This window comes from Burkholderia sp. Z1, assembly GCF_014893795.1.
Classification (GTDB): Bacteria; Pseudomonadota; Gammaproteobacteria; order Burkholderiales; family Burkholderiaceae; genus Burkholderia; species Burkholderia theae.
Window position 1 is genome coordinate 1,656,825 of the sequence record NZ_JACFYL010000002.1, and the last position, 56,282, is coordinate 1,713,106.

Here is a 56,282-nt window from a genome sequence, read left to right on the forward strand (position 1 = left end):
GCGCAGGCGCTGCTCGCCGCGTTCGCCCAAGCACCCGCGATCGATTTCGCCCAGCTCACCGTTCCCGCCTACCGTGCGAGCCTCGCCGCGGGCGGCGCCTTCGCGCCCGGCGATGCCGTCGCCGCCGAGGAGGACTGGCGGATTCCCGCCTCGGGCCGGCAGTTGTCCGCGCGGTTGTATCGGCCCGCTGCCGACGGCCCGTTGCCGCTGACCGTGTTCTTCCACGGCGGCGGCTTCGTGTCGTGCGGCATCGATTCGCACGCGAACCTGTGCCGCAGCCTCGCGACACGCGCGCGCACGCTGGTGCTGTCGGTCGACTACCGGCTCGCGCCCGAGGCGCGCTTCCCGGCGGCCGCGCACGACGCGTGCGATGCCGTGCGCTGGGCCGCCGCCAGTGCACGCGATCTCGGCGCGCGCCCCGGCGCGGTGGCCGTGGCCGGCGACAGCGCCGGCGGCAATCTCGCGGCGGTCGCCGCGCTGCAGTTGCGCGGCTCGGGCATCGACATCGCGCATCAGTTGCTGCTGTATCCGGTCGTCGATTGCGCGACCGAGCATCCGTCGTATGAATCGCTCGGCGACGGTTATTTCCTGACGGCGGAGATGATGCGCTGGTTCAAGCACCATTATTTCGACGCCGGCGCCGATCGCGCGTCGCCGCTCGCGAGCCCGCTCGCCGCGCCGGACGTCGCGGGCGCGGCGCCGGCGACGATCGTCAGTGCCGAATTCGATCCGCTGCGCGACGAGGCCGAAGCGTATGCGCTGCGTCTCGCGCAGGCCGGCACGCCGGTGACGCTCGTGCGCTGGCCCGGCCAGTTGCATGGTTTCGCGAGCATGCTCGGCGCCGTCGATGCGGCCGACCGCGTGCTGACGTTCGGCGCCGACGCGCTGCGCCGCGCATTCGACGCGACGGAGGCGCAATGACGCTCGCCGGCACGCTGGAGATCGTCGACGAGCTTCGTGCGGGGCGGATGGTCCTGCTCGTCGACGAAGAGGATCGCGAGAACGAAGGCGATCTCGTGATTGCGGCCGATCACGTGACGCCCGACGCGATCAATTTCATGGCGCGCTTCGGGCGCGGGCTGATCTGCCTGACGCTGACCGCCGAGCGCTGCGAGCAACTGCGGCTGCCGCCGATGGCCGATCACAACGGCACGCCGTTCGGCACCGCGTTCACCGTCAGCATCGAGGCGGCTGAAGGCGTGACGACCGGCATTTCGGCGGCCGACCGTGCGCATACGATCCGCGCGGCGGTCCGTGCGGGCGCCCGCCCCGACGATCTCGTGCAGCCCGGCCACGTGTTCCCGATCGCCGCGCGCCCGGGTGGCGTGCTGGTGCGTGCGGGGCACACCGAGGCCGGCTGCGATCTCGCGGCGCTCGCCGGGCTCACGCCCGCGTCGGTGATCTGCGAGGTGATGAACGACGACGGCACGATGGCGCGGCTCCCCGAGCTGAAGGCGTTCGCCGCGCTTCACGGGCTGAAGATCGGCACGATCGCCGACCTGATCCACTACCGCCGCGAGCACGAATCGCTCGTCGAACGCGTCGGCGAGCGACCGCTGCATACGCCGTGGGGACAGTTCCGCGCGATCGAGTATCGCGATACCGTGCACGGCGCGCCGCATCTCGCGCTCGTGCGCGGCGAACCCGATCCGGCGACGCCCGTGCTGACGCGCGTGCACGAATGCCATTCGCTGCTCGACCTGCTCGACGCGGAGCCGTCCGCGCATTCGTGGCCGCTGCACGCCGCGCTGCAGCGGATCGATGCGGCCGGCTGCGGGGTCGCGGTGCTGCTCGACTGCGACATGCGCGGCGACGCGATGCGGATGCCGGCCGGCAATGCGCGGCGCGACGGACGCGTGACGGGGATCGGGTCGCAGATCCTGCGCGACGTCGGCGTGCGGCGGCTGAACGTGCTGTCGAGCCCGTTCCGGCTGCCGGCGTTGTCGGGGCACGACCTGGAGATCATGGCGTTCATTCCGCTCGGGGACGACGATCCGGAAAGCGTGCGGGGTGCGCACGCGAACCCGCTGCGGGCGGCTTGATGCTCGGGTGACGGGCGGGCGTCGTGTGCGGCGCTCGCAGACAGTATGGCCGGCCGGTTTTTCGCGTAACAGGCTATCGTTTGTTTTTGTTGAATACAGTCTTGGGTTTGTATTTTGACGATACATACCATAGACTGTATTTTTCGATTACAAACGATCGCCTGTCATCTCGCGGAGCGCCCGATGGCCTTTCCTGTCCAGACCCTGACCCAGTTGCGCCCGATACTCGTCGGCTTCCGGAAATCCGCGAGGCTCACGCAGGCGCAATTGGCCGCCCGCCTGGGCGTCACGCAGCAATCCTATGCGCAGCTCGAAGCCAACCCGGCGGCGGTCAGCATCGAACGGCTTTTCAAGGTGCTGAACACGCTCGGCGTTCGCATGACGCTCGATCTGGGCGCGCAGGATGAATCGGTGGAATCGGTCGAACCCCAGGCCGAGGCCGATGCCGGGCCGGCGGCTCGCAAGCCGGCCGCGAAAAAGCGCATGCCGGACCCGGCGCGCGGCGCCACTGCAGCAACAGCCGCGAAAGCACGAACCAAAACCACGACCGGCGCCGCACGGAAGCGGCCGGCGACGGCAACGCCGGGCAAGCCGCGGGTCTCGAAACGGGAGGACTGGTGACGATGGCTACGCGCGTCCGTCACGACCGTCTCGACCTGTGGATGAACGGCATTCCGGTCGGCTACTGGGAAGTCCGGCGCGGCGTCGAGCGTCTCGTCTACCTGCCGGGCTGGCTCGACGATCGCCAGGGGCGGCCGCTTTCGCTGTCGCTGCCCTTCACGCCCGGCAACCAGCCGCACCAGGGCGCGATCGTCGCCGACTACTTCGACAACCTGCTGCCGGACAGCGAGCCGATCCGCCGCCGTATCGCTCAGCGCTACCGGCTCGGATCAACGGCGCCGTTCGAACTGCTCGCGTCGATCGGGCGCGATTGCGTGGGCGCGATCCAGATGCTGCCGCCCGGCGAGACGCCCATCGATCTCGAGGCGATCGACGGCGTGATGCTCGACGACGCGGCCGTCGCCGACGTGTTGCGCCACGCGACCGCCGCGCCGCTGCCCGGCCACGCGGAGCCGGAAGGCGACCTGCGCCTGTCGATCGCCGGCGCGCAGGAAAAGACCGCGTTGCTGCGCCAGCAGAACCGCTGGTTGCGGCCGTCGGGCAGCACGCCGACCACGCACATCTTCAAGTTGCCGCTCGGGCGCGTCGGGAACATGCAGGCCGACATGCGGACGTCCGTCGAGAACGAATGGCTGTGCTCGAAGCTCGTCGCGGCGTACGGCCTGCCGGTCGCGGCGTGCGAGATCGGCCGGTTCGACGACCAGAAGGCGCTGATCGTCGAGCGCTTCGACCGACGTCCTTCACGTGACGGCACCTGGATCCTGCGTCTGCCGCAGGAGGACATGTGCCAGGCGACCGGCACGCCGTCGGGCGCGAAATACGAATCCGACGGCGGGCCCGGCATCGAGACGATCATGGGCGTCCTCGCGAATTCGGCCGATGCCGCGCACGACCGGATGAACTTCTTCGTCGCGCAGCTCGTGTTCTGGGTGCTCGCGGCGATCGATGGCCATGCGAAGAACTTCAGCATCGCGCACCTGCCCGGCAACACGTACCGCAGCACGCCGCTGTACGACGTGCTGTCCGCGCATCCGATCATCGGCACGCGCCGCAACCAGCTGCCGCCGCGCCGCGCGCGGCTCGCGATGGCCGTGTGCGGGAAGAACCGGCACTACGTGATCGGCGAGATCCAGCCGCGTCACTGGATCGCGCAGGGCCGGCGCGTCGGCCTGACCGAAGACGACGTGCGCGTCGCGATGGCGGCCGTCGCCGCGCGCACGGAACCCGCGATCGCCGAAGTCGCGGCGCAGATCCCGGCGGATTTTCCGGCGGACGTGGCGGACGCGATCTTCGACGGCATGCGTCGGCAGAGCCGCAAGCTCGGGGCCGGCGATTCCGCGTGACGTTTCGGCGGGTTCGGTTTCAGTTTCAGTACGTCGTCTCGGGGCTTTGGCCCGGTTGCGGTGCTCTGATGCGTTGAATCGACGGTTCTTCCGGGTCGGACCGGGGCATGCGCCGCGATGCCGAGATCGGACGCTGCCGACGATTCATCCTTGCGAACAGCGAAGCTACGCTTGCGCGGGCATTTCAGACGGTTCCGCATGAAAGTCTCGTCCACCCGGACGATGCGCGCCCGCACCACCGCCGCACAATGATCGCCGTGCCCATTCCCGACGCCCGCGCCCTCATGGATTCAGCCGACCTCACGACCGCGTTCAGCCCGCTGCAGATCGGCCCGCTGACGCTGCGCAACCGCCTGATCAAGTCCGCCACCAACGAAGGCATGACGCCGAACGGCGTGCCGTCGCGCGCGCTCGTCCGTTTTCACGAGCGCATCGCCGAAGGCGGCGCCGCGCTGACGACCGTCGCGTACTGCGCGATCAGCGATGACGGCCGCACGTTCGTCGACCAGGCGCAACTCGATGTGCCAACGGTCCGGCAATTCCGCGCGCTGACCGACGCCGTCCATCGCCACGGTGCGGCCGCCTCCGCGCAGATCACGCATGGCGGCTGCTTCACGTTCCTGCCGTCGCTGTCGACGAAACGCCCGTTGAGTGCGTCGGGCGGCTTCAACAAGGTCGGCGTGATGAGCGGCCGCTTCCTGAAGCAGGCGATGACGCGCGACCAGATGTCGGCGATCGCCGACGAATTCGCGCAGGCCGCGCGGCATGCGCGCGACGCCGGCTTCGATGCAGTCGAGATCCACATGGGGCACGGTTATTTGCTGAGCCAGTTCCTGTCCCCGCTGTACAACCGCCGCCGCGATGCGTACGGCGGCGACGCGGCGCGGCGCGCGGCGTTCCCGGTCGAGGTGCTGCGTCGCGTGCTCGATGCGGTGGGCCGAGATCTCGCCGTGGTCTGCAAGATCGGTGTGACCGAGGGCGTACGCGGCGGCGGAACGGCCGACGACGCGTGCGAGATCGCGCGGCGGCTCGAAGCCGAAGGCGCGCACCTGCTCGTGCTGAGCGGCGGGATGAACGTCGAATCGGTGTGGCAACTGTTCGGCAGCCCGCTGCCCGGCGACGCACGCGCGAACGCCGACAACGCGATCGTACGCGCCGCGATGGCGCTGCAGAAGCTCACCGAGCCGAAGATGGGCGCGTTTCGCGAGATGTATTTCCTCGAACATTCGCGCAAGGTGCGCGCGGCGGTCAGGATGCCGCTTGCCTATCTCGGCGGCGTGCGTTCGCGCGAAAACGTCGAACTGGCGATGCGCGAAGGATTCGACGCGGTCGCGCTCGCACGGGCGCTGGTGTTCGAGCCGGGTTTCGTCAACGGCCTGCGTGACGGCCGGCTCGCGCAGTCGGGCTGCACATCGTGCAACCGCTGTGTCGTGTCGATGTACACGCCGGGCGGCACGGCGTGCGTGTTGCGCGAACCGAACGACCCCGCGCCGAACCGGGTACCGGCAGCCGGCGCGTGACGTTTGATGTATGACGCGTGATGCGGGCGCCGTGGCCGATCAGTCCGCGTCGCGCGCGCGGGCAAGCGCCGCGAGGTTCCCTTCCCCGAACCCGTGGTGCCCCTTGCGCTGCACGATCTCGAAGAAGATTTCGCCGGGCCGGCGCTTGACGAAGGTCTGGAAGAACAGGCGCGGCACGCCGTCGCTGCCGATCTCGCCGTCGACCAGCACCGCGCGGCGTCGCAGCGCGTCGAGATCGACGCCGTGCCCCGGCAGCCGCGCATCGACGTCGTCGTAATAGCGTGCGGGCGGCTCGATGAACTCGACGCCGTTCGCGCGCAGCGCATCGACGCAGGACCGGATGTCGTCGGTGGCCAGCGCGACGTGCTGCACACCCTCGCCCGGATGGTCGGGCAGATACGCGTGCATCAGCTCGGTGCGCCGCGTGCCTTCCTCGTAGACCGGAATCCGCACCGCGCCGCACGGCGACACCATCACGCGCGAGTCCTCCGACACATGCCAGTGCGCGTCGATTTCGTGGATCTCGCGAAAGTGCAGCAGATCGTGGTAGAAATCCAGCCACTCCCGCATGCGCCCCGCGCCGACCGTTTGCGTGAAATGGTCGACCTGCTGCAGGCCGACGCCCACGCAGTCGAGATCGGTATGCGCGGTCGCGATGTCGATCGGCCGGAAATCGATGTCGAAGATCGAGATGTCGCCGACGCCGCCGCGCTGGCCGTCCTTCCCGCGCCAGCGATCGACGAAATAGAGATGCGAATCGCCGATGCCCTGGATCGCCGGGATCTTCAGCTCGCCGACGCCGACCCGCTCGCCCTCGAATGCCCACGCGCCGAGCTCGATCGCACGCTCGAACGCGCGCCGTGCGCTGGCCACGCGCAGCCCGATCGCGCAGACGCCCATCCCGTACTCCTCCGCGTAGCGCGCGGCGAACGATTCGGGCTCGGCGTTGATTAGGAAATGCATCTGCCCTTGCCGGTACAGCGTGACGTTCTTGCTGACATGCCGCGCGATCGCCTTGAACCCGAGTTGCTCGAAGCGTTGCGCGAGCGCTTCCGGCACAGGCGCCGCGAATTCGACGAATTCGAGGCCGGCCATCCCGAGCGGATTGGCGGCCGGATCGGCGACGGGCGGCGTATCGCTGGACAGGGGGTGGGAATTGCCGGGCATTCCAGTCTCCGGGGGCATGCGGTCCGTGGGGATGACGCCCGTTGCGTGCGGCATGCGCGGCCGATGTGGCGGCCGGGCCTCCGCCCCGAACGGGCGAGTTTTCGATGCTGCAGATTTTAACCAAATCGTTCACGGCGGCACACCCTGGCCGAACGGGATATCGTCGCGCCGCCTAGTGCAAACCCGGAAAGCGTTCGATAGTCGCACGGACTTGAACGATAATCGCGCACTTTGTCCGATTGGCCAATTGCCGCCGTTCGGCGCGCGCCCTATTCTCCGTTCACCCATCGACTTCAATGCAGCATCGGACGCGGCGCCGCCACGATCAACGATGCGCCGTACCAGGAGACACCGCAATGACCCCAACCTTCGACACCCTCGACGCCGCTGCCGGCGCCCGCGCGCGCAGCCAGGCCCGCAAGGCCGCGATCGGCAGCTTCGTCGGCGCTGTCGTCGACTGGTACGACTTCCTGCTGTACGGGATCGTCGCCGCGCTGGTATTCAATTCCGAGTTCTTCCCGAAAGTCAGCCCGACGATGGGCACGCTCGCGGCGTTCGCGACGTTCGGCGTCGGCTTCCTGTTCCGGCCGCTCGGCGGCGTCGTGTTCGGTCACTACGGCGACCGGCTCGGCCGCAAGCGGATGCTCGTGCTGACCGTGATGCTGATGGGGCTGTCGACCGTCGCGATCGGCCTGCTGCCGGCGTTCTCGACGATCGGCTGGTGGGCGCCGGTGCTGCTGGTGCTGATGCGCGCGGTCCAGGGTTTCGCGGTCGGCGGCGAATGGGGCGGCGCGGCGCTGATGGCCGTCGAAAGCGCACCGAAGCAAAAGAAGGCGTTCTACAGCAGCGGCGTGCAGGTCGGCTACGGTGTCGGGCTCGTGCTGGCCACGGGCATCGTGTCGATCCTGAGCCACACGCTCGGCGAGGCCGCATTCAAGTCGTGGGGCTGGCGACTGCCGTTCGTGTTCAGCATCGTGCTCGTGCTGATCGGGCTGTGGGTGCGCAAGAACATGGACGAGTCGCAGGAATTCGTCGAGAAGGTCGAGCACGGCAACCGCAAGCTGCGCCTGCCGGTGCTGGAAGCGCTGACGCGCCATCCGAAGGCGTTCCTGCTGATCATCGCGCTGCGGCTCGCCGAACTGTTCACGATGTATATCGTCACCGCGTTCGCGCTCAGCTATTCGACGACGAACCTCGGCATGTCGCGCGACCTGTTCCTGAACATCGGGCTGCTGGTCGGCGCGGTGAGCTGCGTGACGATCCCGTGCTTCGCGTGGCTGGCCGACCGTTACGGCCTGCGCCGCATCTACCTGATCGGCGCGCTGATCGGGCTCGCGTCCGCGGTGCCGTTTTTCGTCGCGCTCGAGGCGCGGTCGATCGCGTGGATCGTGATCTTCTCGATCCTGCTCGCGAATGCCGCGCACGACATGGTCGTGAGCGTCCAGCAGCCGCTGTTCACCGAGCTGTTCGGCGCTGAATATCGCTACAGCGGCGCGGGCGTCGGCTACCAGTTCGCGAGCGTCGTCGGCGGCGGCTTCACGCCGTTCATCGCGGTCGGCCTCGTCAGCGTGGCCGGCGGTTCGTGGCACCTCGTCGCCGGTTATCTCGCGGTGGGTTGCCTGATCTCGCTGGTGGTCGCCGCGCGGATGCGGGCGGCGCAGTGACGACCTGACCGGATGGCCGACCCGACTCGCGGCCGGCCATCTCTCCGCACGTCGGCCGGCGGCCGCACATCTGCATCGCGGGCGCGACGTCAAACACTGTCAATCACGCGCACCAATCCCCCATTTCCCCTCTGAACATTCCACGCCGCCCGCCGACCAATGGCATCATATGGGCCTACGTCAGTCACCGATACGCCCCCATATCATGTCGAATCTCATCGTCCACGGCGGCACTCCGCTGCGCGGGGACATCAAGCCGTCCGCGAACAAGAACGCCGTCCTGCCGATTCTGTGCGCCACCCTGTTGACCGATCAGCCGCTGCGCCTCATCGGCGTGCCGGACATCACCGATGTGCGCAAGATCCTCGACATCTTCCGCACGCTCGGCAGCGATGTGTCGGTCGACTTCACGACGGGTCTGCTCGAACTCCACCATCGCAACACGAAGTTCGATCCGGCCGTCCACCGCCTGCCCGAGGCGATGCGCTCGTCGATCATGCTGATTCCGCCGCTGCTCGCGCGCTTCGGTGTCGCGCGTCTCGAGAACGACGTGAAAGGCTGCACGCTCGGCGTGCGCGAGATCGATCCGCACGTCGAGGTGTTCGAGCGTTTCGGCGCGCACATCGAGCGCACGTCCGATTCGCTGATCGTCCGCACCGACGGCCCGCTGACGGCCAACGATCACTGGTTCGACTACGCGTCGGTGACGACCACCGAAAACTTCGCGCTGTGCGCGACGACGGCGAGCGGCACGTCGACGCTGATGAACGCGGCATCCGAGCCGCACGTGCAGGAGTTCTGCCAGTTCCTCGCGATGATCGGCGTCACGATCGAGGGCATCGGCACGTCGCGGCTCTGCGTGACGGGCGGTGGCAAGCTCGGAGGCGGCGAGTTCCGTTTCGCCGAGGATTTCCACGAGATCGCGACGTTCCTCGCGCTCGGCGCGATCACGGGCGGCGACATCACGGTGCGCAACTCGTCGCCCGAGCATTTCCCGCTGATCGACCGCACGTTCGCGAAGTTCGGCGTGAACGTCACGCACCGCGACGGCTGGTCGCGCGCGGAACGCGATGGCCCGCTGCGCGTGCGCCGGCCGTTCACGCAGAACATCCTGACCAAGGTCGAAGCCGCGCCGTGGCCGTACCTGCCGGTCGACCTGCTGCCGATCTTCATCGCACTCGGCGTGCGCGCGGAAGGCAGCGCGATGTTCTGGAACAAGGTCTACGACGGCGCGCTCGGCTGGTCCGGCGAACTGTCGAAGTTCGGCGCGCACGTGCTGCTGTCCGATCCGCACCGGCTGATCACGTTCGGCGGGCTGCAACTGACGCCGGCGCGCGTCGAGAGCCCATACATCATCCGCGTCGCGATCGCGCTGCTGATGGTGGCCGCGAGCATCGAAGGCCGCTCGGAAATCATGAATGCGCTGCCGATCCGCCGCGCGCATCCGCACTTCGTCGAGAACCTGCGCTCGGTCGGCGCGAACGTCGAGTGGACGAGCAGCGAGTAAGACCCTGACGGGTGCGGCGCGCGTAACGCGGGCGCTGCACTCACCCGGCGGCTTCGACAAGCCGCCGGCCGACTCCTCTGGCGTGACTCGCCTGCCCCGCAGTCGGCTACGGGCACCAGGAAATCGACGCGCGTCGCCCAGACTGATCGCGGTGCGCCTGCCGGTAGCGCGCCCGGAACTCTCGACGTTCAGGCGAACGGATTTCGCAGCACCGGACCGCCTTCCACGCGCAGGCCGTCGTGCATGTCCTCGGTGTACAGGGTCTCGCAGCCCTCGAGCGACGCGGCGGCGACGATGCACGCGTCATGGAAGGACAAGCCATGACGCTCGGCCAGCCTTCGCGCCAGGTCATGCGTATCGATCGTGACCGGTACGACATGGCACAAGCTCCTGATCGGCTCCAGAAACTGCCCAACGTCGCTCCACGGCATCCGCAGTTTTCGGCTGCAAACGCTGGCGACTTCGTTCAGTACCTGGACGCTGATGGTGGGCCGCCGCAGGAACAGCGACTCCGCCCGATTCGCCTTGGTTTCGTCCTCGGACAGCAAATAAAGCACGACATTGCTGTCGACGAACGATTTCGCCGACTCAACCCCGCTCATTCGCATCGTCCCGGCTGAACTTGAAATCGGCGGGCAGCTTGCCCCTGAATTTCCGCAACCGTTGCAGAAGCTCGTCGGCCCTCGGCTTGCGACTGACGGCAAAAACGCGCGGACCATCGACCACGATTTCGATATCGTCCCCTTCGCGGAGCTCCAGTGCGTCAACGACGCTGGCGGGAAGGCGGACGGCCAGGCTGTTACCCCACTTTGCCACTTGCATACGCACCTCCTTGGATATACATAACTGATTGTATATCCTTCGTGTCTCGCTCGCAAAATCGGGGCATCACGCACGCATCGGAAGCCGCCGCCGGTCGGATCGCGCGATAATCGCCCAATTCCGCGCGATCACCGCCCGCAATCGCTCTGCTTCCCGACGCTCCCCGACGATGAAAAAGCCCGAACTCGACCGACGCGACTGGATTGCCGGCCTCGAAAAAGGCCTGATGATCCTGGAAGCCTTCGACAGCCAGCACGCGCGCATGACGCCCACGCAGGCCGCCGCGCGCACCGGTCTCACGCGCACGGCCGCGCGGCGCTACCTGCTGACGCTCGAATCGCTCGGCTACGTGTACACCGACGGCAAGCTGTACGGCCTCACGCCACGCGTGCTGCGGGTCGGCTGGTCGTACTTCGATTCGGCGCGCCTGCCGCGCACGGTCCAGCCCTATCTGCAGCAACTGAGCGCGTCGCTGAACGAATCGGCATACGTGAGCGTGCTCGACGGATGGGAGCTGGTGTTCATCGCGCGCAACGGCGTGTCGCGCGTGATGACGACCGGCTTCGTGCTCGGCGCGCGCGTGCCGGCGCCGCTCACGTCGCCGGGCGTCGTGCTGCTCGCCCATCATCCCGATCGCGAAGCCGTGCGCGCATGGCTCGACGACACCGAACTGCCGCCGTTCACACCGCACACGATCACCAACAAGGCGCGGCTGCTCGAACAGGTCGACCACGCGCGCGACGCGGGTTTCGCGGCGATCGAACAGCAATTGCAGGTCGGCGTGCGCGGGATCGCGGTGCCGCTGAAGAACCGTCACGGCGAAGTGGTCGCCGCGCTGAGCACGAACATGCCGATCGGCACGGAGACGACCGATGCCGCCGTGCGGCGCGTGCTGCCGCACCTGCAGGAAGCCGCGCTCGCGATGCTCAACGTGTTGTAGGAACCCGCGAAGACGGTGCATCCGCGCTGCGGAAGCAATTGCACCGCTTCAACTTCACCCTTACCCGATCCGCCACCAGCGCGGCAGCAGATCGCGCACTTCGCGCCGCCGGTAACGGTCGTCGATCAGATGCACGACACCCTCGTCGTGTTCGGTGCGGATCACGCGCCCGGCCGCCTGCACGACCTTCTGCAGCCCCGGATACAGGTACATGTAGTCGTAGCCGTTGCCGAAGCGCGCGTCCATCGCTCGGCGCATCTGCTCGTTGACGTCGTTGACCTGCGGCAGCCCGAGCGTCGCGATGAAGGCGCCGATCAGCCGCTCGCCGACCAGGTCCACGCCTTCCGAGAACGCGCCGCCCAGCACCGCGAAACCGACGCCGCGCCCGCCCGCGTCGAAGCGTGCGAGAAACGCGTCGCGCTCGCTTTCTGCCATGCCGGGCGCCTGCGCCCACACGGGCACCTCCGGATGGCGCGTCTGCATCAGCGCGACCACGCGCCCCAGGTAGTCGAAGCTGCTCAGGAACCCAAGGTAGTTGCCGGGCCGCGTCGCGTACTGCGCGGCGATCAGGTCTGCGATCGGTTCGAGCGAGCGGTCGCGGTCGCGCCAGCGCGTCGACACGTGGCTCGCGACGCGCACCGTCAGTTGCTCGGCGCGGAACGGCCCGTCGACGTCGAGCCAGCCCGTATCGCCGGGCAGCCCGAGCGTGTCGCGGTAGAAGTGGAACGGGCTCAGCGTGCCCGAGAACAGCACGGTCGCGCGCGCGGCTTCGTAGCGCGGCGCAAGAAAGGCGGCCGGGATCACGTTGCGCACGCACAGCGTCGACTGGACGCGATGCCGGCGGCGAGCCGACGCGACGCCGTCGAGCGCCGGCTGGCGCGGCATCGGTTCGCCGTGCAGCGTTGCGTCGAAGATCGACGCGCTGTCGAACGCGTCGGCGAGCACGCCGAACTGGATCGCCTCGAAATGAAACCGCAGCAGCGCGTCGCCGTTCGCGCGCGGCGCGTCGGTCAGGTGTTCGCCGATCGCCGCGACGAGGTTCTGCACGGCCGACACGATCGGGCCCGGAACGTCCGGATACGCGGCATAGCGCTCGGCCTGCGCGCGATTGACCGTACCCCACGCGCGGGCGAGCCGGTCGAAGGCCTTGCGCAGCGCGGCGGGCGCGGCTTCGCGCGCGGCCGCGAACGCGAACGGATCGAGCGATGCGCTGTACATCTTGCGCGCGCGGTCGAGCAGGTTGTGCGCCTCGTCGACGAGCACGCCGACGCGCCACTGGTTCTGCTGCGCGAGCGTGTGCAGCATCGCACTGCCGTCGTAGTAGTAGTTGTAGTCGCCGATCACCATGTCCGACCAGCGCGCGAGCTCCTGCGCGAGGTAGTACGGGCAGACGTCGTGCGCGAGCGCGGCCGCGCGCACCGTGTCGCGATCGAGCAGCCCGGCGCCGATCGCCGCGTCGCGCGCGGCCGGCAGCCGGTCGTAGAAGCCTTGCGCGAGCGGGCATGATTCGCCGTGGCACGCTTTGTCCGGATGCTCGCACGCCTTGTCGCGCGCGACGAGCTCCAGCACGCGCAGCGGCAGCGCGGGCGTGCCGGCGCCGAGCGTCGTCGCCGCTTCGAGCGCGAGCGCGCGGCCGGGCGTTTTCGCGGTCAGGAAGAACACATGGTCGAGCTCGCCCTCGCCGCACGCCTTCAGCAGCGGGAACACGGTGCCGAGCGTCTTGCCGATGCCGGTCGGCGCCTGCGCCATCAGGCAACGCTCGTCGCGCGCGGCACGATAGACGGACACCGCCAGCTCGCGCTGGCCGCTGCGGAACTGCCCGTGCGGAAACGCGAGCGCGCGCAGCGCGGTATCGCGCGCGGCGCGATGGGCCGTCTCGCGCTCGGCCCAGCCGACGAAACACGCGCACTGCTCGGCGAAAAACGCGGCGAGCGTGCTCGCGTCCAGCGTTTCCGTCAGCACGGTCTCGCGCTCGGACACGATGTCGAAATACACGAGCGCGACGTCGATTTCGGCGAGACCGCGTGCGTCGCACATCAGGTGCGCGTAGACCTTCGCCTGCGCCCAGTGCAGCGCGCGGTGGTTAGCCGGCATCGCGTCGAGGCTGCCGCGATAGGTCTTGATTTCCTCGAGCCGGTTCGCCACGGGATCGTAGCCGTCCGCGCGACCGCGCACGGTGAGCGTGCCCCACGTGCCCGTCAGCGCGATCTCGGTTTCGTAGCGCGCGCCGCGATTCGACGTGACCGCGCCGTGGCCGGCGATGCCTTCGAGCGCGGTCGGCGCGGGCGTGAAGCGCAGGTCGAGATCGCCGCGCCGCGCGGTGAACTCGCACATCGCCCGCACCGCGACGACGTAACTCATGCGGACAGCCCCGCCGCCTCGGCTTGCGCGACGCCCGCGCCGGCCCACTCGACATCGACGACGCGCACCGGAATGCCATGCGCGACGCAATACGCGAGCCAGCGCGTCTGGTTGTCCTGCAGCCGGTCGCCGGGGCCCTTCACCTCGATCAGCTCGTAGCGGCGCTCGCCGGGCCAGAAACGCACGAGATCGGGCAGCCCCGAGCGGTTGCTGCGGATATCCGCGAGCAGGCGCGTGAACCATAGCCGCAAGTGCTCGGGCGGCAGGCAGGCGAGCGCCTCGTCGAGCAGTTCGTCGGTCAGCACGCCCCAGAACACGAACGGCGACTGCAGTCCCGTCTTCGTCGCGAAATGCCGGCGGATCGTGTCGCGGTACGCGCCCGAATCGAGTTGCGCGAAGCACGCGGCGAACGCATCCGCACGGCGCGCGGCGAAATCGGGCGCATGCAGGTCGGCCGGGCCGCGCTGGAACGGGTGGAAGAACGCGCCGGGCACGGCCGCGAACACGGGCTCCCAGCACAGCAGCCCGAACAGCGAATTGATCAGCGTGTTCTCGACGTAATGGACCGGCGAAGCCGCCTGCGCGAGATGGTCGCGTACCGCGAATTCGACGCTGACGAACGCATCGGGACGCGCAAGCACGAGCGTCTCGCGCGGCACGTCCGCCGCGGCTGCCACGCGTTCGACGCGCTGGCCGAGGCGGCGCTGCAGGCGCGGCAGCATGCGCTCGACGCGCTGGCGTTCCTCGTCGCTCTCGAAGCCGCCGCGTGCATCGAGCGCCAGCGCGAGCGCGTCGTCGTCGCGCCCGCAGCGCTCAAGCACGCGGATGCGCCGATGGCGGCTGCCGGGCCACGCGCTGCGCGTGTAAGCGTCGAGCGCGGCGGTCCAGTCCGCCCGGCGCTCGCACGTCTGCCCGAGCGCGAACAACAGCTTCGCGCGACGCGTCGCGAGCCACGGCTGCGCGCAGTCCACTGCATCGATCGCGCGCATCAGGTCGTCGAACGGCAGATCTTCCGGCCAAACGTCGAGCGCGTCGCGGCACATCTGCAGCGCGAGATACGCATCGACGTCGCCACGCTGCTGGAACGCACGCGACGACGGCGCGATCGGCACGCTTTCGTACTGGAACACACCGAGATCGGCGAGCACGAACTCGCTCCAGTCCTGATGGAGATTGCCGAAGAACATCAGGCGCAGCCGATCGCACAGCGCGCCGACCGTCACGCGCAGCACGACGTCTTCGGCCTGCGCGCACCATGCGTCGAGCGGTTGCGCGATGTCGTGCGCGGGCCGCAGCCGTTCGAGCCATTCGGGCTTGCGCTCACCCGCATGCGCGGCGAGCGACGGGAAGATGCGCAGCAGATCGGCCTTGGTCGACAGCGCGAACAGTTCGTCGAGCGTCAGTGCGGGTGCCGGATCGACCCAGCCGAGTTCGACGAGCGACGCGGCCGCATCGAGCGCGCAGCCGATTTCGTCGTATACGAGCTTGCTGGCGCGGAAGTCGGACCCGTTGCGCATCAGCATCCGCACGAGGAGCGCACGGGACGCCTGCGGCAGCGTCGCGAAATGCCGGACGAATGCGTGCTCGTGCGCGTCGAACAGGTCGTCGTAACGCGCGCCGAGCCAGGCCAGCGCGCGTTCGAAATTGGTCAGGTAGTAAAACGCCGGGGGCGTCGGCGATACAGGCGTCACGGAGTTTGATCACTGTACATTTGTACAGGTCTGAATCATATCAAATGTGACGCTGCCCGGCCCCGGTCAGAACTGGTAATTCACCGACATGTCGAACACGCCGTTGGTCGACTGCTGCGTGATCGGGCTGCGCGCCGCGCGGCCGACGAGCTGTTCGATCGCGCCGTCGATCGTGACGAACCAGTGCTTGTTCACGAACCAGGCCATCGTCACCCCCGCGCCGACCGACTTGATCCCCGCGCCCGACGAATAGGCAGGCAGCCCCGAACGCGCGGCGGCGCCCTGGTTCACGCCGAACCAGCTGTTCATGTAGCGCGAATCGGCGAACGACACGGTCGGCCCCGCGAACCAGAAGAAATGCTCGTTGCTGCCCGGCAGCGGCATGTACGCGGAGAAATCGCCGACCCAACCGTTCGAGCCGCCGATGCTGCGCCGGATATCCGCACGCAGCACGAGCGGAAATTCCTTCGAGATCACGTAATCGGCCGCCAGTTTCATCACCGGCGCCGCGTTGATGTTGTCGAGGCCGTTCAGGTGCTCGGTATCGTCGGCCGAACGGCGCCCGAGGTCGTAACCGACGGACAGGCTTACGCGCCAGTTCGGCCCGCGCAGCACGTTCGCGCCGAGCCCCTCGCCCGTCGACAGGAAGAACAGGTCGCGATAGCGGATGTCGAGATTCGGGCCGCCCAACACGCGATAACGGTCGGAGCCCGCATAGCGCGGCTGCAGCGTCATCGCGGCGCCCACGCTGATATCCCAGGTGGAAATGTTCGGGTCGTACAGTTTCTCGAGCGGCACGCCCGCCGAGTATTGCCACTCGCCGAGCGGCGAAGGCGTCTGGGCCGACGCGTCGCGGGCGCCGACCGCGGCGAACGCCGCACAGGCCGACAGGCCGGATACGAACCGGCGTGCGCCGGGTGACAGCAACGGGCAATCAACAGTCATCAAGGCGGTCTCCGTCGGTTGCGCGAAACGAACCTGAGGGAAAGCGCGTCGCGCCTCCTCGGCGGCACCAAGTGGCAGCCTGCGGCGCGAACGTAGCATGCGCTGAATTGACGAACATCCTACGCGACGCGCGCGCAGACGCAAAGCGCCCGCTGTGCGCGGGCACCTTGCCGTACTTCGGAACGAACCGGTGAAGCGTGATGGAATCGGAGGCATTCGACGTGATAGCCGCGAATTCGTCGCCGCAACCGTTCGCGTCGTAACGTATCCTTTTCGAGGATGGATGCATCACGATGTCCTCTCCGTTTCAGCGGCGCGCAGGCATCGAGCGGCCGATGCCGGGCAGGCACGGCGCTCGCGCGCTGCATCACCGACAAGGAGGTTCGACCATGAACGTTCAAGTCCCCGGCTGCCGCGACGCCGGGTTACCGGCTGCCCGACTGTTCCGGCTCGCCACGTCGCGCCCGCCATCCAAAGACAAGACGGAAGAACGAATCGACGAAGGGCTCGAGGAGTCGTTTCCGGCCAGCGACCCGCCCGCCGTCGGCGGCGCGACCCGTATCGACCCCGCCAAGCCGGCTGACAAGCACGAACGTCGCGCGCCGCACGTCCCGCCCCCGCCCCGCGATCAGGGCTGACGGCGGTACCCGGCCCGTACAGCGTTTCATCGCGGCGACGCTGTGCCACTTCGACGGCAACGAGCCGCGCGACGAAGGCGCTTGGGATCAACGCACTGCAACCGGCTCGCGCTGATGCGCGACAACGGCCGCTCCTGACCGGCGCGGCCGCGTCCTGCGCAGGTCGCGTCACGCGACCTTGAACCGCCCGACCGTGGTCGCCAGCGCGTTTGCCTGCGACTGCAGCGCGGTCGCGGCGGCGGTCGACTGTTCGACGAGCGCCGCGTTCTGCTGCACCATTTCGTCGAGCTGCGTGACCGCGCGATTCACCTCCTGGATGCCGCGCGTCTGTTCGTTCGCCGCGTGCGTGATCTCGGAGATGATCGTCGTCACGTTCGACACGTTGGAGACGATCTCGCGCATCGTGTCGCCGGCCTGGCGCACCTGCCCGGACCCGGCCGACACGCTCGCGACCGTCGATTCGACCAGCACCTTCACTTCGCGCGCGGCCTGCGCGCTGCGTTGCGCGAGGCTGCGCACTTCCTGCGCGACGACCGCGAAGCCGCGGCCCTGCTCGCCCGCGCGCGCCGCTTCGACGGCCGCGTTCAGCGCGAGGATGTTGGTCTGGAACGCAATGCCGTCGATCACGCCGATGATGTCGCCGATCCGGCCCGACGCCTCCTCGATCTTCTCCATCGTCGCGACGACGTCCGACACGACCACGCCGCCGTGCGACGCGATCCGCGACGCGGCCGCCGCGCGTTCGTCGGCCTGACCGGCCGCCGCGGCCGACTGGCCGACCGTCGCGGTGATCTCTTCCATCGACGCAGCCGTTTCCTCGAGGCTCGCCGCCGCCGATTCGGTGCGCGACGACAAATCCTGGTTGCCTGCCGCGATCTCGTTCGCGGCCGTGCGCACCGATTCGCTCGCGTCGCGGATCTGGCGCATCACGTCGTTCAGCTTGTCGACGAAGCTGTTGAACGAGCGCGCGATGTCGGCGACTTCGTCGCGGCCATCGGCCGGCAGGCGCTGCGTCAGGTCGCCGGCGCCCGAGCCGATCGCGGCCATCGCCTGGCGCACCTGCGACAGGCGGCGGAACGCGGTCGCGGTGATTGCGCCGATGATCAGCGACGCGACGCCGACGATCACGACCAGCGTGATCAGCGACGCGGTCAGCAGCGAGCGCATCCCGGCCGTCGCTTCGGCTTTGTCGAGCAGCACCAGCGCATACCAGTCGGTGCCCGGCACGGGCCGTGCGCGCACCAGCTTCGCGTCGCCGCCGACGCTCACCTCGACGGGCGCATTCGCGGCCGCGACCGACGCGGCACCCATCGCGCCGAGCTCGGGCGATACGTCGGCAACCGCCTTCAGCGTGAGCTTCGGGTCCGGGTGCGCGACGACGTGGCCGCTGCTGTCGATCAACATCCCGAAGCTTGCGGGCGTCGGGCGGATCGATTTCACGTTGGCGATCACGCTGTCCATCGCGACGTCCGCGGCGACGACGCCCTTCAGCGCGCCGTCGCGCAGGATCGGCACCGCGAACGTGACCACGAGGTTGCCCGTGCCGGCGTCGACGTAAGGCGGCGTGACAACCGGTTTGCCGGCCTGCGCGGCCTGCTTGTACCACGGGCGGCCGGTCGGGTCGTAGTCGGGCGGAATGCCGGTCGGGTCGGAGAAGCGGAACGCCTTGTCGGCATAGCCCGCGTAGACGTTCGTGAAGCCGCCGGCCGCGGCCATCTGCTTGAACACCGGCAGCGGATCGGGCGCCAGCGCGGCATCCTGCAGCGATGCGATCATCCGGCTCCGGGTGGCGACCCAGTCGGCGATCCCGACCACGTGGCCGCTCGCGACGGAGGTCAGGTTGCGGTCGATCGCGTCGTCGTTGTACGAGTGTGCAATGAAATAGTTGATCAGCGTGGTGGCGACGAGCGCGAATACGACGATGGCGACGCACGCGGCGAGGATGCGGGCGCGGATGGACGAGAGCATGGCAACGACTCGGTAAGGGAGCGCGAACGCCCGGTGGACGAATTCACCGGGTAAACGGCAATCGCGCCACTTACTTGAGGCCGTTGTGACAATTCAGTGAAACGTATGACGAAAGGCGTCGGTGACTGTCGGCATATCGCAAGGATGGCCGCGCCCGGCTGACGCCTCGCGCGAAGGCTGCCGAGCGCGGCAACCTGCGTGCGGGAATCACCGGCGCGTCGGGTCGGCCGGCTCGCCGTCGGCCGCCTGCATGAAGGTCGAGCGGGATCCGGTCGCGGCCGGCGACGGAACGGATAACGCGTGCGGCGTCAGCCGCGGCGAGCGCCCGTCACAGACGATGGCTCGGGCGTGGATCGGATTCCGTGGGCGGCGCACCGGCCGGCGTGTCGTTGTCGACGAGATCGCCCTGCTGGCGCATGCGTTCGCGCAGGTGCCGGATCGCGAACACATGGATGTAGTCGTGCACGCGCGCGCCGGACGACAACACGCGCACTTCGTCGTCGAGCATCGCGCGCAACTGATCCGCGTCGATCGCACGCTGTTCGGCGGCTTCCTTGAGTGAATCGAGCAAATTGTCCTTGGACATCGACGGACTCCTGACGGTCGAGGAACGAAAAGATGACGGTACCGGAAGTTTAAAGACTGGACGGCCGCGCGGCGTGCGATGCGCCGGCGTGTGTTTGCGCGCGATCAACGGCACGTTGCGTGCCGCCGCGCCGATCCGTCCCCGGACCGGCCGCGCATGGTTCGCGGCGCAAACTGCCCGCGAACGAGACTGGAAACCCTGCCACGCCACCCCGAGGCGCGGCACCGGCTGACGGTCGAGCGGTGGAACGCCGCGCGACGCCGATGCAGTGGGGAACTTAGACTGGCCGAAATCATGCGTCAAGCGACGTCCGACGCACGCCGTTCATTCGTCGGAATGAATGCGCCGGGTCGCCGCCGCACCGGCCGATCGGCCGCCGCGCGTGTCAGCGGATTCCGATACGCGCCGCGCAATACCTGACAACGACTTCAGCGCGCGCCGCTTGGCAGCGCGTTATTGCAGCACGATACTGGGTACATGAACGAAACGTTCATACCGGGTCATCGCTCAGCCGGCCGTCGAGCCGGCATGCGGGGTCCGGCGCAGGAGACCAACCATGAAACATCGCAATATTCCGGGCCGGGACGGCCAGCGGCGTGTGACGTGCAACGCGCGCGCCCTGCCCGCGCGGCCCGTGTCGGACGGCAACCGCCCGGCCGACGATCTCGACACCTTGCTCGCGCTCGCACGCGAAGCCGGGCTGCTCGTTACGCTGGACGGGCAGATCGGCCGCGAAAAATACCAGAGCGTCGCGGGATCGCTACTCTCGCTGCAACGGTTCGCCGCCGCAATTCGCGCGCGGGCCGCGGACGACGCGCCGGCCGTTTCGGAGACTCGCCGCAAGGCGCGCCCCGGCTGGCCGCACGCGAACCGCCTGCGCAACCGCACGTGCAGCGTGTGTGCGCCGCTGCATGCCATGCGCCAACACCGGTGTGTCCGCCGCGGTGCCGCCCGTCGGCACGACCTGCGGTCGATTCCTCGCATCACCTGAGCGTGCAGGCAGCCGACATGGCACGAGGCCGTGTCATGGCTGCATCCCGCACTCTCCTCTGCAACGCCTGCCGCGTGCCGTGCACGGACGGCAACGCCACACATGCCGCGACCGCGCGTCATCGCACGCCGCGCAACTCGGCGGCATGCACAACGATTCCTGCTAGGAAAGAAAGCTGACGGGGCCAAAAACATAAATGGGGAAAGCGGACGGGGTGACTTGCACCCCGCCCGTCCTCCAAGGCAGCCGGTGGCTGCCTACCCTCGTGCCAGAGAGTTCTCGGTCGGATGACGCGCCATTCGATGCATGGCACGGCTCCGGAAGTGATGTGATCGCTGCTCGCGCTCATGCGTGGCTGTCGTTACGCATGCACGACAGACCGGCTGCGTCGCCGGATGTTCCGTCAATGTCTCACGCGATAAACACGCCATTTCTGACGCAAGTCAACTCAAGCCCGCTTTGCGCTCGACACCGCGCGATTCATTCGTCCCCGCGTACGAGCAGCACTGGCACTTGCGCGAGGTGCGCAACACGGCGCGCGACGCTGCCGATCAGCCAGGCGGCGAGGCCACGCCGGCCATGCGTGCCGACCACCAGCAGTTCCGCTCGCCAGTGCACGGCGTCGCGCATCAGCGCATGGGCCACGTCGTCGCTCGTCGGGCGGGTTTCGACGACGCCGCGCTTGGTCGGGTTCCCGGTCGCATGAAACAGCGGGCCGATCTTCGCCAGCGCATCCTCGCCCTCCGCGCGGTACGCATCCTCGAGCGCGCGCACCGGCACGATATCGGTCAGACGAACCGCGCGATCGATCACGTACGCCGCGTACAGCAACGTCGTCGGCGCCGCGAAGCCGAGCCCGACGCGCACTGCGTGCAGCGACGGTTCGCTGCCGTCGACCGCGAACATCAGCCGCTGCAGCGTGCCGTCCGACGGTCGCGCATAAGTGGCCGGCACGATCAGCAGCGCGCAGCGCGCGCGCGTCGTCAGCGTGTCCGACACCGCGCCTTCGACGAGCCTTAGCAGCCCGTGATGCGGATTCGCGCCGACCATCAGCACGTCCGCGCGCCACGCCGACGTGTCGTTCACCAGCGCATCGGCGACCGAGCCGCCCGTGACCGACGTATCGACGATGGTCTGCTCGACTTCGATGCCGCTGTCGGCGAACAGCGCCGCGATTCGCGCGTTGATGGCTTGCGCGTCTCCGATCATGTCCTCGCGTGCGGACGTCAGCAGTGCGTCGATGCGCGGGATGTCGGGCAGCACGAGGCGCGGATTGTCGATTGCGCAGATGATGCGCAATCGCATGCCGGGACGCAGCAGCGTTCGCGCATAGCGCGCGGCGGACAGCGATTCGGGCGTCGGATCGACGGCCAGCGCGATCCGCGCGAGTGTCGGGATGGACTGGGCAGGCTGCATGGCGAAGGCCTCCGTGCGTGCGCGTCGCCGCGGAGCGACGACGGGAACTTCGCGCGGAAGCGGCGCGCGGCGGCCGGACAGCCGCCGCGGTCGCAGGGATCGGCGGGTAGCCACGCGAAGCGCGGACAAGCGATTTGTTCAGCATAGGACGTCCGGCCCGCGCGCGCATGATCGCGATCAACGATCGCGCGGCCCCTGCCCGCGCCGCTTACGACTTCGTCGGCACCGATGCCGCCGGCCGGTTCGCGTAGAACAGCGCATACGCGATGCCGAGCAGCACGATCCATACCGGCCCGATCACGAGCGCGATGCGCGTATCGGGCGTGAATGCCATCAGCACGACGACCAGCGCGAGAAACCCGAGCGCGACATACGAACCGAGCGGATAGAACGGCACGCGGATCGGCAGGCGCGCGATCTTGTCGGCCGACAGCGTGCGGCGAAAGCGCATCTGCGCGATCAGGATCACGCACCAAGTCCAGATCGCACCGAACGTCGACACCGACGTGAGCCACGTGAACACGTGCTGCGGCGCGAGATAGTTGAGCAGCACGCCGATCAGCAGCAGCGCGACCGACACGATCACGCCGTACACCGGCACGCCGTTGCGGTTCACGCGGCCGAGCTTGCTGGGCGCCTGGCCCTGCTGCGCGAGGTTGTAGAGCATCCGCGCGGTGCTGAACAGGCCGCTGTTGCACGACGACAGCGCCGCGGTCAGCACGACGAAGTTGATGATGCCGGCGGCGGCCGGAATGCCGAGCCGCGAGAACGTCATCACGAACGGGCTGCCCTGCGTGCCGATCTGGTCCCACGGATAGAGCGACATGATCACGAACAGCGCGCCGATGTAGAAAATCAGCACGCGCCAGAACACCGAGTTCACGGCCTTCGTCAGCGACTTCTCCGGGTTGCGCGCCTCGCCGGCCGTAAGCCCGAGCATCTCGACGCCGAGATACGCGAACATCACGATCGGCAGCGCGCCGATCACGCCGCCGATGCCGTTCGGCATGAAACCACCGTGCGCCCACAGGTTCGAGATGCCGGTCGCGACACCGCCGTTGCCGATGCCGAACGCGATCATCAGCCCGCCACCGATGATCATCAGCACGATCGTGACGATCTTGATCAGCGCGAACCAGAACTCGAATTCACCGTACAGCTTGACCGCGATGAAGTTCACCGAGCCCATCGCCACGAGCGCCGCGAGCGCCCAGATCCAGTTCGGTATGCTCGGGAACCACATGTGCATGTAGACGCCAACCGCCGTGATTTCCGCCATGCAGGTGACGATCCACACGAACCAGTAGGTCCAGCCGGTCAGGTAGCCGGCGAGCGGGCCGAGGTAGTCGCGCGCGTAGCGGCTGAACGCGCCGGCGACCGGATTGGTGATCGCCATCTCGCCGAGCGCGCGCATGATCAGGAAGATCGCGATGCCGCCCAGCAGGTAGGTCAGCAGGATGGCCGGGCCGGCCGTGCGGATCGCGGTGGCCGAGCCGAGGAACAGGCCGACGCCGATCGTCGCGCCGAGCGCCATCAGGTTGATGTGCCGTTCCTCCAGCCCGCGGTGCAACTGGTCTTCTGGTTGTTTCAAGTTCGTCTCCTGGCAGCCGCGTGCGGGCCGCCATCATTGTGTCGATGTCAATGCGCGACCGTTCATGCCGATACTGGCAGCCGAAAACGAAATAATCCCCATCGTCGATTTCCAAATGAGAAACGACTCGGATACTGCGTCAATCCGATGGGAGTCGCCGCGGATTATCCGCATTTCCCGGAACAATCCGGAAACGGATCGGGCCTTTCACGGAATACGCCCGTGCGGCCCGTGCGACGCGGCTGTGCGCGAGACGGACGGCAACGGGATCAATCGTTTTCGGCGCGAACGAATGCGCGTCGAATGTGTGCAATCAAGCACACGCAATATGCAGGCGGGATTATAAGAATGATCAGACGTTTCACGCCAGCCGATTTTCGTAAAAATCGTGGTGCGTGAAACGGATGGGGGAATTGAAATGCGCGCAACATCGCGCGCGCATTTATTTGGACAGTGTCGCGCGCACCGTATATTCGCCTTCGAGCGCCCCGTGTTCGGGACGCACGAAATAACGCGACGCATCGAGGTCGGCCGGCAGTGGCTCGACCGGGAAGCCGTGCTTCTCCCACGCATCGAGGCCGCCCTTCAGCGCCCGGATGTTGTGGATCATCTTCTTGCGCTGCATCTTCGCGATCAGGCGCTTGGCCGTGGCCTCGTTCGGGCACACGCAATACACGACGATCGGCCGTTTCAGCAATTCCGGGTCGAGCAGGTCCGGCGAATCGAGATCGACCGGCACCGCGCCGGCGATCCGGTACGGCTCGCGCTCGCGAATCGCTTTCGGCCGCGCATCGAAGATCAGCGGCGGCTCGTCCGACGTCATCATCTCGACCAGCTGCGGCGGCGAGATGCGAACCTGGGCGAGATAACGGCGGAACTGCACGCGGCGCACCCAACGGTACAGCAGGAACGTGATGAAGATCGCGAGGAACGCGTCGAGGATCGTGCCGCCGCTCGCGCGCACCCACAGCACGAACTGCACGATCTGGTCGTGAATGGCCGCACCGCCGATCAGCCAGAACGCGGCCCACAGCGACGCGCCGGCCAGATCCCAGAACAGGAACACGCCGACGCCGATCGCGGTCGTGCCGAGCAGCGGCGCCGACACGAGGCCGAGGCCCGGCAGGAATTTGGACAGCACGAGCAGCGGCGCGCCGTATCTTTCGAATACGTTACGCGCGAAGCGCAGCGTCGTGTCGAGCGACAGCGAGAAGCGCACGAGGCCGTTCAGCAGGCGCCGGCCGCGCGTACGGCCCATGAAGAACCACAGTGAATCGGCGAGCATCGTCGCGCCGATCGCCGCCGCGAACATGCTGGCCCACGACGCCTGCCCCATTGCCGCCATCGTGCCGCCGAGAATCAGCATCGGCACGGCCGGCACCGGCACGCCGAGCTGCGTGATCAACACGCTCGCGAACACGGCCCAAGGGCCGAGCGACGATGGAATTGCAATCGGAAAGTGCCACACGGCGGCGCTCCTGGAAGACATGCGGGCCGTGCGACCGGGGGCGTCGGGACGGCTGCGCAACGGCCGCCGCGGCACGTCCGCAGCCGACCCTGTGCATGACGGGCATTCTAAACGGGTTTGGCCATAATCGCGCGGAACACACGCCGTCCGCGCGGGCTTCTGGCCGCTGCCTGCGCCGCTGTCGCGCTTACGCGTCCGGACGCGGCGCGAGCTGGGCGACGTGTTCCGCGTAGTCGGGAAACGCGGCGGCCAGCGTGGCCGGATCCGCCAGCTCGAATTCCGCGAACTCGAACCCCGGCGCAACCGTACAGCCGACAAGCGCGACGTGCTCCGGCATTGCGCAGCGCGCGCCGAACCAGCATCCGGCCGGCACGACTGCCTGGAACACGGTGCCCGGATGCGTGAGTGGATTGCCGAGCCGGTGGATCGTCAGCCCTTCTCGTTCGTCGAGCACCCACACTTCGATCGGATCGCCTGCGTAGAAATGCCAGACCTCGTCGGAACGGATCCGGTGCCACGACGAATAGGCGCCGTCGCACAGCAGGTAGTAGATCGCGGTCGACGCGGCGCGCGGCGCGCCGTCGGCCGGCCGCACGACCGCATCGGTCGCGCGGTAGGTTTCGCGGAAATAGCCGCCCTCGGGGTGCGGCTGCAGATTGAACTGGCGAATCAGGTCGGCGGCGGAAATCGGCATGGCGGATGACGTCGGTAAGGTAAGGAACCGGGCATCCGGCGTACGGCCCCGTTCATCGCGGATGCGACCGGGTCGGCTACTGACGGATGCCGCAGCGTCGATCGCCGCGGCCATGCACGCGGCGAAGAAGCGGACACCGGTCGATGCTGCCAGAACTGCGTGTCGGGATGCAACCGCGGGTGCGCAAAAACGCCCATGCGTGCGCATCCGGGGCGCCCTCGTCCCGACGACGCATGCGTCGAACGCGACAGGCGCACTCGCGCGCGATGCGCCGATCGGCGCGTCGCGCGTTTCATCACGCAGACATCCGGCGAACGCGAGCGGCAGTCCCCTGCCCGCGATCGCTGATGCGTCAGCGCCTCACCGCGTGCATCACGCGGCCGTCGGCGCGGCCGGCTCGTCGTGCCGCACCAGCAGCACGGGCCGGTCGGCCGCGCGCAGCAGCGATTCCGCGACGCTGCCGAGCAGCAGCCGGCGCAGCCCGTGTCGCCCGCTCGTGCCCATCACGATCAGGTCGGCGTCGGCTTCGGCCGCCGTGCGCATCAGCACCGTGGCGACGTCCTCGCCGTATGCGTCGAGCGCGCGCACGGAGCCCTGCACGTGCTGCTGCTCGAGCACCGCTTTCGCGGCGTCGAGCACCGGCGTCGCGGCAGCGGTGGCGGCCGCATCGCCGTCGCGCTCGGCCGCGAAGCCCGCATCGACGTCGACGAGCTGCGGCCGATGCTCGACAACGTACGCGCAAGTGACCTCGCCCCCTGACGCCGCTGCGATCCGGATCGCCTCGTTCAGCGCGAGACGCGCGCTCGGGCTGCCGTCGAGCCCGACGAAAATCCGCTTGTACATGGTCCGTCCCTCCGACCGGACACGCGTCGCGCGTTGCGCAACGGCGGCCCGTTACCGCAAGCCGACCCGGTGCCGACTTGCCTGCCGAACAGTCTGCTCCACGTGCCGACGCGCCTCTTGATGCGCGTCAAGCGCGGCCGGCACGCCCGCTGCTCCGCACCGTTTGCCGCATTTTCAGCTGACCCCATTACATAAAAAGTGTAAAACGCGCACAATTTCATCTTGAAAATAGACGTTGCACGCAGCCGGTGCGAGTTTTGCCCGGTTTTGCCGCGCTGCCCGAGTGCTAAGGGCTGCCCCGACAACCGAATGACCATCGAATGACCGCCAGTGGAACCCCGACGCGTGATGCCCGAGGGCCCACGCGCCTCCAGATCATGTTACGCCAGCCGCTCGCGGCCGGCGTCGTTGCGCTGTGCGCCGGCGCGGTGCTGTCGCTCGGCGTCGCCCTGCTGGTGCGCGAGCAGTGGCAAAGCGCCGTCCGTACACGCTTCGAACGCCGCACGACACACGTGACCGCGATGCTGCGCCACGAGCTGCAGTCCGGCGTCGCCGTGCTTGAAGGCGCGCGCGGCGTGTTCAATCTCGTCCCGGACATGACGCCCGAGCAATGGCGCCGTTATGCGGAGACGCTCGATCTCGACAGCGGCCGCTCGCCGGTCCGGCAGATCGGCTATGTCCCGCTGCCGCCCGCGACGCGCAGTGCCCTCGCCGGCGCGAGACCGATGCCGGCGGGCGCGTTCGCGGCCGCGACACTCAGCGCGCCCGCATCGAGTTCGTCGGTCGTGCGCTTCGGCACGTCCGACGCCGCGCCGCTGGCGCGCGCGCTGCAGTCTGGCGACATCGCACTCGGCGTCCACTCGGCCGACGACGACACATCGCGCGACGCGCGCACCCTCACGCTGTTCCTGCCCGTGACCACCTCGCCGCATGCGGCCGCCACACCCTCCGGCACGCGCGAAGCCGGCGCCGACGGGGTGCTGTTCGCGGCGCTGAGCCCGCGGCGCCTGGTCGAGCGCGCGCTCGACGCGGAACGCGGGATCGACCTGTGGATGACCGCCGGCGGCGATCGGCGCGCGATCGTCAGCGTCGAGACGACGACCGACGAGGCCTCGACGTCGCCCGACCTGTTGCGGCGCACCGAGGAACTGAATTTCGGCGGCACCGTGCTGACGCTCGCCTATTCCGCGGACGGCCGCCCGAGCGCGACCGGCGCGCAGCGCGCGGCCGGCACCGTGCTCGCCGCGGGGCTGATCGCGTCGTTCGCGTTCGCGGCGCTCGTCCATGCGCTGGTGCGCGGCCGGTCCGGCGCCGCGGCGGATGCCGGCGCGAGCAGCCGCGGCATCCTCAACGAGGCGCGGATGATGGGCATCATCCGTTCGTCGATGGAAGCGATCATCACGATCGACGAGAAGCAGACCGTCGTGATCTTCAATCCGATGGCCGAGCAGGTGTTCGGCGTGTCCGCGATGGAGGCGATCGGCGCACCGCTGTCGCGCTTCATCCCCGAACGGTTCCGCGCCGCGCACGCGAAGCACGTCGACCAGTTCGGCGTGACGGGCGTTTCCGAGCGGCAGATGGGCCGCCAGCGCGTGCTGTTCGGGCTGCGCGCCAACGGCGAGGAATTTCCGATCGAGGCATCGATCTCGCAGATCCGCGATGCGTCGGGCAAGCTCTACACGGTGATGCTGCGCGACATCACCGAGCGGCTGCGTGCCGAGAACGCGCTGAAGCGGTCGCGCGAGGAATTGCGCGAACTGTCGGCGAACCTGCAGAACGTGCGCGAGGAAGAAAAGACCCGCATCGCACGCGAACTGCATGACGATCTCGGCCAGCAACTCACTGCGCTGAAGATGGACCTGTCGGTCGTCGAGCAGCAGTTGCGCGTGCCCGGCCGCGCGCAACCCGACGAGGACGTGCAGTCGCACCTGCAAGGCATGCGGCGGCTGATCGACGCAACGGTCGCATCGGTGCGGCGCATCGCGGCCGACCTGCGGCCCGTGATGCTCGACGATCTCGGCCTCGTGCCCGCGATCGAATGGCTCGCGAACGATTTCACGAACCGCTACGGAATCGATGTCGAGCGTCACGTCGAAACCGGCGGCCTCACCTTTACCAGCGCGGGCGCAACCACGCTGTTCCGCATCGTTCAGGAAGCGCTGACGAACGTCGCGCGCCATGCGGATGCGACGCGCGTCGCGCTGCGGCTCGACGTCGAGGAAGGCTTCTGCGTGTTGCGCGTCGCGGACAACGGCCGCGGCGCGGCGCCCGGCGGTCCGGCCCACGAGGACAAATCGTTCGGCCTGATCGGCATTCGCGAACGCGCACACATGCTGGGCGGCACCGTGACGATCGACACCGCGCTCGCGCGCGGTTTCTCGATTACCGTGTCGTTTCCGCTCAGTACCGTTCAACAGGAAACGCTTATCTCATGATCAAGGTGCTCATCGCCGACGACCACACGCTCGTGCGTGACGGTCTACGACACATCCTCCAGAACGCCACCGGATTCGAGGTGGCCGGAGAAGCCTGCGACGGCCCGTCGACGATCGCGCTCGTGCGTTCGACGCCCGCGCAGGTGCTCGTGCTCGACCTGTCGATGCCGGGCCGCAACGGCGTCGAACTGATCAAGCAGATCAAGGACGAGAAGCCCGCGCTGCGCGTGCTCGTGCTGACGATGCACGCGGAACAGCAATACGCGGTGCGCGCATTCCGTGCGGGTGCGTCGGGCTATCTGACGAAGGAAAGCGCGAGCGCCGAGCTGGTCGGCGCGGTGACCAAGGTGGCCTCGGGCGGCGTCTACGTGAGCCTCGCGATGGCGGAGCAGTTCGCGCAGAGCCTGAACGAGCCGGCCGAGACGTTGCCGCACCAGCGGCTGTCCGACCGCGAATTCGACGTGTTCCGGCGGATCGCCGCCGGCCAGACGCTGACCGAGATCGCGCAGGCGCTGTGCGTGAGCGCGAAGACGGTCAGCACCTACAAGACGCGGATCCTGGAAAAGATGCAGATGCCGCACGAAGCGGCACTCGTGCGCTATGCGATGCGGCACAAGCTGCTCGACGAAACGGACGACGTGTAACGGACGACGTCCAGCAGCGGATCGCTGGATTGACCGGCCGCGGCATGCGGCCGGGTGCACCGTACGCGACCTTTACTTGGCAGGCACCGGGCACGCGAGGTCGCCTTCCTCGCAGGACAGATAACCCTTCAGCGTTTCGGTGCGCGCCTTCGTCAGATCGTCGAGGCAGGTCGACACGACCATCGGATACACGCTGCCGCCCTCGGCGTTCGCGCTGGAGAAATTGCATTCGGCATCGCGGTACGCGATCCACGCGCGCTGCGCATTCACCAGTTTGTCGGCAAGCGGCCGCGCATCGCGCAGGCGCGCGGTGACGGCCTGGTAGGTCCGGTTCAATTCCCCGTCGGATTTCTTGTACGCGCGGTCGGCACATGCCGTCATCGCCGCCTGATCCGTCGCGTCCGCACAATTCGTCTGCGCATGGGCGACGTTCGCCGCCAGTGCCAGCGAGCACAGCAGACCGGTCAAGACACGCATGGATGCTCCTTGTTGTTCGTTGAGGTCGTGGAACCCGGTGCGGAGCCTGACGCCCCAGCCGCGCCTCGGCGCGCGGCGACACCGTCCGCGATGCTAGCGCACGCGCGATCGCTTGTCAGCCGGCATCATGCGCGCGCCGGCTTGCATATCGTTCACGCACGCCTACACTGGGAAAATCGATACGCCGCATCAGGCCCGTGTTATCGCATCCATCCCGTCTCCGCTTCCGCGCATTCCTCTGCGCATTTCGCGTTCGTGCCGCCGAGCGGGTGTGACGTTTGTTTCGTCAGCCGGTTTCCTCCGTCCTGCGCCACGCGCAATCGCCGTCGCTCTCTGGAGGAAATCATGAGCTATCACCTGGAAGGCCGTCTGCTCGAGGTCTGCAACTGTCGCGTACTGTGCCCCTGCTGGATCGGCGAGGATCCGGATTTCGGCGTGTGCGACACCATCGTCGCCTGGCATGTGGACAAGGGCACGGTCGACGGCGTAGACGTCGGCGGCAACACGATCGCCGCGGTGTGCCGCGTGCCGGGCAATATCCTGCAAGGCAACTGGACAGCCGCGATTTTTGTCAGCGACACGGCGTCCGAAGCGCAGGAGCAGGCGCTGCTCAAGGTCTACACAGGGCAAGCCGGCGGCCCGATCGCCGAGCTCGCGAAACTGATCGGTACGGTCGTGTCGATCGAGCGCGCACCGATCCGATTCGACGTCGAGGGTGCACGCGGCACACTGTCGATCGGCACCGACTATCACGCGGAACTCGAGCCGTACCTGGGCCCGAGCGGTGCACAGACGACGCTGACCGACACCGTGTTCTCGACCGTGCCCGGCGCCCCCGTGTTCGTCGGCAAGGCGCCCGTCTATCGATCGAAGAATGCGGCGATCGGCATCGACGTCGATCTGAAGAATCACAACGCGTTGCAGAGCACGTTCCTGTTCGACGCGTGAATCGCGGTCGCACGGAAACAGCCATGGCAGCGTCGCTGCACCGGCGCCTGTTTCCGCTTGTGCTCACGAGCCTCGTTGCATTCGCGTGGGTCACGTTGTGGGCGTGGACGCGCAGTCCGTACGGGCGTTATCTCGAGCACGGCGACGGCGACGCCTCCGCACCGTTCAGCGTGCTTTGTCGCGCGCTGCCGGGCGGCGCGCTATGGCTGCCGGCCGTGCTCGACGCGGCCGCCTGGACGCTGATGATTCTCGCGATGATGCTGCCGACGACGCTGTCGTTGTTCGACGCGTTCGCGCGCGTCGTCGCGAGCCGCCCCGACCAGACGCGCCTGCTCGCGCTCGTCGGCGTCGGCTACGTCGCCGCGTGGAGCGGCTTCGGCCTCGTCGCGCACGGCCTGCATGCCCTTGTGCTGACGGGCGTTGCGCACGTGCCGGCACTCGCGTGGCGCGGCTGGCTGATCGGCGCGGCCGTGTTCGCGCTCGCCGGCGCATTTCAGTTCAGCAGCCTGAAGGAACGCTGCCTGGACCGTTGCCGCACCCCTTTCAGTTTCGTGATCAGCCACTGGCGCGGTCGCGCGCCGCTGCGGCACGCGTTTGCGCTGGGCGCAAGCCACGGGCTCTTCTGCGTCGGGTGCTGCTGGGCGCTGATGCTGCTGATGTTCGTCGTCGGCGCCGGCAGTCTCGGCTGGATGCTGTCGCTTGCCGCGCTGATGGCCCTTGAAAAGAACGCAACGTGGGGACGGCAACTCACGGCGCCGCTCGGCGCCGCGCTGTTCGGTGTGGCGGTGCTGATCGTCGCGAACCACGCGTGAGGCCCGCGATGCGCCCGCCCGCCTCCGTGTTCGCGCTGCACCTGCGGCCGGGCGTGCGGGTCGTCGCGCTGACGTCCGTCGCGATGCTCGCATTCGCATCGAATTCGCTGCTGTGCCGGCTCGCGCTGCAGGCCGGGCGGATCGACGCGGCCAGCTTCGGCAGCGTGCGACTCGTGGCGGGCGCGCTCATGCTCGCGATCATCGTGCGCACGAGTGCGCGACGGCCCGTGCCACCCGCGGACTGGCCCGCGGCGGCGATGCTGTTCGCCTATGTCGCGTGCTTCTCGTTCGCGTATCTGACCGTCAGTGCGGCAACCGGCGCGCTGATCCTGTTCGGCGCGGTGCAACTGACGATGTTCGCGTGGGGATGGCGCGCCGGCGAACGGTTCGCCCCGGCGGGCTGGGCCGGCTTCGGTGTCGCGCTCGGCGGGCTGCTGTATCTCGTGTCGCCGGGGCTCGCGGCGCCGACGCCGCAAGGCGCCGCGCTGATGACCGTCGCCGGCGTTGCATGGGGTATCTATTCGATTCGCGGCCGCAAGCCTGCCGATCCGGTCGCGGCGACCGCCGGCAACTTCCTGCGTGCCGCACCGCTGGCGCTCGCGTTGAGCGCCGTACTCGCCGCCCGCATCCACCTGACGCCGGCCGGCGTCGCGCTTGCCGTGCTTTCCGGTGCGCTCACATCAGGCCTCGGCTACGTCGTCTGGTATGCCGCGCTGCGGCACCTCACGGCCATGCGCGCCGCGGCGATCCAGTTGTCCGTGCCGCCGCTTGCCGCGTGCGGTGCCGTGCTGTTGCTGTCGGAACAGCCGACCTGGCGGCTTGCGCTCGCGTCGGCCGCCATTCTCGGTGGCGTCGCGGCCGTGCTCGCGACCCGCGCCCGCCACGCGAGCGCCGCACGGTGACGCGAGGCAGACGCACCGCGTACACCCCGGCTCATGCGGGCGTGCGGAAACAAGCGTGTCATCTTGCGGCGCGCTGCTCACGCGCGCCGCAAGATGTCCGCGACCGATTCGGCTGACGGCAATTCGTAGGTCCGCCAGATCAGCGCGCCAGCCCGGTCGACCACCTGGACCTGCGTGCTGTGATTGTCGAGTCCCGTGAGTCCGCCGCCAAACAACGCCTGCAATACGTCCACATCCTTCAGCTCCGGCGCGGCCGCGATCCAGCCCGGCCTCGCATCGAAGCGTGCGAGCCACGCGCGCATCCGCGCGGGTGTGTCCTCGAGCGGACTGACGCTGAGCGACAGCAACTGCACGTCGGGATGCCCGCGCGGCCCCAGCAATCCTTGCACGCGCTGGAACACGGCGCCCTGGATAGGACAGGTCGACGAACAACCGGTGAAGAATAGCTGCAATGCCGTCACCCGGCCGTTCAGCAGCGCGCGCAAACGGGTCGCGCGGCCGTCTGCCGTGTGTACCGGTACGTCCGGCACCGGTACCGGCGGCGTGACGCGCCCGCCGTGATAGCCGACGATCGGGACGGCGGGCGCCGAGCCGGGTCGCAGCGCCGCCAGCGCGAGCGCCGCCGTCAGCCACGCGCGCCGCCGACGGGCGTGCTCGTCCAGTACGCTCATGCCCCGCCTCCGTTCAAATATCGCCAGAGCGCCGTGCAGTCGCGTTCATTGAGCGTGTAGCGCGGCATCTCGACGTTGACGAGGACATAGGCCGGATCGAGGCCGGTGCGCAGCAGCGCGCAGAAGGCGTCGCGATCGTAGCGCGTCAGCGGGCCGCCGCGCCGGCCGCGCGGCGCAGTCAGCCAGTCGTGCGTGAGACGCGGCGCAAGCGAGTTCGGCACGGCCGGCCCCGCGCCCGCCGCATGGCAGTTCGCGCAGCGCACCACGGGCGGCGGCAGGCTGTCCGGATGCGTCGACAGCCGCCCTTGCAGCGGCGCGGCGCCGTCGAAGAGTGCCTGACCGCGCGCGGGAGCGTCGCCGGCCGCGGCGGCGCTCCCGCCGTACATCGCCGTGGCGACGCACGCGCCTGCCAGCCACGCCGCCACGCGCCGCCCGAATCGGGGATGCGGCGTCACGAGATCTGCAACGACGTCGACACGCTCGGCACGCCGTTCGCGTCTAGCGCGAACAGCATGTAATAGCCGGGCAGCACCACGCCGGCATCCGACGGGATCGCGAGCCGGTACGATGTCCCGCTCGCATTGACGATGGCCAGTGGAATGCGGCGCTGATCGTTGTTCGTCGTGTGCGTCACCGACGACAGGCGCATCAGCACGAATGACGCGACCGGACCGCGCGTCGCGACCTCGATCGATGCGCCGCGACTCGCCGCCGAAGGCGCGCTCGCGATTGCGGGGCGCGCGGCCGGCGAGCCATCGGCATTGAGCAGGTAGGGCGGCGTGAGGATCTCCGCGTTCAGGTGATTGTTCACGCAACCGGTGCCGCACTGCCCGCCGCCGCCCGCGAACACGCGGCCGTCCGGCAGCAGGATCGCCGTGCTGTGATAGGTGCGTGGCGTCTGCATCGGCTTCAGCAGATTGAAGCGCTGGGTCTTCGGGTTCCAGATCTCCGGAACCATGATCGCCGTCGTGTCGGTGAACGGCATCGGCAGGCTCTGGCCGCCGATCATCACGATGCTGCCGTCCGGCAGAATGACGCTGTTCGCGAACGCGCGCTGGTAGGTCATCCCGTTCAGGCGTTGCACCGTGACCGGCTGGTTCGGTCCGCGCGTGATGTCGATCTGGTAGACCGCATTCGATGCATAACTCGACGCGCTGCCGTTCTGCTGGTACGACTTCGCGCCACCGGTCTTCAGAATCTTGCCGATGTCATAGAGCGACGCCGTGCCGTTGATGCTGTAGGGATCGGCGCCGCGCGTGCCGGCGGACTGGATCGTGCCGCTGCCGCTGGTCGAGATCCAGTTCATCTGCGCACTCGGGCCGGCGTGGAACACGCTGCCGTTGCTCTGCGCGAACAGCCACAGGTGGTTGTCGCCCCGATAGATGCCTTGCGGATCCGGGCCCACGATGCCGGTTTCCGGCACGCCGGACAGCACCGTCCAGTTGGCGCCGTTCCAGACTTCCGCGCTCTTGCCACCCTGGCCGCCGCTCCATGAGCCGCCAAGCGTCAGCACCGAGCCATTCGACAGCAGTGTGTCGCCCTGATAGCCGCGCGGAATGTTCATCGTCGCCGACGCACTCCACGTGTTGCTGTTCCAGTCGTACAGCGTCGTCTTCGGACTGCTGTCGCCGCCGTTCACGAGCAACCTGCCGTCGGACAGCATCGCCGTGCCCGGGCAGAACATGTCAGAGCCCGCGGACGTCTCCAGGAATTGCGTCGCCCGGTTCGTCGCGGGGTCGAACAGCGCTGTCTGCGTCTGCGTAGCCGTGTTGCCGACGTCGTTCTGGAAGCTGAAGGTCTGGTCCGCCGACCACATCACGAGCTTGCCGTTCGGCACGTTCGCAATGCCGATCGGATTGACCGGCAGCGGGATGACGGGACTCCACGCCGAAGGCAGCGTAACCGGGAAGCTCTGCGGCAGGCCAAGCGTGAACTGGTCGTTCAGCGCGGTCGCGCCCTGGCACGGGTACTGGACCAGCGCCGCGCCGTCCGTGAGCGCGCCGCCGCTCACGTTCGCACACATGCCGCTCGCGACCGACACCAGCCGGTAGTTCGAGCCTGACGCGGCAGCGACGGTCCACTGGTCGTTCGTTTGCGCATCGCTTTGGCACGGATACTGGATCAATGGCGTGCCGCTCCCTCCCGTGCCGCCCGACACGTTCAGGCACTGACCGGTGCGCTGGGACACGACGTGATAGCCACTGCCGGCCGGCAGCAGCGACCAGCCCGCGTTGCTCTGGGTCGAGCACGCGCCCTGCACGATCGCGGTGCCCGCATTGGTCGAATTGCCGCTGATCGTCAGACAACGACCGCTGCTCGCGGACACGATGTTGGAGAATGCGGCGACCGGCAGATACAGGTTGAACTGGTCGTTCAGCGCGGTCGCGCCCTGGCACGGATACTGGATCAACTGTGCGCCCGATGCGCGCGAGCCGCCGTTGACGTTCAGGCACATGCCGCTCGAGACCGACACGATCCGGTAGCTTGCGCCAACGGCCGTGATGGTCCACTGGTCGTTGGTCAGGGTGTCGCCCTGGCACGAATACTGGATAAGCGGCGTGCCGCTGGCACGCGAGCCGCCCGGCACGTTCAGGCACAGGCCGCTGCCCTGCAACACGATGTGATAATTCGCGCCGACAGGCACGAACGACCACGTCGTGTTGCCCTGTCCCGCGCACGAGACCTGCACGACGCCCGCGCCGGAGGCGGCCGAGTTGCCTGCGATCGCGACGCACTGCCCGCTGTCCGCCGACACGATGTCGGAATAAGACGCCGTGACGGCCGCCGCGGCGCTCGACGGCAGCCACGCAACGAAAATCGACATGCACACGCACAAAAACGCCTGTCGCCAGGCAAGCCCAGACACTTGCATGATCCCCCCCGTGGTCCCGTTTTAATTTCCGGTCGTATTAAAACGTCGAATTCCTGGATCGGGATGTACGGTGGGCCACTCAATGGAGACGACGCAAAAAAACCCGCACTCGTGACGAGTGCGGGCTTTTCGATACTACTTTGGCCGCGGCCCCGAAGGCCGCTATCCGGCCACCGGCTTAGTGGCCGAAGAACACCGAAGAACGATCGGTTGCGGCCGGCACGACCACGCGCTGACCCGATTGCGACGTCGCGGCGGCGTTCGCGCCGTAGCCCGTTGCGTCAGCTTGCGCGCCGGTCTGCGCGGCGGCGATCTTTGCCTGTGCGGCCTGGATGTTTTCCGGATAGTTCATCCAGTCGTTCGGGTTGTAGCCAGCCTTTTCGAGCTGGACCAGTTCGGCGCGCACTTGCGCGCGGGTCAGCGGCTGCTGGTTCGATTGGGCGAACGAGACGACCGGTGCGGCCACCAGGGCGGCCAGTGCAACTGCCTTGATCAGCGATTTCATGATGCGTTACCTCCAGGATTGTTTTATCAGGCGCTTCGGACTCGGAGTCGTTGCGCATGAGTAGAAGTCTAGGAGGCGCGACTATCAGGGTAAATACTTAAATCGCAAATTCACTGTTGACGGAAATCGTACAATTCCAGCGGAATAGATCCATTCATCAGATGATTGTCGGTATTCATGCACTGAATGTCGCGATACGGCATCCGGCGTGCCCCCACCACGCGTCAGCGCGGGTGATCGGTGTGCGTCGACGCCATCAACCTGTCGAACAGCAGCGCCTTGAGACGGATCAGGTTGTCTGCGCCGGTTTCGCCCAACGCCGCGTGATGAAGCGTCAGCGCCGGCGCGGCCGGGTCCGCATGTACGGCCCGCACGGTGCCGTCGAGTGCCAGCTGCTCGACGCGGTCGTCCATCGCGTACGGAAGCAGCACGCGTATCGGCTCGCCGGTTGCGGCGATCGTCCGGTCGACGGCAATCGACAGCCCGCTCAGGCTGATGTCGTGCACCAATCCGATGGCGTCCTCCCCGTCGGCGCCTCCCGTGCAGCAAGCCGCGATCCGTACCGGCACGCGCGGCTCCGCGCGTGTGCGCAACCGGTCGACGAAGCCGGGCGGCGACAGGATCATGAAGCGCGTGGCGCCCGACGCCTGCACCGATTCGACCGTCGCGCCGAAGCGGGACACCGCGGCCCGGCCGATCGCCACCGCCTCGACGTCGTCGCCGCGCGCGAATTCGAGCACGGCCGCCGGCAGCGGCTCGACGAACAGCGCGCCCGATGCCGCGACGCCGATCAGCCGGCAGCGCTGCAGCGCGCGGGTCGTGCCGACCCGGCGGCGGATGCCGATCGCGGCGCCTGCCGACAACCCCATGCGCGTGGCCGGCGGCACTTCGCCATGCACGGGCGGATCGGTGTCGGTGGCATCGCGCCGGCGCACGGGCCGGAAATGATCGAACAGGAAAGCATGCTGCGCGGGATCGCGCAGGATCGTGCCGATCGGCAGCAGCGCGGCGCCGTCGGCATCGTAGAGATCGAAGCCGAGCGGGACGCCGGCAGCGAGATCGTCACGCGCGAGCGCGACGTAGTCGGTGGGAAGTCGCATCGGAAAGGCGCGGAGCGACCGCGCGATCTGTCGTGACAACTTGATTACGGCAGCATCGCGCGAAATCTGAACGGCTCCGTTACTGCGAAGCGCCGGTCGGGCCAGTCGCGTCGGGCGCGACCGGCGCAGGCGGCTGGGCCGGCGTGGCCGAAGGGGCTGCGGTTGGTGCGCTGCCCCCGTTCGTCGTACTGGCACCCGCCGGCGGCTGCGCGGGCTCCTGTTGCGATGCGCCGGCCGACAGCGCGGCGGCCGATGCGGCCACTTCGGACGCCGGTATCCATTCCTCGACGATGCCGCCGGACGCCGCTTCGGGCGCCGATGCCGCCGACGCGCCCGATGCCTCGCTTTCGTCGGCCTCGGGCGGGCGCTCGATACGCTGCGTCCTGACGGATGCGGGTGCCTTCTGCGGCTCGGGCCTGAACCACGTATCGAACAGGTCGGTCACGCGCTCGCGCAGCGATGCGAACCAGCCGGGCGACGGTTCGGTATCGAATTTCGCCTTGGTGTCGACGATCCGGGCGCGCTGCGCGCGCTGGAAGAAATCGCCGACGATCGGCAGCGCGCTGTGCGCGCCCTGCCCCCAGTAATCGCTGCGCAGCGTCACGCGGCCGTCGTCGAACCCAACCCATGCACCCGCGACGAGGCCGGGCTGCATCAGGATGAACCAGCCGTCCGCGTTGTCCTGCGTCGTGCCCGTCTTGCCGGCCACGTCGCCACGGATCCCGAAGCGCGTGCGGATGCTGCCGCCCGTGCCGCGGGTCACGACATCGCGCATCACGCCGAGCAGCACCTTGTCGGTTTCGGCGTCGAGCGCGCGCTCGGGCGGCGCCGGCGCGTATTCGGCGAGCACGTCGCCCTGGCGGTTCTCGATGCGAGTCACCATCTGCGGTTCGACATACAGCCCGCCGTTCGCGATCGTTGCGTACGACGCGACCATTTCCTTCAGCGTGACCGGGCTCGTGCCGAGCGCGAGCGACGGCACGCGTTCGAGCGGGCTTTCCCGCACGCCCATGTCGCGTGCGAGCCGCGCAACGGCCGCGGGCCCGACCTTCTCCATCACCTGCGCGGTGATCCGGTTGCGCGACAGCGCGACCGCGTCGCGTAGCGTCATCGGCTTGCCGGTCGGCGGCACGTCGTCGTTCGGCCGCCAGATCTCGCCGCCCTTCAACGGGATCTCGACCGGCTGGTCGATGAACGTGTCGTCCGGTTTCATCCCGTTCGCGAACGCGACACCATAGACGAACGGCTTGAACGTCGAGCCCGGCTGGCGGCGCGCCTGTGCGACGTGATCGAACGGCTCGCTGGTAAAGTCGCGGCTGCCCACCCATGCGCGGATCTGCCCGTCGCGCGGATCGATCGCGAGGAAGCCGGCCTGCACGTCGGTCTTCGTCTTGCACAGTGCGCGCAAGAAGCCGCGGTCGGCCGCGAGCAGCTTCATCGCGGCCGCGTCGTCCTTGCCGGCGTCCTGCGCGGCCTTGTACTCGGGCGACTCGCGCATGAAGGTGCGGAACACCTCGTTGTCGGTGCCGCAGCCGTCGCGGCCGCTCCACGCGTTGTTCGCGATGCCCTGCAGCTGATTGCCCTGCAGCGTGAGCGCCTGCGTCGCCATCTGCTGCAGCCGCGAGTCGATCGTCGTGCGCACGATCAACCCGTCCGAATAGATGTTGTAGTCGTTGCGGTCGGCCCACGCGATCAGCCACTTGCGCAACTGCTGCGCGAAATGCGGCGCGGGCCCCGGCGGCTCCTTCTGGCGCTCGAAATCGATGCGCAGCGGCCGGCGCTGCAGTTGCGCGAACTGGGCGGGCGACAGCTTGCCGTACTTCACCATCTGGCCGAGCACCGTGTTGCGCCGCTGCAGCGCGCGCTCGGGATTCAGCACCGGGTTGTAGTAGCTGTTGCCCTTCAGCATGCCGACGAGCGTCGCGCTGTCGAGCACGTCGAGCTCGTCGGCCGACTTGTCGAAATAGGTGCGCGCAGCCATCTCGACGCCGTACGCGTTGTACAGGAACGGCACCGTGTTCAGGTAGGTCTCGAGGATCTGGTCCTTGCTGTAGACCGCCTCGATCTTCAGCGCGGTGATCGCCTCCTTCACCTTGCGCGTGAGCGTCGGCGCACGGCCGATCTCGTCCGGATACAGGTTGCGCGCGAGCTGCTGCGTGATCGTCGAACCGCCCTGGCGATCGCCCGAGAACGTATGCAGCGCGGCCGACGCCGTGCGCTTCCAGTCGAGGCCGTGATGCTCGTAGAAGCGATGATCCTCGGTCGCGATCAGCGCGTCGACCATGTGCGGCGAGATCTGCTTGAGCGGCACCCACTCGCGGTTCGACGGCTTGAATTCGGCCAGCAGCTTGCCGTCGGCGGACAGCACCTGCGCGGGCTGGTCGACGCGTGCCTTGCGGATGTCGCCGATGCCCGGCGTGAACGGGATGAGCACCACCACGTACAGCGCGAACAGCGACGGCACGGCGGCGGCCGTGAGCAGCACGCCGCGGCGCGTCGGATGACGGAGATGGTGCCACGCGGTGGCGGCGAGAGGCTTGACCCTCGCGGCGGTGGCAACCGCGACGGGTTGGGCGCGCGCGACCCATCTGGCACAGAAGTCACGCACTGACGACACGTTTCGGCGATTCACGCGGGTGGGGGCTCGGCTGAAAAGGGTGCATCGTACCAAAACTCGCGCGGCCCGCCGGCCGGTGGCCGCTTTGCGGCGGTCCACACGCAAAAAAGGCGCGTGCCCCGCAACGGGAACGACGCGCCAAACCTGGTACAACAACCGGGAAGCCGCGCGACGGCGGCCGATCGGCGCCGATGCTCAGCGCACGAGAAAACCGTAGGTCAGCGGATCGCGTTCGTCGACGATCCAGTTCGCGAACCCGCAGATATGCGCGCTGCCCTCCACTTCCGGGATCACGGCCGGGATGTCGCCGACCGTCGTTTCGCGCAGCACGCGCCCCTTGAAGACCGTGCCGACGATCGATTCGTTGACGAGCGTATCGCCGGCCGCGAGCAGCCCGCGCTGGTACAGCTGCGCGACGCGGCCGCCGGTGCCGGAGCCCGTCGGCGAGCGGTCGACCTCGCGATCCGCGAACACGCAGCAATTCGCCTGCGTCGAGCCCGGATGACGCGGCGCGTTCGCGATGATCGTGCCGTAGATATGGTTGATTTCCGGAATCTCCGGATGCACGACCGGGTACTTCGCGTTCGCCGCGGCCTTCACTTCCGCGCCGAAGCGAATCAGCCGTTCCACCGCCGACTCGCGCACCGGCAGGTCGAACGGCGCGCCGTCGACATAGAAGTAGAACGCGCCGCCATATGCGATGTCGCCGGTCACGGTGCCGAACGACGGCGTGTCGACCGACACGTCGCGCCGCCAGATGAACGACGGCACGTTGACGAAGCGCACGGGCCCCGCATGTTCGCCGTCCCACTTGACGAAGGCCTCGATGAAGCCGCACGGCGCGTCGATGCCGACCCGCGTTTCCGGTACCGTGCGCTGCACCCAGCCGAGCTCGACCGCGGCGGTCGACAGCGCGATCACGCCGTGCCCGCAGTGGTCGCTGTAGCCTTCGTTGTGCACGAAGATCACGCCGAAATCGGCGTTCGCCGACACGGGTTCGGTCAGGTAGCCGCCGTACATGTCGGCGTGGCCGCGCGGTTCGAACATCAGCGCGCGGCGAATCTCGTCGGCGTTCTCCTTGAGCCACGCGCGGCGCTGGACGATCGTGTCGCCCGGCAGGCGCGGCAGCCCGCTCGTGACGATGCGGAACGCTTCGCCGCCCGTATGGACTTCGACGGTGGAAAGGGATCGGGAAATTTTCATGGTCGATCGAATACGTGGAAACGAAGGACGGCGGTCCGACCGCCGTCCGGTGGCAGGCCGGTTATTTCGCGTACGGTTCCGGCAGGCCGTTGCGGATCACGTAGACGGTCGTCGGCGCGCCCTTCAGGTCGCCGTTCGCGTCGAACGAATAGGTGCCCGCGACACCCGCATAGTTCGACTTCGCGAGTTGCGCGGTCAGCTTCGCCTTGTCGGTGGTCGTGCCGGCCTTGACCATCGCGTCGGCGAGCAGCTTCATGCCGTCGTAGTAGTTGACGCCGTAGACCTGCGTATCCGTGTGATAGGTGTCGTGGTACTTCTTCAGGAATTCACGCCCGGCCGCCGTTTTCTCGAGCGCGACGCCGCCCTGCGCGCAGTAGACGATCGATGCCGCTTCGCCCGCGACCTTGCCCATGTCCGCCGAGCAGATGCCGTCGCCGCCGAGCAGCTTCGCGCGCAGCCCGCGCTGCTTCATCTGCTTGGCCATCGGCGCGCCCTGCGCCGCATAGCCGCCGAAGAAGATCACGTCGGGGTTGCTGGCCTTGATCTTGGTGAGAATGCCGAGGAAATCGGTGGCCGACGAACTCGTGTATTCCTGGTCGACGATCTTGATCCCGTTCGCCTTCGCGACGCTCATGAACTGCTCGGCGACGCCCTGCCCGTACGCGGTGCGATCGTCGATGACGGCGGCGGTTTTCGCGTTCAGCGTCTTCGCGGCGAAGGTGCCCATCGTGCCGCCGAGCTGCTCGTCGCTCGCGCCGATCCGGAAGATGTTCTTGAAGCCCTGCTTCGTGAGCGCCGGATTCGACGCAACCGGCAGCATCGGCACGCCGGCAGTCGAATACACGCGCGACGCCGGGATCGCGACGCCCGAGTTGTACGGCCCGAGCACCGCGACGACGCCCTTGTCGACGAGGTTCTGCGCGACCTGCACGCCCGCCTTCGGGTCGGCCTGGTCGTCGTCGGATACCAGTTTGAACGTGACGGTCTTGCCGGCGACCTTCACGCCGGCCTTGTTGAGCTCATCGACGGCGAGTCGCGCGCCGTTTTCATTGTCCTTGCCGTTTGCGGCCTGCGGGCCGGTCAGCGGCGCCGAATGGCCGATCATCACGACTTCCTGCGCGTGCGCGGAAGTCAGCGCACCGGCGGCGACAGCCACCGAGAGCGCGGTAATGAAGTGTCGCATGATGTCTCCTGATTGGTTTTGTGTGAAACCAATGTAGGACATGCGTGGTCACATCGCAAGCAATATCAAAATATTTTTCGTATATTTGGTCATATTTCATACCAGAACGAAGGCACGTGCGTCACTTCGGCGTGATGTCGCGCCGCACGCGGCGGATGTGCTGCTCGACATAGAACGCGGCCGCATCGGCGTCGCCGGACACGATCGCCTCGTAGATCAGCCGGTGTTCGGACACGTAGAGCCGGATCCGGCCAGCGTCGTAGATGCCGTCGTCCTTCAGCCGCTTCCAGAGCGGCTGGTCCATCGTCTTCGCGACTTCGTCCGCAATCTTCACGATCAGCGCGTCGCCGGTCATCAGCGCGAGCTGCCTGTGGAACAACCGGTCGCTCTCGTTCCACAGCGCGCGCTGGTGCGGATCGTCGACGTCGGTGATGGTTTCCATCTGAGCCAGATAACGCTCGGCCCCAGGGTCGGCCCGCCCGTGCGTGGCCGCGAGGCGCGCGATCGCGGGCTCCAGGATCAGCCGCACGTCGAGCGTCGACGTCGGGCTGAAGTCGGCCTCGGACGCCGCGTGCATGTCGCCGCGCTGCGCGAGCACGTCGAGCGGCGACGCGACGACATACGTGCCCGAATTGCGCTTCGTGTAAACGAGCCCTTCGTTCTGCAGCGCGCCGAGCGCTTCGCGCACGGCCGGCCGGCCGACCTGGAACAGCCCCGCGAGCTCGCGCTCGGACGGCAACCGCGAATCGGCGGCATAGCGTCCCGCACGGATCTCGTCGCGGATCTTCTCGGCAACCTGCTCGTAGATCTGCAGCGGCCTGAAACCGCCTTCGAGTGATTCGGGACGCGCGGACATCATCGTGTGGCTCCTGCCCGGTCGCGGGCGTGGATTTGGAATGGGTTCGCACTATACCGGAGCAGCACCGGTACCGATGCCATGCGACCCTTCTGGACAGATATTAGAACCAAAAGCGGCGCGATGCTTTATTTTCTGGCTTGCGGGTGCGCCAGCAAGTGGTATAGATTCGATCCACACTGCCCTGTGTCGCGGTATCCGGCAGCTCCGTGGCGGGCGCGGCATGCGCCCGTCGTCCACGCTCACCGACGCATACGACGTACACGATGACCGCCCTTTCCCCGATTCCCGTTTTCGATGCGGCCGACACGGCCGCGCTGCTCGACTACCCGGCACTGTTGGCCACGCTCAGGCAGGCCGTCGCCGAGTACGCGGCGGGCGAGATCGTCAGCCCCGAACGCCTGGTCGTGCCGCTGCAGGCTGGCGGCGTGATGCTGTCGATGCCGTCGAGCGCACATGACCTCGCGTCCCACAAGCTCGTGAACGTGTGCCCCGGCAACGGCGCGCGCGGGCTGCCGACGATCCTCGGTCAGGTGACCGCGTACGACGCGACCACGGGCGAGATGCGCTTCGCGCTCGACGGCCCGACGGTCACCGGCCGCCGCACGGCGGCCATCACCGCGCTCGGCATCGACGCGCTGCATGGCGCCGCGCCGCACGACATCCTGCTGATCGGCACCGGCAAGCAGGCGGCCAATCACGCTGAAGCGCTCGCGGCGATCTTTCCCGAAGCGCGCCTTCACGTGCGCGGCACGACCGCCGACAGCGCGGCCGCGTTCTGCGCCGCACACCGCGCGCAGGCGCCGCGGCTCGTGCCGCTCGACGGCGATGCGATTCCCGATGCGATCGATGTCGTCGTCACGCTGACGACGAGCCGCACGCCCGTCTACCGCGAAGCCGCGCGCGAAGGCCGGCTCGTGGTCGGCGTCGGCGCGTTCACCGCGGACGCGGCCGAGATCGACGCGAACACGGTGCGCGGCAGCCGGCTCGTCGTCGACGATCCGGCCGGCGCGCGCCACGAGGCCGGCGACCTGATCGTCGCGCAGGTCGACTGGCAGGATGTCGCGTCGCTCGCCGACGTGCTGAACGGCACGTTCACTCGCGGTGGGCCGCTGCTGTTCAAGAGCGTCGGCTGCGCCGCGTGGGATCTGGCTGCGTGCCGCACGGCGCGCGATGCACTGGACGCGCGCCAGGCCGGCTGACCCGGCGGCGTAGCCCGCCGGCCGCGCTTGCGGCATCGCAACATCGGAGCCGCTCTGGCGGTTTCCCGTACGCGTTGTAGGAAACGCCCTACAACGCGTCGAAGCGGCCTACACAAACTTCCAATTCGGCCGATTTCATTTTTCGCGGCGCAACACGATACTGCCGGCATGAATGCCAGCCTGTCACCCGCCGCGCTCAGGGTGTTTCTCGTCGATCACGCCGTCGCCGTCCGGCAGCGGATCGCGCTGCTCGTCGGCGCGATCCGCGGCGTTGCCGTCGTGGGTGAAGCGGAAGACGGCCAGGACGCGTGGACGCATATACGCAGCAGTCACGCCGACGTGGTGATCGTCGACCTGCGGCTCGCGGACGGCAGCGGTCTCGACCTGATCGGGATGCTGTCGAAGGCCGCGCCGCGCGTCGTCACGATCGTGCTGACGAATCACTCGGCACCGGCATTCAGAGAGGCATGCGCGACGGCGGGAGCCGACTACTTCTTCGACAAGACCGTCGAATTCGACGCCGCATGCCGTGTCATCGAATCCCTGGTGCACGCTCGCGCGCACCACCCCTGACGAGCCGGAGCGACTCATGTCCACCGCCACCGCCTGCGCCGCCGACGTACCCGTCGCGCCCCGCCCGATGATTCCGCTTCGCGCGGTCGCGCGCGCCGACGCCGCCAAACATCCCGCCGCGCGCTGCTCGGTCTGCGCGATGCGCTCGATGTGCCTGCCGCCGCACCTGACGGCGGCCGATTTCGGCCGGCTCGACGCGATCATCTGCACGACGCGGCAGGTTCGCCAGGGCGACGCGCTGTTCCGCACCGACGATCCGTTCCAGAGCATCTATGCGGTGCGTGCGGGTTCGTTCAAGACGGTGATGATGCATCGCGACGGCCGCGAGCACGTGACGGGCTTCCAGATCGCCGGCGAAACGCTCGGGATGGACGGCATCGGCGGTGGCCAGCACTGCTGCGACGCGATCGCGCTGGAAGACAGCGTCGTGTGCATCATCCCGTTCGGCGCGCTCGAAACGGCGTGCCGCGAGATGAAGCCGATGCAGCACTTCCTCTACCAGATGCTGAGCAGCGAGATCGTCCGCGAATCGAGCCAGATGCTGCTGCTGGGCACGATGTCGGCCGAGCAACGGGTCGCGCATTTCCTGCTGAATCTTTCTTCGCGTTTCGAGGCGCGCGGTTATTCGGCGACGGAATTCAACCTGCGGATGACGCGCGAGGAAATCGGTTGTTATCTCGGGATGAAGCTCGAGACCGTCAGCCGGATGTTCTCGCGGTTCCATCGCGACGCGCTGGTCGAAACGCGCGGCAAGCGCGTGCGCATCATCGACGTGCAAGCGCTCGCACGGGTCTGACGCACGGCGCAGCGCCGCCCGCGCGACGCGCCATGCGTCACCGTGCCGTTTCCCCGGTCGCCGCGTCGCGCAGCGCCACGCTTTCATCGCCCGCCTGCCACGCGATCAGCGCCTGTTCGGCCTGCGTGAATGCGCGGCGCAGCGCGTCGTCCACATCGTCGCCGACGCACGGCGGCAGCGGCCTGAGCGCCGCGTCGTGCATCACCAGTTCGAGCCGCACGTCGAACGTGCGTACACCATCGGCCGCGCCGCGCGATTCGATCGCGAGGTGGCAGCCGTCGATCAGCGCGCGGAACCGTTCGAGCCGCACCAGCTGCGCGCCGGCTTCGGCTTCGATCGCGGCGGCGCCCGCGAATCCTCGGCAGGCAATCTGCATGCCCACGCCCATGTCGTATCTCCTGACAGGCCGCCCGCTCGTCGACCGCCTTGCATGTGCCGCCCGCACTGACATGCGGCGGCACGCGTTTCCCGTGGCGTGGCGCGAATTCTTCGTTCGCTGCCTGGCCGAGTATCCGCCCGCGCCTGTGTCGGCGCGGGACCGTTCATACGTTGAATACCTGCGACGACTTCATTTCGATCCACGTCATTCCGGCCCGCAGCCCTTCGATCATCGCTTCGCGCTCGGTCGGATACGCATGACTGTGCTCGAAAGTATGATGAAAGCGCGCGGCGCCGCTGCCGTGCTCGACCGACACGCGGCAGCGGAATTCGCCCGATTCGCATGGGCGCGTCTCGACTTCGACCGACCAGTCGCGTTCGTGAATGTTGCCCTGCAGTGACATGCACCCTCCTGCGTATCAGTCTTCGAGCCGGAAGTGGCCGCTGTGCAGCAGCACCGGCCGGCCGCCGATTTCCTCGAGCATCCGTCGCGCCATCGCCTCGATCGCCGACCGGTGTCCTTCGAACGCGGCCAGCAGGTCGCGTTCGAGCAGCGACGGTGCGCCGAAATGGTCTTCCAGCGCCTCGGCCGTGATCGCGCACTGCACGCAACGTCCGTCGACCAGCGCCGAAAACGCAACGACCAGATCGCGTGCGCAATATTCGGGCGGTTCCGGCGGGAAGGTAATCTGCATCTGTCCGCCTGTCATCGTCGTGATCACTCCATGACGAGAGCATAGTGGCGCGCGCGACCGCGCGCTTGACCCACATCAACCGGTTCGCTGCGCCGCACGATCGCGGCGCGGCCGTGTAACGCCGCGTCAGCCCGCGCCGGGCTCGATCGCCGCGCCGCGCTCCGCGAGCAGTTCGCGCAGCACGCTGCGGTGGCAATGGTTTTCGTCGTCGCAGTAGCAGCCGATCGAGAGCGCGGTGGTTGCCGACAGCGCCGCCAGCAGGTCCAGCACCTTCGCCGGATCGCCATGCGCCATTTCCGCGCGGAAATGACGCTTGAACGCACGCCATTCGGCGTCGGTTTCGGCCGCCTGCGCCTGGGCAACGAGCTCGGGGCTCGGCGACAGCGTCGGCAGCCATACATCATAGTAGTTGCGCGACGCGAATTCCGCCTTCGGCACGCCACGCGGCGGCCGCCGCACCGTCCCGATCCGCAGGCCCTCGCCGGCCGCGCGCGGCGTGCCGAGCTGGATGATCCGGATACCCATGTCGCCCCTCTGTCTAGCGTCCGATTCCGTGATCGTACCCCCGCGCCCGCGCTCGCGTCAGCCGGGTGGCACACATAGCGGCCACACAATAAAAAAACCGGCTGCCCCCACGAAGGGAGACAGCCGGTTCGGCCTGCATCGCAGCGAGCCGCGTTCAGACGCCGCTTTTCAGCACCTTGCCGATCGCGTCCGCGACGATGCCGACGTTCGAATCGTTCAGGCCCGCCACGCACATCCGGCCCGAACGCAGGATGTACACACCGTGCACTTCGCGCAGCGCGTCGACCTGCGATTCGGTCAGGCCCGTGTACGTAAACATCCCGCGCTGCTTCACGTAGCGCGTGAGCGCTTCGCCGCTGACGTGGTCGCGCAGGCCATCGTGGATCGACTGGCGCATCCGCGCGATGCGGCGGCACATTGCCGACAGTTCCTCTTCCCACTGCTTGCGCAGCGCGGGCGTGCCGAGCACGGCGGCCACGACCTTCGCGCCGTAGGTTTGCGGGTTGCTGTAGTTCGAGCGCACGGCGCCGGCCAGCTGGCCGAGCACGCGCTCGGCCGCGGCCGCGTCTTCGCAGACGACGCTCAGGCCGCCCACGCGCTCGCCGTACAGCGAGAAGTTCTTCGAGAACGAGTTCGCGACGAGCGCCGGCACGCCGCGGCGGGCCAGCTCGCGCACCGCGAACGCATCCGCGTCGAGGCCCGCGCCGAAGCCCTGGTACGCCATGTCGACGAACGGCAGCAGCCCGCGCGCCTCGATCACGTCGATCAGCTTCTCCCACTGGCCTTCGTCGAGGTCGACGCCGGTCGGGTTATGGCAGCACGCGTGCAGCAGCACGACGCTGCGCGCCGGCAGCGCGTCGATCGCCGCGAGCATCGCGTCGAACTTCAGGCCGCCCGTCGCCTCGTCGTAGTACGGATACGTGTTCACCGTGAAGCCGGCGCGCTCGAAGATGAAGCGGTGGTTTTCCCAGCTCGGATCGCTGAGCCACACCTGCGCGTCCGGGAAATAGCGCTTCAGGAAATCGGCACCCACCTTCAGCGCGCCCGAACCGCCGAGCGTCTGCAGGGTCGCGATGCGGCCGGCCGCGCGGGCCGGGTGATCGGCGCCGAACACGAGCGCCTGCACGGCGTCGCGATACGCAGCCAGGCCGACCATCGGCAGGTACGGTTTCGGGCCGCTTTCGCGCTGCAGCGCGGTTTCGGCCTCGCGCACGGCGCCCATCACCGGAATCCGGCCTTCGGCATCGAAATAGATCCCGATGCTCAGGTTGACCTTCTGGTCGCGCGGATCTTTCTGGAAGTTCTCGTTGAGCGTCAGGATCGGATCGCCCGGGTACGCGTCGATGTGTTCGAACATGGCTTGAGTCTGTCTCGTTTGGAAGAATGGTCGGGGCTGCCCTGCGTCAGCGTCAACGTGCAGACGCGCCGTCGCGCATCGCATAGCCTGCATTCTTCTGACGGAAGCGATACCCGATCGCGAGCACCGCGAGCCATACCGGGATCAGGTACACCGACAGGCGGAGATCCGGCGTCAGGTACATCACGACGAGAATGCCGGCCATGAATGCCAGGCACAGGTAATTCGTGAAAGGATAGCCCAGACTGCGGAAGGAAGTCTCCTCCCCGGCTGCACGCTTGGCCTGGCGGAACTTCAGGTGGATCAGACTGATCATCGCCCAGTTGATGATCAGCGCCGACACGACGAGGCCCATCAGCACCTCGAACGCCTTGCCCGGCATGAAGTAGTTGACCAGCACGCACAGGCCGGTCGCGAGCGCCGACGCGCCGAGCGCGGCGAGCGGAATGCCGCGCTTGTTTACCGAGCACAGCACCTTCGGCGCGTTGCCCTGCTGCGCGAGGCCGAACAGCATCCGGCTGTTGCAGTACACGCCGCTGTTGTAGACCGACAGCGCGGCCGTCAGCACGACGACGTTCAGCACGTTCGCGACCACGTTGCTGCTCAGCGCATGGAAGATCAGCACGAACGGGCTGCCGCCGCTGACGACCTTCTCCCACGGATACAGCGACAGCAGCACGGCGAGCGCGCCGATGTAGAAAATCAGGATGCGGTAGATGACCTGGTTGGTCGCGCGCGGGATGCTGCGCTTCGGATCGTCGGCCTCGGCCGCCGTGATGCCGACGAGTTCGAGCCCGCCGAACGAGAACATGATCGCGGCCATCGACATCACGAGGCCCGACACGCCGTTCGGGAAGAAACCGCCGTGCTGCCACAGGTTCCTGACGCTGGCTTCCGGCCCGGCATGGCCGCTCGCGAGCAGCCAGCCGCCGAAGCCGATCATCCCGACGATCGCGGCGACCTTGATGATCGAGAACCAGAATTCGGTCTCGCCGTACGACTTCACGCTGGTCAGGTTGATCAGGTTGATGACGCCGAAGAACACGAGCGCCGACACCCAGGTCGGCACGCCCGGCCACCAGTACTGCACGTAGATCCCGACGGCCGACAGCTCGGCCATGCTGACGAGGATGTACAGCACCCAGTAGTTCCAGCCGGACAGGAAGCCCGTGAAGTGGCCGAAGTACTTGTTGGCGAAGTAGCTGAACGAACCCGCGACAGGCTCGTCGACGACCATCTCGCCGAGCTGGCGCATGATGAAGAACGCGACGATGCCGGCCACCGCATAACCGAGCAGCACGGACGGGCCGGCCATCTTGATGGTCTGCGCGATGCCGAGGAACAGCCCCGTGCCGAGCGCGCCGCCGAGCGCAATCAGCTGGATGTGCCGGTTCTTCAGCCCGCGCTTCAGGCCGTCGCTCTCGTTTCCAGAAACCATGTCTTCTCCACTCTGTCCGCCTCCGCCTGAAGCGGTGCGGCGCGCCTCGGTGTGCCGGGCGCTGTTTTACTGTGTCGGTGGCCGTTCGTGGAGCCACCGGGTTGGGGACTGCAATCTTCGCGTGGCGGCGCCCGATTCGCGTCGGCGTGCCCGGCAGACTTGCCGCCCGCGCCGCATTGCTGCGGCCGCACACGAAAATCCGGGGTCAGTTTAGCGTCGCGACCGCGAAATCGGGTTTCGTAACCCGTTCATGCAAACCCTACATTATGAGATAAGATTGCATCCAGGAGACAAAAGAGGAAACAAAATGCCAGAACCGGCTCTCGACCGCATCGACCGCCATCTGCTTTCGATCCTGCAGGAGAACGGCCGCGCGTCGAACCTCGAACTCGCGAAGGCCGTCGGCCTGTCGCCCGCGCAGACGCTGCGGCGCCACCGGCGGCTGGAAGAAATCGGCGCGATCCGCCGCTACGAAACCCGGCTCTGCCCCGACACGCTCGGCTTCGGCGTCACCGCGTTCGTGCACGTGACGATGGAGCGCGGGCATATCCGCGACCTGTCGAAGTTCCAGAAACTGGTGTCCGATCTCGCGCAGATCCAGGAATGTTTCTCGGTGACGGGCGATATCGACTACGTGCTGAAGGTCGTCGCGCACGACCTGAAGGGGCTGTCCCGGTTCCTGCTCGAAACGCTGATGCGGATTCCCGGCGTGAGCGGCGTGCATTCGAGCGTGTGCCTCGACGAGATCAAGTGCACGAGCGCGATGCCGGTCGAAAGCTGATGCACCGGGCCGTGCGCTCGGCCCGTTCTGCCCGCGCGTTCAGCGCACCGCTTCGAACGCGCTGATCAGCAGCGCGCCGGCCGCGATCACCGCGCAGCCGGCCGCACGGCGCGGCGTCAGCCGCTCGCCGAGATACACGCGCGCGATCAGCGCCGCGAACACCACGCTCGTCTCCCGCAGCGCCGACACGGGGCCCATCGGCGCGCGATCCATCGCCCAGATCACGATGCCGTACGCGAGCGCCGCGAACACGCCGCCACACGCGGCCTTCGCCGTTTCGCCGACCTCCTGCGTCAGGCGCAGCGGCCCCGCGCGCAGCCGGTAGTACGCGGCCATCATCCCGCCCGTCAACACGAACATCCACGCGGTATAACCGACCGTGTTGCCACTCTCCCGCACGCCGATCCCGTCGACCACGCTATACGCGGCGATCGACACGCCGGTCGCGAACGCGGTCGGCAGCACCTGCATCATCCGGTGCTTCGCGCCGCGCCCCCGTTCGAGCCCGATCGCCATGATGCCCGCGCAGATCAGCACGAGCCCGACTTGCGCGCCGGCGTTCAGGTGTTCGTCCGCGAACGCGGCCGCGCCGAGCGTGACGAGCAGCGGCGCGGTGCCGCGCGCGACCGGGTACGCGACGGTCAGGTCGCCGTGCTCGTACGCACGCACGAGCAGCAGCGTATAGACGACGTGGATCACCGCCGAAGCGACGACGCACAGCCAGCTCGCGGGCGTGATCGGCGCGGCGGCCGGCAGGAACAGCAGCGCGAACAGCCCGATCGCGATCTGCAGCACCGTGGCCGAGCGCAACCGGTCGCCGCTGCTGCGGACCAGCGCATTCCACGATGCATGCAGGAACGCGGCACACAGAACGGCAAACAGAACGGGAATCGGCACGCTGAATACTCGCTGACGGTCGGCAACGCGAAGTCGTCGCCGCAAGGCGTTCATCGTATGAATCCGTCACCCGATTGTCAAAAAACGGGGCCCGCGCGACGTCATGCGGACACCGGCCGACCGAGCCCTTTCGCCCGCCCCGCATGGCATTCGCGGCAACGGCCACGCGCGCCGTGGAATGTGTCACTGAGGTGGCGTGTGGTCCGCCCCTTTCCGTTCTCTTTCGCTTGCCGCTGCGCCGTAATGAAATCGATACCGCAGCGCAATCGTTGCGAAATCACTCCGTCCCCATATCTTCATACGCGACTGTTCCAATGCGCGTGCTCTCTCACGAGCTCCGCGCCGAACCGACACGGCGACGGGGCCGCTCTCCACCATCGAAGACCTTACCTGGAGTTTCCCGATGTTCCGTCAAGCCTTGCTTGTCACCGCCTGCGCTGCCGCGGCGCTCGCGCTGTTCGCCTGCGGCGGCAGCGATCCGACGTCGACACCCGCCGTGTCGTCGCAGGACGCGCTGCAGACCGCCACGCCGATCAAGCACGTCGTCGTGATCTACGGCGAAAACATCTCGTTCGACCACTACTTCGGCACCTACCCGAACGCGTCGAACCCGTCGGGCGAACCGGCATTCACCGCCAAGGCCGGCACGCCGACGCCCAATGGCCTGACGGGCACGCTGCTCACCGCGAACCCGAACTTCACGAACACGATCAACGGCACCGACGCGGCGAACCCGTTCCGCCTCGACCGCACGCAGGCCGCGACCGCCGACCAGAACCACGCGTACACGGCCGAGCAGCAAGCCGAGGACAACGGCCTCGCCGACCTGTTCCCGAAATACACCGGCAAGGGCTCGTCCGGCGGCGCCGGCGCGTTCGGCACGAAGGGCCAGGTGATGGGCTACTTCGACGGCAACACCGTGACGGCGCTGTGGAACTACGCGCAGCGCTTCGCGATGAGCGACAACATGTACACGACGTCGTACGGTCCGTCGACGCCGGGCGCACTGAACGTCGTGTCGGGCCAGACCAACGGGATGCAGATCGTCAAGTCGTCCGCGCAGCCGTCGACGCTCGCGAAGAGCTCGTACTACATCAATGACGGCGCGGGCGGTCTCACGATGATCAACGACGTCGACCCGGGCAACGACGTGTGCTCGAGCACGACCGACCAGGCGTTGATGAGCGGCAAGAACATCGGCGACCTGCTGAACGGCGCGAAGATCTCGTGGGGCGGCTTCATGGGCGGCTTCAACCTGTCGACGACCAACAGCAACGGCACGACGGGCTGCAGCCGCAGCACGGTCGCCACCGCCGTGAACGCCGCGACGTCGGACTACATCCCGCACCACAACTGGTTCCAGTACTACGCGTCGACGTCGAACCCGCAGCACACGCGCCCGAGCTCGGTCGCAGCGATCGGCTCGAGCGTCCAGACCGACGGCAAGACCGCCGAACCCGCGAACCACCAGTACGACACGGACGACTTCTTCGCCGCCGTGAAGGCCGGCAACTTCCCGTCGGTCAGCTACCTGAAGGCACCGGCCGCACAGGATGCGCACGCGGGTTATTCGGATCCGCTCGACGAGCAGGCGTTCGTGACGAAGGTCGTCAACTTCCTGCAGCAGCAGCCGGACTGGCAGAACACGGCCGTGATCGTCACGTATGACGACTCGGACGGCTGGTACGACCACGTGTACACGGCGCCGACCCGTTCGTCGTCGGACCCGGTCGACCAGGTCAACGGTAGCGGCAAGTGCGGCACGGGCGGCACCACCGGCGTGAACGGCTCGACCGTGAACGGCCGTTGCGGCCCGGGCGTGCGGATTCCGCTGATCGTGATCTCGCCGTACGCGAAGCAGAACTATGTCGACCACACGATGATCGACCAGTCGTCCGTCGTGCGCTTCATCGAGGACAACTGGCTCGGCGGCCAGCGCATCGGCGGCGGTTCGTTCGATGCGACGGCAGGCGACCTGCGCGGGCTGTTCGACTTCACGTCGAAGCCGAACACGACGCCGCTGTACCTCGACCCGACGCTCGGCACCGCATTGAGCGCGGCACCGGCGATCTGACCGGCGTGCAGTGACCACAGGCCGGCGCATCACGCGCCGGCCGTTTCCATTTAATGCGCCGCCTCGTGCGGCGCCCGATTTCAGACCGACAGCATGACAGCTCGCCCCGCGTTCCCGTCTCCCGACGCCTCCGGCACCCCCGCGCCGCGCGCCCCTTCCCGCCTGCTGCGTCGCGTGGCGTTCGTGCTCGGCGCGGCCGTGCTCGGCTACGGCGCGTTCGCGATCGCGTTCCCCGCGCAGGTGCCGGCGGCAATCGGCACCGTCGTCGCCGACTGGACGGGCGCGAACCCGCACCCGATCGTGCTGCAGCGGCCTGCCGCGCAGCCGCTGTCGGCGGTCGCGCAGCTCGGGCGCGCGCTGTTCCTCGATCCTTCGCTGTCCGCGTCGGGCAAGCAGTCGTGCGCGTCGTGCCACAGCCCCGATCATGCGTATGGCCCGCCGAATGCGCTCGACGTGCAGCCGGGCGGCCTCGCGATGACGCAGCAGGGCTATCGCCCGCCGCCATCGCTGATGTACCTGTACCGCCAGCCGAACTTCAGCATCGGCCCCGATGCCGGTGAAAACGACGCCGCGCCGAGCGTCGCGCAGCAGGCCGCGTCGGCGGCCGGCGTCGTCAAGGCGCAGAAGGTGGCCGGCACGTCGGCCGCGCCGCAGCTCGTGCCGCAGGGCGGGATGTTCTGGGACGGCCGCGCCGATACGCTGCAGCAGCAGGCGTTCGGCCCGCTGCTGAATCCGGTCGAGATGGCGAACGCGAGCATCGACGACGTGGCGCACAAGCTCGCGCAGTCGTCGCACCGCGCGCAGCTCGAGCAGCTGTTCGGCGCACGCGTGTTCGACAGCCCGCAGCTCGCGGTGTCGGAGGCGATGTTCGCGATCGCGCGTTACCAGGTCGAGGATCCGTCGTTCCATCCGTACAACAGCAAGTACGACCGCTGGCTCGAAGGCCGGGCGCGCCTGTCGCAGGCCGAGTTGCGCGGGCTGCGCCTGTTCAACGATCCGGACAAGGCGAATTGCGCGGGCTGCCACCTGTCGAAACCCGGCAAGGACGGGCTGCCGCCGATGTTCACCGATTACCAGTACGAGGCGCTCGGCGCGCCGCGCAACAAGGAGCTCGCGCAGAACCGCGACCCGGCGTTCTACGATCTCGGCGTGTGCGGGCCGTTCCGCGACGACCTGAAGGACCAGACGCAGTATTGCGCGATGTTCCTCACGCCGACGCTGCGCAACTCGGCGACGCGCCATGTGTTCTTCCACAACGGCGTGTTCCACACGCTCGACCAGGTGATGGCGTTCTACAACGAGCGCAGCATCTCGCCGCAGAAGTTCTATTCGCGCGGCGCGGACGGCAAGGTCGACGAGTACGACGACATCCCGCCGAAATATCGCGCGAACGTCGACGTGACCGATGCACCGTTCGATCGCAAGGCGGGCGACAAACCCGCGATGACGGCGCAGGATATCAAGGATATCGAAGCGTTCCTCGGCACGCTGAACGACGAGCCGGTGCGGCACTGAGCGCCGCT

Annotated in this window: 50 protein-coding genes and 1 pseudogene (1 of these 51 only partly in view); 21 read left to right on the forward strand and 30 right to left on the reverse strand. The window is 67.9% G+C overall.

The window, feature by feature from the left end:
- From H3H55_RS24445 to H3H55_RS24465, 5 genes are all read left to right on the forward strand, one after another.
- A protein-coding gene (locus H3H55_RS24445) for an alpha/beta hydrolase (protein ID WP_193100556.1) crosses the window boundary here: on the forward strand, nt 1-921 show its 3' portion. Its footprint begins 18 nt before the window's first position; 921 of the gene's 939 nt are visible here — the last part of the coding sequence; the start codon falls outside the window, past its left edge; it ends in the stop codon at nt 919-921.
- Nucleotides 918-2,042 (forward strand): bifunctional 3,4-dihydroxy-2-butanone-4-phosphate synthase/GTP cyclohydrolase II, encoded by a 1,125-nt coding sequence (ribBA, locus tag H3H55_RS24450; protein ID WP_193100557.1) that lies wholly within the window; start codon nt 918-920, stop codon nt 2,040-2,042. Before H3H55_RS24445 ends, ribBA begins: the two co-directional genes overlap by 4 nt.
- A 183-nt stretch (nt 2,043-2,225) precedes the next feature.
- On the forward strand, nt 2,226-2,663 hold the full coding sequence (locus tag H3H55_RS24455; protein WP_193100558.1) for a helix-turn-helix domain-containing protein: 438 nt from the start codon (nt 2,226-2,228) through the stop codon (nt 2,661-2,663).
- A 2-nt stretch (nt 2,664-2,665) separates the two neighbouring features.
- Entirely contained in the window at nt 2,666-4,006 is a 1,341-nt protein-coding gene (locus H3H55_RS24460) for a type II toxin-antitoxin system HipA family toxin (protein ID WP_193100559.1), read from the forward strand.
- A 284-nt stretch (nt 4,007-4,290) separates the two neighbouring features.
- Nucleotides 4,291-5,526 (forward strand): NADH:flavin oxidoreductase, encoded by a 1,236-nt coding sequence (locus H3H55_RS24465; RefSeq protein WP_193100560.1) that lies wholly within the window; start codon nt 4,291-4,293, stop codon nt 5,524-5,526.
- Nucleotides 5,527-5,565: 39 nt separating this feature from the next.
- On the opposite strand, the gene H3H55_RS24470 is transcribed toward H3H55_RS24465, so the two are convergent.
- Entirely contained in the window at nt 5,566-6,693 is a 1,128-nt protein-coding gene (locus H3H55_RS24470) for a 4-hydroxyphenylpyruvate dioxygenase family protein (protein ID WP_193100561.1), read from the reverse strand.
- Nucleotides 6,694-7,049: 356 nt separating this feature from the next.
- Here H3H55_RS24470 and shiA point away from each other — a divergent pair, with 356 nt between their 5' ends.
- Both shiA and H3H55_RS24480 read left to right on the forward strand, forming a co-directional pair.
- Nucleotides 7,050-8,357 carry a shikimate transporter gene (shiA, locus tag H3H55_RS24475; protein WP_129514882.1) on the forward strand — a complete coding sequence of 436 codons (1,308 nt, stop codon included), beginning with the start codon at nt 7,050-7,052 and terminating at the stop codon, nt 8,355-8,357.
- Nucleotides 8,358-8,562: 205 nt separating this feature from the next.
- Nucleotides 8,563-9,864 carry a UDP-N-acetylglucosamine 1-carboxyvinyltransferase gene (locus tag H3H55_RS24480; protein WP_129514881.1) on the forward strand — a complete coding sequence of 434 codons (1,302 nt, stop codon included), beginning with the start codon at nt 8,563-8,565 and terminating at the stop codon, nt 9,862-9,864.
- A 188-nt stretch (nt 9,865-10,052) separates the two neighbouring features.
- On the opposite strand, the gene H3H55_RS24485 is transcribed toward H3H55_RS24480, so the two are convergent.
- Entirely contained in the window at nt 10,053-10,466 is a 414-nt protein-coding gene (locus tag H3H55_RS24485) for a PIN domain-containing protein (RefSeq protein ID WP_193100562.1), read from the reverse strand.
- A complete protein-coding gene (locus H3H55_RS24490; RefSeq protein WP_193100563.1) occupies nt 10,453-10,686 on the reverse strand; it encodes an AbrB/MazE/SpoVT family DNA-binding domain-containing protein in 234 nt (77 codons plus the stop codon). The genes H3H55_RS24485 and H3H55_RS24490 overlap by 14 nt, the downstream gene beginning before the upstream one ends.
- Nucleotides 10,687-10,855: 169 nt before the next feature.
- Here H3H55_RS24490 and H3H55_RS24495 point away from each other — a divergent pair, with 169 nt between their 5' ends.
- Nucleotides 10,856-11,626, forward strand: coding sequence for an IclR family transcriptional regulator C-terminal domain-containing protein (locus H3H55_RS24495; RefSeq protein ID WP_072436791.1), 771 nt, complete (start codon nt 10,856-10,858; stop codon nt 11,624-11,626).
- Between the two features lie 60 nt (nt 11,627-11,686).
- On the opposite strand, the gene H3H55_RS24500 is transcribed toward H3H55_RS24495, so the two are convergent.
- The 3 genes from H3H55_RS24500 to H3H55_RS24510 form a co-directional block, all read right to left on the reverse strand.
- Complete coding sequence (locus tag H3H55_RS24500) at nt 11,687-13,987, reverse strand: ATP-dependent DNA helicase (RefSeq protein WP_193100564.1); 2,301 nt, start codon at nt 13,985-13,987, stop codon at nt 11,687-11,689.
- A complete protein-coding gene (locus H3H55_RS24505) occupies nt 13,984-15,678 on the reverse strand; it encodes a VRR-NUC domain-containing protein (protein WP_193100565.1) in 1,695 nt (564 codons plus the stop codon). Before H3H55_RS24505 ends, H3H55_RS24500 begins: the two co-directional genes overlap by 4 nt.
- Before the next feature lie 66 nt (nt 15,679-15,744).
- The gene (locus H3H55_RS24510) at nt 15,745-16,623 is read right to left on the reverse strand and encodes a MipA/OmpV family protein (RefSeq protein WP_193102137.1); all 879 of its coding nucleotides are present in this window, start codon (nt 16,621-16,623) and stop codon (nt 15,745-15,747) included.
- 389 nt (nt 16,624-17,012) lie between these two features.
- Here H3H55_RS24510 and H3H55_RS24515 point away from each other — a divergent pair, with 389 nt between their 5' ends.
- A complete protein-coding gene (locus H3H55_RS24515; RefSeq protein ID WP_193100566.1) occupies nt 17,013-17,261 on the forward strand; it encodes a hypothetical protein in 249 nt (82 codons plus the stop codon).
- A 168-nt stretch (nt 17,262-17,429) separates the two neighbouring features.
- On the opposite strand, the gene H3H55_RS24520 is transcribed toward H3H55_RS24515, so the two are convergent.
- Both H3H55_RS24520 and H3H55_RS24525 read right to left on the reverse strand, forming a co-directional pair.
- Nucleotides 17,430-19,229 (reverse strand): methyl-accepting chemotaxis protein, encoded by a 1,800-nt coding sequence (locus tag H3H55_RS24520; protein WP_193100567.1) that lies wholly within the window; start codon nt 19,227-19,229, stop codon nt 17,430-17,432.
- 328 nt (nt 19,230-19,557) lie between these two features.
- Nucleotides 19,558-19,815: a DUF3562 domain-containing protein gene (locus H3H55_RS24525; RefSeq protein WP_129514872.1), complete on the reverse strand. Its 258-nt coding sequence runs from the start codon at nt 19,813-19,815 to the stop codon at nt 19,558-19,560.
- A gap of 556 nt (nt 19,816-20,371) precedes the next feature.
- On the opposite strand from H3H55_RS24525, the gene H3H55_RS24530 reads away from it, so the two are divergent.
- Nucleotides 20,372-20,806 carry a hypothetical protein gene (locus H3H55_RS24530; protein ID WP_193100568.1) on the forward strand — a complete coding sequence of 145 codons (435 nt, stop codon included), beginning with the start codon at nt 20,372-20,374 and terminating at the stop codon, nt 20,804-20,806.
- 480 nt (nt 20,807-21,286) lie between these two features.
- Here H3H55_RS24530 and H3H55_RS24535 read toward each other — a convergent pair whose 3' ends face one another.
- From H3H55_RS24535 to H3H55_RS24555, 5 genes are all read right to left on the reverse strand, one after another.
- The gene (locus tag H3H55_RS24535) at nt 21,287-22,222 is read right to left on the reverse strand and encodes a universal stress protein (protein WP_129514870.1); all 936 of its coding nucleotides are present in this window, start codon (nt 22,220-22,222) and stop codon (nt 21,287-21,289) included.
- Nucleotides 22,223-22,430: 208 nt separating this feature from the next.
- Nucleotides 22,431-23,813: an amino acid permease gene (locus H3H55_RS24540; protein ID WP_193100569.1), complete on the reverse strand. Its 1,383-nt coding sequence runs from the start codon at nt 23,811-23,813 to the stop codon at nt 22,431-22,433.
- Between the two features lie 442 nt (nt 23,814-24,255).
- The gene (locus H3H55_RS24545) at nt 24,256-25,281 is read right to left on the reverse strand and encodes a DedA family protein/thiosulfate sulfurtransferase GlpE (protein WP_193102138.1); all 1,026 of its coding nucleotides are present in this window, start codon (nt 25,279-25,281) and stop codon (nt 24,256-24,258) included.
- Between the two features lie 187 nt (nt 25,282-25,468).
- Complete coding sequence (locus H3H55_RS24550; protein WP_193100570.1) at nt 25,469-25,975, reverse strand: cupin domain-containing protein; 507 nt, start codon at nt 25,973-25,975, stop codon at nt 25,469-25,471.
- Nucleotides 25,976-26,347: 372 nt separating this feature from the next.
- The gene (locus H3H55_RS24555; RefSeq protein WP_048244536.1) at nt 26,348-26,818 is read right to left on the reverse strand and encodes a universal stress protein; all 471 of its coding nucleotides are present in this window, start codon (nt 26,816-26,818) and stop codon (nt 26,348-26,350) included.
- Nucleotides 26,819-27,138: 320 nt separating this feature from the next.
- Between H3H55_RS24555 and H3H55_RS24560 the strand changes: the two genes are divergently transcribed.
- Together H3H55_RS24560 and H3H55_RS24565 are read left to right on the forward strand one after the other, a co-directional pair.
- Entirely contained in the window at nt 27,139-29,253 is a 2,115-nt protein-coding gene (locus H3H55_RS24560; RefSeq protein WP_193100571.1) for a PAS domain S-box protein, read from the forward strand.
- Nucleotides 29,250-29,897: a response regulator transcription factor gene (locus H3H55_RS24565; RefSeq protein WP_006755659.1), complete on the forward strand. Its 648-nt coding sequence runs from the start codon at nt 29,250-29,252 to the stop codon at nt 29,895-29,897. The genes H3H55_RS24560 and H3H55_RS24565 overlap by 4 nt, the downstream gene beginning before the upstream one ends.
- A 72-nt stretch (nt 29,898-29,969) precedes the next feature.
- Here the strand turns inward: H3H55_RS24565 and H3H55_RS24570 are convergent, their stop codons facing one another.
- Nucleotides 29,970-30,374 carry a lysozyme inhibitor LprI family protein gene (locus tag H3H55_RS24570; RefSeq protein ID WP_193100572.1) on the reverse strand — a complete coding sequence of 135 codons (405 nt, stop codon included), beginning with the start codon at nt 30,372-30,374 and terminating at the stop codon, nt 29,970-29,972.
- A 345-nt stretch (nt 30,375-30,719) separates the two neighbouring features.
- Between H3H55_RS24570 and H3H55_RS24575 the strand changes: the two genes are divergently transcribed.
- From H3H55_RS24575 to H3H55_RS24585, 3 genes are read left to right on the forward strand one after another with little or no spacing between them, the layout of a single operon-like run.
- Nucleotides 30,720-31,322, forward strand: a complete 603-nt coding sequence (locus tag H3H55_RS24575) for a DUF1326 domain-containing protein (RefSeq protein ID WP_048244541.1) — start codon at nt 30,720-30,722, stop codon at nt 31,320-31,322.
- 23 nt (nt 31,323-31,345) lie between these two features.
- Complete coding sequence (locus H3H55_RS24580; protein WP_129514864.1) at nt 31,346-32,134, forward strand: DUF2182 domain-containing protein; 789 nt, start codon at nt 31,346-31,348, stop codon at nt 32,132-32,134.
- Nucleotides 32,135-32,142: 8 nt separating this feature from the next.
- The gene (locus tag H3H55_RS24585; RefSeq protein WP_193100573.1) at nt 32,143-33,036 is read left to right on the forward strand and encodes a DMT family transporter; all 894 of its coding nucleotides are present in this window, start codon (nt 32,143-32,145) and stop codon (nt 33,034-33,036) included.
- A gap of 77 nt (nt 33,037-33,113) precedes the next feature.
- Here the strand turns inward: H3H55_RS24585 and H3H55_RS24590 are convergent, their stop codons facing one another.
- From H3H55_RS24590 to H3H55_RS24630, 9 genes and pseudogenes are all read right to left on the reverse strand, one after another.
- Complete coding sequence (locus H3H55_RS24590) at nt 33,114-33,707, reverse strand: SCO family protein (protein ID WP_193100574.1); 594 nt, start codon at nt 33,705-33,707, stop codon at nt 33,114-33,116.
- A pseudogene (locus H3H55_RS24595) lies at nt 33,700-34,132 on the reverse strand (hypothetical protein); the annotation flags it as partial. The gene H3H55_RS24590 and the pseudogene H3H55_RS24595, both read right to left, overlap by 8 nt.
- A 26-nt stretch (nt 34,133-34,158) precedes the next feature.
- A complete protein-coding gene (locus H3H55_RS24600) occupies nt 34,159-36,531 on the reverse strand; it encodes an RICIN domain-containing protein (protein WP_319022326.1) in 2,373 nt (790 codons plus the stop codon).
- Nucleotides 36,532-36,757: 226 nt separating this feature from the next.
- On the reverse strand, nt 36,758-37,084 hold the full coding sequence (locus tag H3H55_RS24605) for a DUF4148 domain-containing protein (protein WP_193100576.1): 327 nt from the start codon (nt 37,082-37,084) through the stop codon (nt 36,758-36,760).
- Between the two features lie 224 nt (nt 37,085-37,308).
- Nucleotides 37,309-38,184: a PilZ domain-containing protein gene (locus H3H55_RS24610; RefSeq protein ID WP_193100577.1), complete on the reverse strand. Its 876-nt coding sequence runs from the start codon at nt 38,182-38,184 to the stop codon at nt 37,309-37,311.
- 79 nt (nt 38,185-38,263) lie between these two features.
- On the reverse strand, nt 38,264-40,801 hold the full coding sequence (locus H3H55_RS24615; RefSeq protein ID WP_413463991.1) for a penicillin-binding protein 1A: 2,538 nt from the start codon (nt 40,799-40,801) through the stop codon (nt 38,264-38,266).
- Between the two features lie 195 nt (nt 40,802-40,996).
- Nucleotides 40,997-42,004, reverse strand: coding sequence for a trans-3-hydroxy-L-proline dehydratase (gene lhpH / locus H3H55_RS24620; protein WP_193100579.1), 1,008 nt, complete (start codon nt 42,002-42,004; stop codon nt 40,997-40,999).
- A 61-nt stretch (nt 42,005-42,065) separates the two neighbouring features.
- Nucleotides 42,066-43,187, reverse strand: a complete 1,122-nt coding sequence (locus tag H3H55_RS24625) for a branched-chain amino acid ABC transporter substrate-binding protein (RefSeq protein ID WP_193100580.1) — start codon at nt 43,185-43,187, stop codon at nt 42,066-42,068.
- 121 nt (nt 43,188-43,308) lie between these two features.
- Entirely contained in the window at nt 43,309-44,046 is a 738-nt protein-coding gene (locus H3H55_RS24630; protein WP_048244568.1) for a FadR/GntR family transcriptional regulator, read from the reverse strand.
- Nucleotides 44,047-44,309: 263 nt separating this feature from the next.
- Here H3H55_RS24630 and lhpI point away from each other — a divergent pair, with 263 nt between their 5' ends.
- From lhpI to H3H55_RS24645, 3 genes are all read left to right on the forward strand, one after another.
- Nucleotides 44,310-45,245 (forward strand): bifunctional Delta(1)-pyrroline-2-carboxylate/Delta(1)-piperideine-2-carboxylate reductase, encoded by a 936-nt coding sequence (lhpI, locus tag H3H55_RS24635; protein ID WP_193100581.1) that lies wholly within the window; start codon nt 44,310-44,312, stop codon nt 45,243-45,245.
- A 168-nt stretch (nt 45,246-45,413) separates the two neighbouring features.
- The gene (locus H3H55_RS24640) at nt 45,414-45,818 is read left to right on the forward strand and encodes a response regulator transcription factor (RefSeq protein WP_193100582.1); all 405 of its coding nucleotides are present in this window, start codon (nt 45,414-45,416) and stop codon (nt 45,816-45,818) included.
- A gap of 16 nt (nt 45,819-45,834) precedes the next feature.
- On the forward strand, nt 45,835-46,614 hold the full coding sequence (locus tag H3H55_RS24645; RefSeq protein ID WP_129514852.1) for a helix-turn-helix domain-containing protein: 780 nt from the start codon (nt 45,835-45,837) through the stop codon (nt 46,612-46,614).
- A 37-nt stretch (nt 46,615-46,651) separates the two neighbouring features.
- Here H3H55_RS24645 and H3H55_RS24650 read toward each other — a convergent pair whose 3' ends face one another.
- The 6 genes from H3H55_RS24650 to H3H55_RS24675 form a co-directional block, all read right to left on the reverse strand.
- Nucleotides 46,652-47,002: a metal ABC transporter ATPase gene (locus tag H3H55_RS24650; protein ID WP_193100583.1), complete on the reverse strand. Its 351-nt coding sequence runs from the start codon at nt 47,000-47,002 to the stop codon at nt 46,652-46,654.
- A 154-nt stretch (nt 47,003-47,156) separates the two neighbouring features.
- On the reverse strand, nt 47,157-47,396 hold the full coding sequence (locus H3H55_RS24655) for a hypothetical protein (RefSeq protein WP_048244577.1): 240 nt from the start codon (nt 47,394-47,396) through the stop codon (nt 47,157-47,159).
- A gap of 15 nt (nt 47,397-47,411) precedes the next feature.
- The gene (locus H3H55_RS24660) at nt 47,412-47,702 is read right to left on the reverse strand and encodes a DUF1488 domain-containing protein (RefSeq protein WP_193100584.1); all 291 of its coding nucleotides are present in this window, start codon (nt 47,700-47,702) and stop codon (nt 47,412-47,414) included.
- Between the two features lie 111 nt (nt 47,703-47,813).
- Nucleotides 47,814-48,212 (reverse strand): DUF488 domain-containing protein, encoded by a 399-nt coding sequence (locus tag H3H55_RS24665; protein WP_048244580.1) that lies wholly within the window; start codon nt 48,210-48,212, stop codon nt 47,814-47,816.
- Between the two features lie 154 nt (nt 48,213-48,366).
- A complete protein-coding gene (locus tag H3H55_RS24670) occupies nt 48,367-49,569 on the reverse strand; it encodes an amino acid aminotransferase (RefSeq protein WP_129514849.1) in 1,203 nt (400 codons plus the stop codon).
- 52 nt (nt 49,570-49,621) lie between these two features.
- Nucleotides 49,622-51,007 (reverse strand): amino acid permease, encoded by a 1,386-nt coding sequence (locus H3H55_RS24675; RefSeq protein ID WP_048244583.1) that lies wholly within the window; start codon nt 51,005-51,007, stop codon nt 49,622-49,624.
- Between the two features lie 307 nt (nt 51,008-51,314).
- Between H3H55_RS24675 and H3H55_RS24680 the strand changes: the two genes are divergently transcribed.
- Nucleotides 51,315-51,788: an Lrp/AsnC family transcriptional regulator gene (locus H3H55_RS24680; RefSeq protein WP_193100585.1), complete on the forward strand. Its 474-nt coding sequence runs from the start codon at nt 51,315-51,317 to the stop codon at nt 51,786-51,788.
- Nucleotides 51,789-51,827: 39 nt separating this feature from the next.
- Here the strand turns inward: H3H55_RS24680 and H3H55_RS24685 are convergent, their stop codons facing one another.
- Nucleotides 51,828-52,739 carry an EamA family transporter gene (locus tag H3H55_RS24685; protein WP_193100586.1) on the reverse strand — a complete coding sequence of 304 codons (912 nt, stop codon included), beginning with the start codon at nt 52,737-52,739 and terminating at the stop codon, nt 51,828-51,830.
- A gap of 349 nt (nt 52,740-53,088) precedes the next feature.
- On the opposite strand from H3H55_RS24685, the gene H3H55_RS24690 reads away from it, so the two are divergent.
- Together H3H55_RS24690 and H3H55_RS24695 are read left to right on the forward strand one after the other, a co-directional pair.
- A complete protein-coding gene (locus tag H3H55_RS24690; RefSeq protein WP_193100587.1) occupies nt 53,089-54,759 on the forward strand; it encodes a phospholipase C in 1,671 nt (556 codons plus the stop codon).
- A 93-nt stretch (nt 54,760-54,852) separates the two neighbouring features.
- Entirely contained in the window at nt 54,853-56,274 is a 1,422-nt protein-coding gene (locus H3H55_RS24695) for a cytochrome-c peroxidase (RefSeq protein ID WP_193100588.1), read from the forward strand.
- Nucleotides 56,275-56,282: the final 8 nt, after the last annotated feature.

Excerpts from the sequence above, each read along its gene's own strand:
- H3H55_RS24575 (WP_048244541.1), top strand. The coding sequence starts at position 30,720 with ATGAGCTATCACCTGGAAGGCCGTCTGCTCGAGGTCTGCAACTGTCGC.
- H3H55_RS24685 (WP_193100586.1), bottom strand. The coding sequence starts at position 52,739 with ATGAACGCCTTGCGGCGACGACTTCGCGTTGCCGACCGTCAGCGAGTA.
- H3H55_RS24460 (WP_193100559.1), top strand. The coding sequence starts at position 2,666 with ATGGCTACGCGCGTCCGTCACGACCGTCTCGACCTGTGGATGAACGGC.
- H3H55_RS24670 (WP_129514849.1), bottom strand. The coding sequence starts at position 49,569 with ATGTTCGAACACATCGACGCGTACCCGGGCGATCCGATCCTGACGCTC.
- H3H55_RS24490 (WP_193100563.1), bottom strand. The coding sequence starts at position 10,686 with ATGCAAGTGGCAAAGTGGGGTAACAGCCTGGCCGTCCGCCTTCCCGCC.
- H3H55_RS24680 (WP_193100585.1), top strand. The coding sequence starts at position 51,315 with ATGCCAGAACCGGCTCTCGACCGCATCGACCGCCATCTGCTTTCGATC.
- H3H55_RS24455 (WP_193100558.1), top strand. The coding sequence starts at position 2,226 with ATGGCCTTTCCTGTCCAGACCCTGACCCAGTTGCGCCCGATACTCGTC.
- H3H55_RS24590 (WP_193100574.1), bottom strand. The coding sequence starts at position 33,707 with ATGAGCGTACTGGACGAGCACGCCCGTCGGCGGCGCGCGTGGCTGACG.
- H3H55_RS24535 (WP_129514870.1), bottom strand. The coding sequence starts at position 22,222 with ATGCAGCCTGCCCAGTCCATCCCGACACTCGCGCGGATCGCGCTGGCC.
- H3H55_RS24465 (WP_193100560.1), top strand. The coding sequence starts at position 4,291 with ATGGATTCAGCCGACCTCACGACCGCGTTCAGCCCGCTGCAGATCGGC.
- H3H55_RS24650 (WP_193100583.1), bottom strand. The coding sequence starts at position 47,002 with ATGGGCGTGGGCATGCAGATTGCCTGCCGAGGATTCGCGGGCGCCGCC.
- H3H55_RS24480 (WP_129514881.1), top strand. The coding sequence starts at position 8,563 with ATGTCGAATCTCATCGTCCACGGCGGCACTCCGCTGCGCGGGGACATC.
- H3H55_RS24690 (WP_193100587.1), top strand. The coding sequence starts at position 53,089 with ATGTTCCGTCAAGCCTTGCTTGTCACCGCCTGCGCTGCCGCGGCGCTC.
- H3H55_RS24630 (WP_048244568.1), bottom strand. The coding sequence starts at position 44,046 with ATGATGTCCGCGCGTCCCGAATCACTCGAAGGCGGTTTCAGGCCGCTG.
- H3H55_RS24640 (WP_193100582.1), top strand. The coding sequence starts at position 45,414 with ATGAATGCCAGCCTGTCACCCGCCGCGCTCAGGGTGTTTCTCGTCGAT.
- H3H55_RS24585 (WP_193100573.1), top strand. The coding sequence starts at position 32,143 with ATGCGCCCGCCCGCCTCCGTGTTCGCGCTGCACCTGCGGCCGGGCGTG.
- H3H55_RS24660 (WP_193100584.1), bottom strand. The coding sequence starts at position 47,702 with ATGACAGGCGGACAGATGCAGATTACCTTCCCGCCGGAACCGCCCGAA.
- H3H55_RS24495 (WP_072436791.1), top strand. The coding sequence starts at position 10,856 with ATGAAAAAGCCCGAACTCGACCGACGCGACTGGATTGCCGGCCTCGAA.
- H3H55_RS24555 (WP_048244536.1), bottom strand. The coding sequence starts at position 26,818 with ATGTACAAGCGGATTTTCGTCGGGCTCGACGGCAGCCCGAGCGCGCGT.
- H3H55_RS24695 (WP_193100588.1), top strand. The coding sequence starts at position 54,853 with ATGACAGCTCGCCCCGCGTTCCCGTCTCCCGACGCCTCCGGCACCCCC.
- H3H55_RS24610 (WP_193100577.1), bottom strand. The coding sequence starts at position 38,184 with ATGCGACTTCCCACCGACTACGTCGCGCTCGCGCGTGACGATCTCGCT.
- H3H55_RS24665 (WP_048244580.1), bottom strand. The coding sequence starts at position 48,212 with ATGGGTATCCGGATCATCCAGCTCGGCACGCCGCGCGCGGCCGGCGAG.
- H3H55_RS24470 (WP_193100561.1), bottom strand. The coding sequence starts at position 6,693 with ATGCCCGGCAATTCCCACCCCCTGTCCAGCGATACGCCGCCCGTCGCC.
- lhpI (WP_193100581.1), top strand. The coding sequence starts at position 44,310 with ATGACCGCCCTTTCCCCGATTCCCGTTTTCGATGCGGCCGACACGGCC.
- H3H55_RS24520 (WP_193100567.1), bottom strand. The coding sequence starts at position 19,229 with ATGCTCTCGTCCATCCGCGCCCGCATCCTCGCCGCGTGCGTCGCCATC.
- H3H55_RS24600 (WP_319022326.1), bottom strand. The coding sequence starts at position 36,531 with ATGTCGATTTTCGTTGCGTGGCTGCCGTCGAGCGCCGCGGCGGCCGTC.
- H3H55_RS24515 (WP_193100566.1), top strand. The coding sequence starts at position 17,013 with ATGAACGTTCAAGTCCCCGGCTGCCGCGACGCCGGGTTACCGGCTGCC.
- H3H55_RS24500 (WP_193100564.1), bottom strand. The coding sequence starts at position 13,987 with ATGAGTTACGTCGTCGCGGTGCGGGCGATGTGCGAGTTCACCGCGCGG.
- H3H55_RS24510 (WP_193102137.1), bottom strand. The coding sequence starts at position 16,623 with ATGACTGTTGATTGCCCGTTGCTGTCACCCGGCGCACGCCGGTTCGTA.
- H3H55_RS24645 (WP_129514852.1), top strand. The coding sequence starts at position 45,835 with ATGTCCACCGCCACCGCCTGCGCCGCCGACGTACCCGTCGCGCCCCGC.
- H3H55_RS24675 (WP_048244583.1), bottom strand. The coding sequence starts at position 51,007 with ATGGTTTCTGGAAACGAGAGCGACGGCCTGAAGCGCGGGCTGAAGAAC.
- H3H55_RS24550 (WP_193100570.1), bottom strand. The coding sequence starts at position 25,975 with ATGCCGATTTCCGCCGCCGACCTGATTCGCCAGTTCAATCTGCAGCCG.
- shiA (WP_129514882.1), top strand. The coding sequence starts at position 7,050 with ATGACCCCAACCTTCGACACCCTCGACGCCGCTGCCGGCGCCCGCGCG.
- ribBA (WP_193100557.1), top strand. The coding sequence starts at position 918 with ATGACGCTCGCCGGCACGCTGGAGATCGTCGACGAGCTTCGTGCGGGG.
- H3H55_RS24655 (WP_048244577.1), bottom strand. The coding sequence starts at position 47,396 with ATGTCACTGCAGGGCAACATTCACGAACGCGACTGGTCGGTCGAAGTC.
- H3H55_RS24570 (WP_193100572.1), bottom strand. The coding sequence starts at position 30,374 with ATGCGTGTCTTGACCGGTCTGCTGTGCTCGCTGGCACTGGCGGCGAAC.
- H3H55_RS24530 (WP_193100568.1), top strand. The coding sequence starts at position 20,372 with ATGAAACATCGCAATATTCCGGGCCGGGACGGCCAGCGGCGTGTGACG.
- H3H55_RS24565 (WP_006755659.1), top strand. The coding sequence starts at position 29,250 with ATGATCAAGGTGCTCATCGCCGACGACCACACGCTCGTGCGTGACGGT.
- H3H55_RS24580 (WP_129514864.1), top strand. The coding sequence starts at position 31,346 with ATGGCAGCGTCGCTGCACCGGCGCCTGTTTCCGCTTGTGCTCACGAGC.
- lhpH (WP_193100579.1), bottom strand. The coding sequence starts at position 42,004 with ATGAAAATTTCCCGATCCCTTTCCACCGTCGAAGTCCATACGGGCGGC.
- H3H55_RS24485 (WP_193100562.1), bottom strand. The coding sequence starts at position 10,466 with ATGAGCGGGGTTGAGTCGGCGAAATCGTTCGTCGACAGCAATGTCGTG.
- H3H55_RS24605 (WP_193100576.1), bottom strand. The coding sequence starts at position 37,084 with ATGAAATCGCTGATCAAGGCAGTTGCACTGGCCGCCCTGGTGGCCGCA.
- H3H55_RS24560 (WP_193100571.1), top strand. The coding sequence starts at position 27,139 with ATGACCGCCAGTGGAACCCCGACGCGTGATGCCCGAGGGCCCACGCGC.
- H3H55_RS24525 (WP_129514872.1), bottom strand. The coding sequence starts at position 19,815 with ATGTCCAAGGACAATTTGCTCGATTCACTCAAGGAAGCCGCCGAACAG.
- H3H55_RS24625 (WP_193100580.1), bottom strand. The coding sequence starts at position 43,187 with ATGCGACACTTCATTACCGCGCTCTCGGTGGCTGTCGCCGCCGGTGCG.